This window comes from Oceanobacillus timonensis (assembly GCF_900166635.1).
In the GTDB taxonomy this organism is placed as follows: domain Bacteria; phylum Bacillota; class Bacilli; order Bacillales; family Amphibacillaceae; genus Oceanobacillus; species Oceanobacillus timonensis.
The window spans coordinates 3,560,852-3,618,522 of the sequence record NZ_LT800497.1 but is presented as its reverse complement, the minus strand read 5'-3'; the positions used below and the strand labels follow the sequence as shown (position 1 = coordinate 3,618,522).

Annotated in this window: 56 protein-coding genes, 2 pseudogenes, 1 riboswitch and 2 other annotated features (1 of these 61 cut by a window edge); of the genes and pseudogenes, 32 read left to right on the top strand and 26 right to left on the bottom strand. The window is 39.5% G+C overall.

Going from position 1 to position 57,671, the window contains the following annotated elements; all coding sequences use genetic code 11:
• From trpB to B7E05_RS17700, 10 genes are all read right to left on the bottom strand, one after another.
• A protein-coding gene (trpB, locus tag B7E05_RS17745) for a tryptophan synthase subunit beta (RefSeq protein WP_080875452.1) crosses the window boundary here: on the bottom strand, nucleotides 1–852 show its 5' portion. It extends 360 nt beyond the left edge of the window; 852 of the gene's 1,212 nt are visible here — the first part of the coding sequence; the start codon lies at nucleotides 850–852; its stop codon lies beyond the left edge, outside the window.
• Between the two features lie 15 nt (nucleotides 853–867).
• Nucleotides 868–1,473 carry a phosphoribosylanthranilate isomerase gene (locus B7E05_RS17740; RefSeq protein WP_080875451.1) on the bottom strand — a complete coding sequence of 202 codons (606 nt, stop codon included), beginning with the start codon at nucleotides 1,471–1,473 and terminating at the stop codon, nucleotides 868–870.
• Between the two features lies 1 nt (nucleotide 1,474).
• Nucleotides 1,475–2,269: an indole-3-glycerol phosphate synthase TrpC gene (gene trpC / locus B7E05_RS17735; RefSeq protein WP_080875450.1), complete on the bottom strand. Its 795-nt coding sequence runs from the start codon at nucleotides 2,267–2,269 to the stop codon at nucleotides 1,475–1,477.
• Nucleotides 2,270–3,295 carry an anthranilate phosphoribosyltransferase gene (gene trpD / locus B7E05_RS17730; protein ID WP_080875449.1) on the bottom strand — a complete coding sequence of 342 codons (1,026 nt, stop codon included), beginning with the start codon at nucleotides 3,293–3,295 and terminating at the stop codon, nucleotides 2,270–2,272.
• Nucleotides 3,292–3,888 carry an anthranilate synthase component II gene (locus tag B7E05_RS17725; protein WP_080875448.1) on the bottom strand — a complete coding sequence of 199 codons (597 nt, stop codon included), beginning with the start codon at nucleotides 3,886–3,888 and terminating at the stop codon, nucleotides 3,292–3,294. The genes trpD and B7E05_RS17725 overlap by 4 nt, the downstream gene beginning before the upstream one ends.
• Nucleotides 3,872–5,272, bottom strand: coding sequence for an anthranilate synthase component I (gene trpE, locus B7E05_RS17720; RefSeq protein ID WP_080875447.1), 1,401 nt, complete (start codon nucleotides 5,270–5,272; stop codon nucleotides 3,872–3,874). The genes B7E05_RS17725 and trpE overlap by 17 nt, the downstream gene beginning before the upstream one ends.
• A 61-nt stretch (nucleotides 5,273–5,333) precedes the next feature.
• Nucleotides 5,334–5,592: a binding site (T-box leader), on the bottom strand.
• 49 nt (nucleotides 5,593–5,641) lie between these two features.
• Nucleotides 5,642–5,879: a binding site (T-box leader), on the bottom strand.
• A 98-nt stretch (nucleotides 5,880–5,977) separates the two neighbouring features.
• Nucleotides 5,978–6,199, bottom strand: a complete 222-nt coding sequence (locus tag B7E05_RS22735) for a YczF family membrane protein (RefSeq protein ID WP_080875446.1) — start codon at nucleotides 6,197–6,199, stop codon at nucleotides 5,978–5,980.
• Between the two features lie 67 nt (nucleotides 6,200–6,266).
• On the bottom strand, nucleotides 6,267–7,355 hold the full coding sequence (locus tag B7E05_RS17710; protein ID WP_080875445.1) for a GerAB/ArcD/ProY family transporter: 1,089 nt from the start codon (nucleotides 7,353–7,355) through the stop codon (nucleotides 6,267–6,269).
• Nucleotides 7,356–7,373: 18 nt separating this feature from the next.
• On the bottom strand, nucleotides 7,374–8,600 hold the full coding sequence (locus B7E05_RS17705) for a Ger(x)C family spore germination protein (protein ID WP_080875444.1): 1,227 nt from the start codon (nucleotides 8,598–8,600) through the stop codon (nucleotides 7,374–7,376).
• Complete coding sequence (locus tag B7E05_RS17700) at nucleotides 8,597–10,204, bottom strand: spore germination protein (RefSeq protein WP_080875443.1); 1,608 nt, start codon at nucleotides 10,202–10,204, stop codon at nucleotides 8,597–8,599. Before B7E05_RS17700 ends, B7E05_RS17705 begins: the two co-directional genes overlap by 4 nt.
• Nucleotides 10,205–10,846: 642 nt before the next feature.
• Between B7E05_RS17700 and B7E05_RS17695 the strand changes: the two genes are divergently transcribed.
• The 4 genes from B7E05_RS17695 to B7E05_RS17680 all read left to right on the top strand — a co-directional run bounded on the left by B7E05_RS17695 (nucleotide 10,847) and on the right by B7E05_RS17680 (nucleotide 14,269).
• Complete coding sequence (locus tag B7E05_RS17695) at nucleotides 10,847–11,215, top strand: hypothetical protein (RefSeq protein ID WP_080875442.1); 369 nt, start codon at nucleotides 10,847–10,849, stop codon at nucleotides 11,213–11,215.
• A 49-nt stretch (nucleotides 11,216–11,264) separates the two neighbouring features.
• Nucleotides 11,265–11,975 (top strand): hypothetical protein, encoded by a 711-nt coding sequence (locus tag B7E05_RS17690; protein ID WP_080875441.1) that lies wholly within the window; start codon nucleotides 11,265–11,267, stop codon nucleotides 11,973–11,975.
• 215 nt (nucleotides 11,976–12,190) lie between these two features.
• Nucleotides 12,191–13,378, top strand: coding sequence for a methyl-accepting chemotaxis protein (locus B7E05_RS17685; RefSeq protein WP_080875440.1), 1,188 nt, complete (start codon nucleotides 12,191–12,193; stop codon nucleotides 13,376–13,378).
• Between the two features lie 387 nt (nucleotides 13,379–13,765).
• Entirely contained in the window at nucleotides 13,766–14,269 is a 504-nt protein-coding gene (locus tag B7E05_RS17680) for an LURP-one-related/scramblase family protein (protein ID WP_080875439.1), read from the top strand.
• Nucleotides 14,270–14,347: 78 nt separating this feature from the next.
• Here B7E05_RS17680 and mnmH read toward each other — a convergent pair whose 3' ends face one another.
• The 4 genes and pseudogenes from mnmH to pepT all read right to left on the bottom strand — a co-directional run bounded on the left by mnmH (nucleotide 14,348) and on the right by pepT (nucleotide 19,249).
• Entirely contained in the window at nucleotides 14,348–15,400 is a 1,053-nt protein-coding gene (gene mnmH, locus B7E05_RS17675; protein ID WP_080875438.1) for a tRNA 2-selenouridine(34) synthase MnmH, read from the bottom strand.
• Between the two features lie 24 nt (nucleotides 15,401–15,424).
• Nucleotides 15,425–16,477 (bottom strand): selenide, water dikinase SelD, encoded by a 1,053-nt coding sequence (gene selD, locus B7E05_RS17670; RefSeq protein ID WP_080875437.1) that lies wholly within the window; start codon nucleotides 16,475–16,477, stop codon nucleotides 15,425–15,427.
• 145 nt (nucleotides 16,478–16,622) lie between these two features.
• Nucleotides 16,623–17,651, bottom strand: a complete 1,029-nt coding sequence (locus B7E05_RS17665; RefSeq protein ID WP_080875436.1) for a D-alanyl-D-alanine carboxypeptidase family protein — start codon at nucleotides 17,649–17,651, stop codon at nucleotides 16,623–16,625.
• A 358-nt stretch (nucleotides 17,652–18,009) separates the two neighbouring features.
• Nucleotides 18,010–19,249, bottom strand: a pseudogene (gene pepT, locus B7E05_RS17660) (peptidase T).
• Between the two features lie 219 nt (nucleotides 19,250–19,468).
• On the opposite strand from pepT, the gene B7E05_RS17655 reads away from it, so the two are divergent.
• From B7E05_RS17655 to B7E05_RS17645, 3 genes are all read left to right on the top strand, one after another.
• Nucleotides 19,469–20,311, top strand: coding sequence for a sulfurtransferase (locus B7E05_RS17655; RefSeq protein WP_080876352.1), 843 nt, complete (start codon nucleotides 19,469–19,471; stop codon nucleotides 20,309–20,311).
• Nucleotides 20,304–20,870, top strand: a complete 567-nt coding sequence (locus tag B7E05_RS17650) for a DNA-3-methyladenine glycosylase I (protein WP_080875435.1) — start codon at nucleotides 20,304–20,306, stop codon at nucleotides 20,868–20,870. Before B7E05_RS17655 ends, B7E05_RS17650 begins: the two co-directional genes overlap by 8 nt.
• 171 nt (nucleotides 20,871–21,041) lie before the next feature.
• A complete protein-coding gene (locus B7E05_RS17645; protein ID WP_080875434.1) occupies nucleotides 21,042–21,866 on the top strand; it encodes an aldo/keto reductase in 825 nt (274 codons plus the stop codon).
• 113 nt (nucleotides 21,867–21,979) lie between these two features.
• On the opposite strand, the gene B7E05_RS17640 is transcribed toward B7E05_RS17645, so the two are convergent.
• Nucleotides 21,980–22,519: an HD domain-containing protein gene (locus tag B7E05_RS17640; protein WP_080875433.1), complete on the bottom strand. Its 540-nt coding sequence runs from the start codon at nucleotides 22,517–22,519 to the stop codon at nucleotides 21,980–21,982.
• A 255-nt stretch (nucleotides 22,520–22,774) separates the two neighbouring features.
• On the opposite strand from B7E05_RS17640, the gene fni reads away from it, so the two are divergent.
• From fni to B7E05_RS17570, 14 genes are all read left to right on the top strand, one after another.
• A complete protein-coding gene (gene fni / locus B7E05_RS17635; protein ID WP_080875432.1) occupies nucleotides 22,775–23,824 on the top strand; it encodes a type 2 isopentenyl-diphosphate Delta-isomerase in 1,050 nt (349 codons plus the stop codon).
• A 171-nt stretch (nucleotides 23,825–23,995) separates the two neighbouring features.
• Complete coding sequence (locus B7E05_RS17630) at nucleotides 23,996–24,451, top strand: DUF2188 domain-containing protein (protein ID WP_080875431.1); 456 nt, start codon at nucleotides 23,996–23,998, stop codon at nucleotides 24,449–24,451.
• Between the two features lie 72 nt (nucleotides 24,452–24,523).
• Nucleotides 24,524–25,240: a DsbA family oxidoreductase gene (locus B7E05_RS17625; protein ID WP_080875430.1), complete on the top strand. Its 717-nt coding sequence runs from the start codon at nucleotides 24,524–24,526 to the stop codon at nucleotides 25,238–25,240.
• A 420-nt stretch (nucleotides 25,241–25,660) separates the two neighbouring features.
• Entirely contained in the window at nucleotides 25,661–26,440 is a 780-nt protein-coding gene (locus tag B7E05_RS17620) for an iron ABC transporter ATP-binding protein (RefSeq protein WP_080875429.1), read from the top strand.
• 534 nt (nucleotides 26,441–26,974) lie between these two features.
• Nucleotides 26,975–28,018: a siderophore ABC transporter substrate-binding protein gene (locus tag B7E05_RS17615; RefSeq protein WP_080875428.1), complete on the top strand. Its 1,044-nt coding sequence runs from the start codon at nucleotides 26,975–26,977 to the stop codon at nucleotides 28,016–28,018.
• A 44-nt stretch (nucleotides 28,019–28,062) separates the two neighbouring features.
• On the top strand, nucleotides 28,063–29,052 hold the full coding sequence (locus B7E05_RS17610) for an ABC transporter permease (protein ID WP_143833316.1): 990 nt from the start codon (nucleotides 28,063–28,065) through the stop codon (nucleotides 29,050–29,052).
• Nucleotides 29,053–29,086: 34 nt separating this feature from the next.
• On the top strand, nucleotides 29,087–30,112 hold the full coding sequence (locus tag B7E05_RS17605; RefSeq protein WP_080876351.1) for an iron chelate uptake ABC transporter family permease subunit: 1,026 nt from the start codon (nucleotides 29,087–29,089) through the stop codon (nucleotides 30,110–30,112).
• A gap of 357 nt (nucleotides 30,113–30,469) precedes the next feature.
• Nucleotides 30,470–32,086 carry an ATP-binding protein gene (locus tag B7E05_RS17600; RefSeq protein ID WP_080875426.1) on the top strand — a complete coding sequence of 539 codons (1,617 nt, stop codon included), beginning with the start codon at nucleotides 30,470–30,472 and terminating at the stop codon, nucleotides 32,084–32,086.
• Nucleotides 32,087–32,093: 7 nt separating this feature from the next.
• On the top strand, nucleotides 32,094–32,768 hold the full coding sequence (locus B7E05_RS17595) for a response regulator (protein WP_080875425.1): 675 nt from the start codon (nucleotides 32,094–32,096) through the stop codon (nucleotides 32,766–32,768).
• Nucleotides 32,769–32,950: 182 nt separating this feature from the next.
• The gene (locus B7E05_RS17590; protein ID WP_080875424.1) at nucleotides 32,951–33,961 is read left to right on the top strand and encodes a Bug family tripartite tricarboxylate transporter substrate binding protein; all 1,011 of its coding nucleotides are present in this window, start codon (nucleotides 32,951–32,953) and stop codon (nucleotides 33,959–33,961) included.
• A 77-nt stretch (nucleotides 33,962–34,038) separates the two neighbouring features.
• Complete coding sequence (locus B7E05_RS17585; protein ID WP_080875423.1) at nucleotides 34,039–34,497, top strand: tripartite tricarboxylate transporter TctB family protein; 459 nt, start codon at nucleotides 34,039–34,041, stop codon at nucleotides 34,495–34,497.
• A 17-nt stretch (nucleotides 34,498–34,514) separates the two neighbouring features.
• A complete protein-coding gene (locus B7E05_RS17580; RefSeq protein ID WP_080875422.1) occupies nucleotides 34,515–36,020 on the top strand; it encodes a tripartite tricarboxylate transporter permease in 1,506 nt (501 codons plus the stop codon).
• Nucleotides 36,001–37,407 (top strand): SLC13 family permease, encoded by a 1,407-nt coding sequence (locus tag B7E05_RS17575; RefSeq protein ID WP_080875421.1) that lies wholly within the window; start codon nucleotides 36,001–36,003, stop codon nucleotides 37,405–37,407. Before B7E05_RS17580 ends, B7E05_RS17575 begins: the two co-directional genes overlap by 20 nt.
• Nucleotides 37,408–37,636: 229 nt before the next feature.
• Nucleotides 37,637–38,401, top strand: coding sequence for a SurA N-terminal domain-containing protein (locus B7E05_RS17570; protein ID WP_080875420.1), 765 nt, complete (start codon nucleotides 37,637–37,639; stop codon nucleotides 38,399–38,401).
• 69 nt (nucleotides 38,402–38,470) lie between these two features.
• Here B7E05_RS17570 and B7E05_RS17565 read toward each other — a convergent pair whose 3' ends face one another.
• The 11 genes from B7E05_RS17565 to hisZ form a co-directional block, all read right to left on the bottom strand.
• Nucleotides 38,471–39,721 carry an Nramp family divalent metal transporter gene (locus B7E05_RS17565; protein ID WP_179134571.1) on the bottom strand — a complete coding sequence of 417 codons (1,251 nt, stop codon included), beginning with the start codon at nucleotides 39,719–39,721 and terminating at the stop codon, nucleotides 38,471–38,473.
• A 70-nt stretch (nucleotides 39,722–39,791) separates the two neighbouring features.
• Nucleotides 39,792–40,736, bottom strand: coding sequence for an agmatinase family protein (locus B7E05_RS17560; RefSeq protein ID WP_080875418.1), 945 nt, complete (start codon nucleotides 40,734–40,736; stop codon nucleotides 39,792–39,794).
• 257 nt (nucleotides 40,737–40,993) lie between these two features.
• Entirely contained in the window at nucleotides 40,994–42,055 is a 1,062-nt protein-coding gene (hisC, locus tag B7E05_RS17555) for a histidinol-phosphate transaminase (RefSeq protein ID WP_080875417.1), read from the bottom strand.
• Nucleotides 42,048–42,680, bottom strand: coding sequence for a bifunctional phosphoribosyl-AMP cyclohydrolase/phosphoribosyl-ATP diphosphatase HisIE (gene hisIE / locus B7E05_RS17550; RefSeq protein ID WP_245833145.1), 633 nt, complete (start codon nucleotides 42,678–42,680; stop codon nucleotides 42,048–42,050). Before hisIE ends, hisC begins: the two co-directional genes overlap by 8 nt.
• Nucleotides 42,680–43,441 (bottom strand): imidazole glycerol phosphate synthase subunit HisF, encoded by a 762-nt coding sequence (hisF, locus tag B7E05_RS17545; RefSeq protein WP_080875415.1) that lies wholly within the window; start codon nucleotides 43,439–43,441, stop codon nucleotides 42,680–42,682. The genes hisIE and hisF overlap by 1 nt, the downstream gene beginning before the upstream one ends.
• Nucleotides 43,431–44,153: a 1-(5-phosphoribosyl)-5-[(5-phosphoribosylamino)methylideneamino]imidazole-4-carboxamide isomerase gene (hisA, locus tag B7E05_RS17540; protein ID WP_080875414.1), complete on the bottom strand. Its 723-nt coding sequence runs from the start codon at nucleotides 44,151–44,153 to the stop codon at nucleotides 43,431–43,433. The genes hisF and hisA overlap by 11 nt, the downstream gene beginning before the upstream one ends.
• Entirely contained in the window at nucleotides 44,150–44,755 is a 606-nt protein-coding gene (hisH, locus tag B7E05_RS17535; protein ID WP_080875413.1) for an imidazole glycerol phosphate synthase subunit HisH, read from the bottom strand. Before hisH ends, hisA begins: the two co-directional genes overlap by 4 nt.
• A gap of 22 nt (nucleotides 44,756–44,777) precedes the next feature.
• Entirely contained in the window at nucleotides 44,778–45,362 is a 585-nt protein-coding gene (gene hisB, locus B7E05_RS17530) for an imidazoleglycerol-phosphate dehydratase HisB (RefSeq protein ID WP_080875412.1), read from the bottom strand.
• Nucleotides 45,349–46,653 (bottom strand): histidinol dehydrogenase, encoded by a 1,305-nt coding sequence (gene hisD, locus B7E05_RS17525; protein WP_080876350.1) that lies wholly within the window; start codon nucleotides 46,651–46,653, stop codon nucleotides 45,349–45,351. Before hisD ends, hisB begins: the two co-directional genes overlap by 14 nt.
• Entirely contained in the window at nucleotides 46,634–47,284 is a 651-nt protein-coding gene (hisG, locus tag B7E05_RS17520) for an ATP phosphoribosyltransferase (protein WP_080875411.1), read from the bottom strand. The genes hisD and hisG overlap by 20 nt, the downstream gene beginning before the upstream one ends.
• Nucleotides 47,284–48,495, bottom strand: a complete 1,212-nt coding sequence (hisZ, locus tag B7E05_RS17515; protein ID WP_080875410.1) for an ATP phosphoribosyltransferase regulatory subunit — start codon at nucleotides 48,493–48,495, stop codon at nucleotides 47,284–47,286. The genes hisG and hisZ overlap by 1 nt, the downstream gene beginning before the upstream one ends.
• A gap of 112 nt (nucleotides 48,496–48,607) precedes the next feature.
• Between hisZ and B7E05_RS17510 the strand changes: the two genes are divergently transcribed.
• From B7E05_RS17510 to B7E05_RS17465, 11 genes and pseudogenes are all read left to right on the top strand, one after another.
• A complete protein-coding gene (locus tag B7E05_RS17510; protein ID WP_080875409.1) occupies nucleotides 48,608–49,396 on the top strand; it encodes a histidinol-phosphatase HisJ family protein in 789 nt (262 codons plus the stop codon).
• Nucleotides 49,397–49,566: 170 nt separating this feature from the next.
• Nucleotides 49,567–50,001 (top strand): universal stress protein, encoded by a 435-nt coding sequence (locus B7E05_RS17505; RefSeq protein ID WP_080875408.1) that lies wholly within the window; start codon nucleotides 49,567–49,569, stop codon nucleotides 49,999–50,001.
• A gap of 437 nt (nucleotides 50,002–50,438) precedes the next feature.
• A complete protein-coding gene (locus B7E05_RS22475; RefSeq protein WP_245833143.1) occupies nucleotides 50,439–51,005 on the top strand; it encodes a metal-binding protein ZinT in 567 nt (188 codons plus the stop codon).
• A gap of 43 nt (nucleotides 51,006–51,048) precedes the next feature.
• Nucleotides 51,049–51,486, top strand: a pseudogene (locus B7E05_RS22470) (ZinT/AdcA family metal-binding protein); the annotation flags it as partial.
• Between the two features lie 330 nt (nucleotides 51,487–51,816).
• A complete protein-coding gene (locus tag B7E05_RS17495; protein WP_080875407.1) occupies nucleotides 51,817–52,623 on the top strand; it encodes an alpha/beta fold hydrolase in 807 nt (268 codons plus the stop codon).
• 181 nt (nucleotides 52,624–52,804) lie between these two features.
• Nucleotides 52,805–53,734 (top strand): UDP-N-acetylmuramate dehydrogenase, encoded by a 930-nt coding sequence (murB, locus tag B7E05_RS17490; protein ID WP_080876349.1) that lies wholly within the window; start codon nucleotides 52,805–52,807, stop codon nucleotides 53,732–53,734.
• A gap of 148 nt (nucleotides 53,735–53,882) precedes the next feature.
• Nucleotides 53,883–53,929, top strand: a riboswitch (PreQ1 riboswitch).
• 99 nt (nucleotides 53,930–54,028) lie between these two features.
• Nucleotides 54,029–54,526: a preQ(1) synthase gene (queF, locus tag B7E05_RS17485; protein ID WP_080875406.1), complete on the top strand. Its 498-nt coding sequence runs from the start codon at nucleotides 54,029–54,031 to the stop codon at nucleotides 54,524–54,526.
• Nucleotides 54,527–54,573: 47 nt separating this feature from the next.
• Complete coding sequence (locus B7E05_RS17480) at nucleotides 54,574–55,209, top strand: queuosine precursor transporter (RefSeq protein WP_080875405.1); 636 nt, start codon at nucleotides 54,574–54,576, stop codon at nucleotides 55,207–55,209.
• Between the two features lie 420 nt (nucleotides 55,210–55,629).
• On the top strand, nucleotides 55,630–55,812 hold the full coding sequence (gene ytzI / locus B7E05_RS17475) for a YtzI protein (RefSeq protein WP_080875404.1): 183 nt from the start codon (nucleotides 55,630–55,632) through the stop codon (nucleotides 55,810–55,812).
• Between the two features lie 18 nt (nucleotides 55,813–55,830).
• The gene (locus B7E05_RS17470) at nucleotides 55,831–57,165 is read left to right on the top strand and encodes a right-handed parallel beta-helix repeat-containing protein (protein WP_080875403.1); all 1,335 of its coding nucleotides are present in this window, start codon (nucleotides 55,831–55,833) and stop codon (nucleotides 57,163–57,165) included.
• 104 nt (nucleotides 57,166–57,269) lie between these two features.
• Nucleotides 57,270–57,578 carry a hypothetical protein gene (locus B7E05_RS17465; protein WP_080875402.1) on the top strand — a complete coding sequence of 103 codons (309 nt, stop codon included), beginning with the start codon at nucleotides 57,270–57,272 and terminating at the stop codon, nucleotides 57,576–57,578.
• Nucleotides 57,579–57,671 lie beyond the last annotated feature (93 nt).

Here is a 57,671-nt window from a genome sequence, read left to right as displayed (position 1 = left end):
CATCATGCCGGGAGATCCGCCTGTGAGCGTAGCTGCATGCTCATCAGTGTCCACGCCTTTTCCTGCCGCTTCGACTCCGTATAAAGCAACTTCTTTATCTTCTACAAATGGATAAAACATGCCCATGGCATTACTTCCTCCGCCGACACAAGCAACGACTGCATCTGGAAGTTTCCCTTGTTTTTCAAGACTCTGCTGTTTGGTTTCTGCACCAATCACTGATTGAAAGTCCCGGACAATACGCGGGAATGGATGCGGGCCAACAACAGAGCCAATAATATAATGGGTGTCGTGAACATTGTTTACCCAATAGCGGAATGCTTCGTTCACGGCATCTTTTAATGTTGCGCTGCCTTGAGAAACGCCAACCACTTTGGCGCCTAAAAGTTCCATACGAAACACGTTCAATTTCTGTCTTTTAATATCTTTCTCACCCATAAAAACAATACACTCTAAACCGAGCAGAGAGCAGACAGTTGCTGTTGCTACACCGTGCTGGCCGGCTCCTGTTTCAGCGACCACTTTCTTTTTGCCCATTCGTAAAGTTAAAAGGGCCTGCCCAATCGTGTTATTAATTTTATGCGCGCCGGTGTGATTTAAATCTTCCCGTTTTAGATAGATTTTGGGTCCGTCCAAGTGCTTGCTTAATTGTTCTGCTTCATACAAAGGCGTGGTTCTGCCGATATATTCTGTCAGGTAATTATTTAGTTCCTCCTGAAAAGAAGGATCGTTTTTAGCTGCTTCGTAGGCTTCTTCCAGTTCTAAGACAACCGGCATCAGTAATTCCGGGACATATCTGCCTCCGAATTTTCCGTATTTACCTGTACTGTCTGGAAATGTATATGTTTGCATGGTATCTATTCCTTTCTATTGTTGTTTCGCTGCGTGAATAAAAGCTTTTATTTTATCTGGGTCTTTCTCTCCGTCTGTTTCCACACCGCTGGAGACATCCACACCAATGGGGCCTGCCTCCCGGATGGCTTCAGCAACATTTTCTGCTGTCAGTCCACCTGCTAACATCAATCGGTCGGTGAAATGATTTCCTTTTAAAATGGACCAGTTAAAAGCAATTCCGTTCCCTCCATGTGCATGGGGGAGGGGAGGACTGTCCATCAGCAGATAAGATGCTGCATCATATTGTGCAGCAATGTGTAACCCATCTGTTGTACCGGGAAGCGATTTGATAACGGGAACAGAAAAGTTCTTAACCGCTTCAGCTGTTTCTTCTCCGTGCAATTGTACAAAATCAATCCCGGTTTCCTGTACGATATGTTCTATTTCCTTCGTATCTTTATTGACAAAAACACCGACACTTTTTACATGCTCAGGCAGTGGTGCAATTATTTTTCGAGCCTGTTCTGTGGAAATTTCCCGTTTGCTTTTGGCGAAAACAAAGCCTAAAAAATCTGCACCTGCATGGACGGCAGCCTCTGCTATTTCAGGAGTGGTGATTCCGCAGATTTTGACGAGCATATCAGGAGGCTCCTTTCGGGGAAGGAGAGAGAGGCACCTGCAATGCCTGCATATCTTTTTCCACATTATCGGAACGCATTAACGTTTCACCGACCAGGATTGTATTAGCACCGGCATCTTTGGCTAATTCAGCATCTGCTTTCGTACGCATCCCGCTCTCGCTGATGATTGTCAGCCCGTTCGCATTGATTTGTTGAATCAGTTCCGGCGTTGTTTGTAAATCAACTTCAAAGGTTTTTAAATTACGATTATTAACCCCGACAATTTTTGGGCTGACGGTCAATGCATCTCTTAATTCCTCTGCGTTATGCACCTCACAGAGTACTTCCAGCCCTTGCTCTGTGGCATAATGGTACAGACGCTGAAACCGTTCGAGCGGCAATGCAGCAAGAATTAATAATATAATGGATGCCCCCGCATTTTTGGCATCATCAATTTGAATCTCATCAATGATAAAATCTTTACAAAGGACGGGAATGGAAACAGCTTCACTAACTGCCTTCAGATCATCGAGGGAGCCGTGAAAAAAGTTTTCATCCGTTAAAACAGAAATCGCAGCTGCACCGGAATCTTCATATTGTTTTGCCTGCTTAAGGATATCCACATCCATTTGAATTGCTCCTTTAGAAGGGGAAGACCGTTTGATTTCTGCAATAATGGACATATGGTTTGCTGCCTGCACGCTGTCATGAAATGGATAAATCGGATGTTTCCGGGTGTCATTCCCGGAGGATTGTAATTTTCGTTCGGCAACTTCCTGTTTTTTCTTATCGATAATTTTTTCTAAAAAGGTCATTTAGACTACCTCCTGTTTGGCTTCCTTGCTGTAATGCACCAACGTATCTAATTTTGCTTTCGCTTTTCCGGAGAATACGCTGTTTCTGGCAACGTCCACGCCATCTTTGATCGAATCAACGCGTCCAGTGGCAAATAATGCAATCGCTGCATTAAACAGCACCGTATCTAGGTAAGCGCCTGGTTCTCCGTTTAATACCGAACGCAGGATGTCGGCATTCTGTTTGGAATCGCCGCCTTCAATTTCTTGGTTCGTATAGACGGATAACCCGACATCTTCCGGATGGATCGTTCCTTCTTTTAATTCGTTATTCTCCAGTAAAATATATTTGTTTTCGCCCTGCATGGAGGCTTCATCCATTCCACCCGCGCCATGAATGACCAGAGCACGTTTTCTGCCGAGCGTCTGCAGCGATTTTGCTACGATTGGCAGTGCTTCCTCCGAATAAACACCAATCAGCTGTGATTGCAGTGCAACCGGATTGGTCAAAGGACCGACTAAGTTAAAAATGGTCGGGGTCCGAAGTTTTTGACGTACACCGGCAATCTGCTTCAACGTCGGATGAACATGTTGCGCAAATAAAAAGGCGATTTGATTTTCCTGCAGGATATATTTGATTTGCGGCTTGGTTAAATCAAGCGGAATACCAAGCTCTTCTAATACATCTGCACTTCCGGTCTGGCTGGAAATACGGCGATTCCCGTGTTTAGCGACCGTCACACCGGCGCCGGCTAAAACAAATGCCGCACAGGTGCTGATATTAAAACTGTTCGATCTGTCACCGCCTGTTCCGCAGTTATCCATTGCCGGAATACCTAAATCAAACTGGAAAGGGGAGTTGGTATGAATCACGTCAGCTAAGCCTGCCAACTCTTGTGCAGTCGGCTGTTTCATTTTTAATGCAACTAAAATAGCGGATAACTCGGTATCGGAAACATCTTCCTGAAAGCAAGCGTTAAATAATGCCTTTGTTTCTTCAAAAGATAAATCATTGCCTTCCAGTAATTGATTAAAATTTGGTTTCATGATATTACTTCCTCCTTCTGTTTTGCAAGTGTCTCAACAAAATGAGAGATAATTTGTTTTCCATCCAGTGTTCCAATCGATTCAGGATGGAATTGCAATCCGTAGACAGGATAGGTTTGATGGGCTATTCCCATAATTTCATCATCATCGATAGCGGTTGCTGTAATGCGTAATTCTGTTGGCACAGTGTTGTGTTCCGCTGCAAGAGAGTGATAACGCATCACTTCCACAGGATTATTTAGCCCTTGGAAAAGCCCGGTGTCATCATGCTCAATCAGTGATGTTTTTCCATGTTTAATGGTAGATGCTTGAATCACTCTTCCGCCCAGCGCTTCCATAATCACTTGGTGTCCGAGGCAGATTCCCAGTATCGGCAGCTGCTTATAGTACGTTTGCACAATATCCGTGCAATTCCCTGCATCCTTTGGAGTGCCAGGTCCAGGTGAAATAATAATCGCTTCCGGTTTTAAAGTGTCAATCGTTTCCGGTGTTACTTTATCATTGCGGATAACTTCTACGTGTACGCCGCACTCTGAGACATATTGAAACAGGTTGTATGTGAAAGAATCATAATTATCAATTAATAGAATCAAGTTCAGGCACCTCCATAAAAGATCGTCCTTTGTTAATGGTTTCCATATATTCATTGTACGGAACGGAATCATGTACCAGGCCGGCACCGGCTTGAAAATATGCTTTGGAGTTCTGGATAATAATAGAGCGGATAGCAAGTGCGATATGCACGTCATGTTCAAAGTTGATAAAACCGATTCCGCCGGCATAAGGTCCACGTTTGACGGTTTCCAGTTCATTAATGATTTGCATCGCCCGGATTTTAGGCGCCCCCGATACCGTACCGGCCGGTAAACAGGAGATAAGCGCATCAATTCCTGAATAGTCCTGCCGCAATGTTCCGGTTACTTCGGAAACAATATGCATCACGTGCTGGTAACGCTCAATCGTCATATAGACCGGTATCTCAATGCTGCCTATCTCGCAGACACGGCCTAAATCATTTCTGCTTAAGTCAACCAGCATCCGATGTTCTGCCAGTTCTTTTTCGTCTGCAAGCAGTTCTTCTGCTAATGCTTGATCTTCTTGTTCCGTTTCTCCTCGTTTTCGTGTTCCGGCAATCGGATTGGTAACGACTTGACTGCCGTTGGTTTCTATTAAGCTTTCCGGAGAAGCTCCCAGTACCGTGTAATCCTGAAAATCTATATAGAACATGTAAGGGGAAGCGTTATGTCTCCGCAGTTGTTCATAAAAAGAAAGACCAAATTCCTGCTCATCTTCCACTTCTCTTGAAAACCGCTGCGATAAAACGACTTGAAAAATATCTCCTTTTTGCATACGTTCTTTCGCTATCTCCACATTCCGTTCAAAATTTCTTTGTTCCATTTCCGGTATAAACGCATAGGTTTGCGGAACAGGGAGATCCGTGCTTCTTGCTTGTTCTATAAACTGTTCCATCTTTTGAATCCGCCGCGCCCGATTATCTTCTGAGCCGCCGTCCCGGTCAATAGCAATCAGATGCAGTTTATTCTCTTCATGATCAAAAACGATTGTATCTTCAAAAAGCATCAAATGAATGTCAGGCATATTCCGGTCATCAAAGGGTGTCTGCCCAGTATCTTCAAAAGCCTGAATCGTATCGTAGCCTATATAACCAACTGCCCCGCCGTAAAAGGGGATAGGAAGAGACAAAGCAAGCTTCGGCATCGTTTCCTGCAAGAAATGCAATGCATGCTGATGGACAACCAGCGGTTCTACATGGGAAGTGCTGATAAGTGTTGTTTCATTCCCGCGTCCGATGATTTCCTGATAAGGGCGAATCCCGATAAACGAATAGCGTCCTTTTTCTTCACGGGGAAAGCTGCTTTCTAATAGATATTTTTTTGCTTTGGGCAGGTTTTGATAAACTTGAATAGGGATTAACCCATCGATCGGGTATGTTTGTTGCGTGACATGTGCCGTCATGATGATCTCTCCTTTATATTTTTGAAATAAAAAAATCCTCTATAAACACAGTTATGTGCTTATAGAGGACGATAGGGCCGCGGTGCCACCTCTGTTTAGAAAGCATACGCTTTCTATCTTTATCAGGTACAGGACTTTGCCGATACCCTATCCGTGTAACGTCGGAAATACGTTTTTTCCTACTCATGTGCAGATGCACTTCTATTCGGAAAAACACTCAGAAGTCCATTCCATAATCCCTGCATACTGATATCCCACCAAATTATCAGTTCTCTGTGATGCATGGAAGATTATGTACTCCTCTTCATCATCGCTTATCATATCTTTTTTATTATTCTCCAAAAATCAAAAAGGCCCCTCATCCATATATAAAAGGACGAGGGACCGTGGTACCACCTTTATTAGCTGACAAGCAGCTCACTCTAAAAGAAGAACATTATCTTCTAAGTTTCCGTAACGGGAAACCATTCCGCCAAAGCCTACTCCGTATCTGTTTCGGTTTGGAGCTCCGAAGTCCATTCATTACAAGGATACTCACTGATTCACAGCAACCATCAGCTCTCTTTAGAGTTCACCTGTAATTACTCCTCTTCATCAACGCCACAACATTTAATTGATTGAAGACAATATTAAACGAAGGTACAGGCAGTTGTCAATAGATTCGTAGAAAAAAATAAAATTATTTGATTATTTGATTGTAGCATGTCATTTTTTCCGATTACGTCTTTTTTGCAAAAAAGACGAGACAGGATCAACAAATAAGAGGAGTAGAAGCAGATACATGATTGCTAATTCAGGGATTTCCATAACATATATCGGATTAAGTGATCTGATGGCGGGTACTTCATATCCGTTTAAGAGATCGATTCCTGTGGATACACCTGCTAAAAGGATGAACATAAGCAGTGAAATACCGAGGATTTTCATTTTTTACGCTCCAATCATATTATTTATAGTTGTGTGTCTTGGTTATATTTGCACCACTCTGAATTGCTTACGATTTTCTGTTTTTAAAAAAGGCGATTATAAGCAGAAGCACAGGAAAAATAATTTGAAAAGGAAGCTGTGCATAGAGCGGGAATATTTTTAGTCCTTCTTCAAGATGCTCAGAGTAATTGCTTGCAATAATCATGGATACAAATAATACTGTCATTCCCAACGGATAGGCTAATTTGGATGGTTCTTTGATGTTAAATAAATTTGCTGTTCCGATAATGGCACAGTAAGTATACACTGATACTTTAAAGAAACCCCCAATCACAAGCACAAGAATAAAGATCACATCGAGACGTTCCAAAAAACCGCCGACTTCAATGGATTGGATCGTTGTTAATAAAGGAAAAAGAGAACGCTCAATGAGAGGTACGCCAAGGACACTAATATTCAAAAGGGTGGTTAGAGCAAGTACAGCACCAGTGGCGCTTATTGCCGTTACTCCTGTCTTTTTCAATTTCTTTGCTTGATTCAAATAGGGGAAAATCATCGTGAATACAATGATTTCACCAAAAGGGACATATAATGTCTCTGTAAACACTGTTTTCAATACTTTGGGCGAATCCTCCAGGACAGGTTTTATATTCGAAATCTCAATCAACCCTGAGATGGCAATAAGCAGGAACAGAAAGACTGCAAGCAGACACATGACAACAAAAAGCAGCTCTCCTGTCCTGGCGATGACCTCAATGCCTTTATAAACCGTATAAATAACCACTAGAATCATCAGGGTACTGGCGACGAATAAAGGAGTTTCTGCAAAAGCAAAAGACAGCAGCATGACACCAAACTCCCGCAATACTCTTGCAGCGGTATATAAGAAAAAGAGGATATATAGAAAAGCTAGAGTTCGTCCTAAAATTTTGCCAATGATTTTCTCTGTATAGTCTGTCAGCAAAAGTTTGGGATAATACAGATAAAGTGCCCAATAAACAAAAAATAAGAAGATACTTACGGCGGAAGCGACAAGAATGGCTAACCAGCTGTCGCGTCCCGCCCCCATTGCAAGAGGAATCAGCAAAGAATTGCTCAGTTGAAATAAAACCATCAGGATAAATAATTGGCTTGCACTGATTTTTGCCTTTTCCATCTGCAAGTCTCCTCCTTTTTACTCGCCTTTTTTCTCGATATCAAAAAGATATGGGCTGTTTCGCATCCCAGTACGACGAATAAAGGCTTCCACGGTTACGTCTGCTTCTAGTTCAGGAAAAATTTCCTCCTGCCAATCTGGTTCAAGCTTTTTCCATTCATCCGGATCAGATTGTTGCAGCTTTTCTCCAAATCCGAAGACATCTGTTCTTGCCTTTTGTGCTTCTTGAATAGCTGCCTTGACTTCTTCTTCAATTTTTTGTTCCAATATTTTCTCGATTTGAAATAATACATGCGGATCGGTCACATCGACCGGCACTTCTATCGCACGAAGGTCGCCTTCTGCACGGATATTGACCGAGATGACCGGCTTATTGTCCGTTACTCGTGCAGATACATTCGTTTTTTGACGTATCACTTTATAGGAAATGGCGTCTTTGTGGTCTTCCCATTCTATATTTACAGGAGCTTGCCGAATCTGGTCTAATATCCAAAGGGTTCCTTCTGCTTTTTCTCCATCTATCCAGTTCACCAATTTCCCTTTTTTAAAAGCACCCATACCATCTACTTCAATCGTTGCAGCACCACCTGTTGATTGCAGCTGTGCCATCGTTTGCCCTTTTTCCACATCGCCTTGTATCGTGAAGCCGCTGACCAATGGTTCTTTTCCTGTCGATACTGTAGACTTAATAAATTTTTGCAAATTAGTTGCTATATTTTCTCCGTATAGTTCTTCTGTGAATTCTAAGGATTTAACCGCTTTTTCAGCAGGTACTTGATCGATAGCTGTTAATATTTTGACGAAATCACTAGCTTGTGCTCCTCGCGTAACAATCACTTTTGTCGTTGTTCGAAATTCGAGTCCGCGTTCCATTGCATCGAGAAGAGACGAAAGTCCTTCCTCTCTGGCAAGCTCTTCGCTGACGACCAATAAACTAGTGTGCGCAAAATAGAGATTTCTGGAAATTTTTTTTGATGCGCGGTCAGTCAGCTCCAAAGGATTGCCGCCCGTCGTTGTGTAAGTGGTTATACTCGGGTTTTGTCCGGCAGCGCCCCCTTGCAGTGCACCGGGAACATTCATTGGATTAATGAGCTGAAATGTACCAACATACGTACCGTCTTCTTTTTTATCAATGGCATAAGCAGAAACGATGGCCAATTCTTTTAATTCTATACTGCTCCAGCACCCCGAAAGTAAGGAAAGACAGGCAGCCATGAAAAAGGGAATTATCCATTTAGTTCTCATTTTGTATCTCCTTCTTTCATCTCCGCCTTGACCATTCCTCGTTTTCTAGGTGGTGAAGGCCTTTGGTCTTCTCCTTGGCGAACTGCATTTTCGGGATGAAGGGATTTCGGCCTTTTATTGAATGACCACAGTGGCCCGCGATAAATCGTATCCTTAATACTGTTTGAATTGAACGGTGCAAGCGGCGATATATAAGGAATGCCAAATGAACGCAAACTGACAAGGTGTACAACCAGTAAAATCAATCCGAGGATGATGCCATAAAAACCGGCAATTGCTGCGCCCAGCATAAAAGCAAAACGAATCAACCGGGCAGAAATAGCGATGTCATACGTAGGCGTAGCTAAACTGGCAATTGCTGTGATCGCCACAACAATGACCATGGCCGGAGAGACAATGCCAGCCTGAATGGCACCTTGTCCAATAACAAGTGCCCCGACGATGGATATCGTCGAGCTGATTTTGTTGGGCATCCGCAGACCGGCTTCCCGTAAAATTTCAAAAGTGACTTCCATAATCAATGCTTCCACGATAGCCGGAAAAGGTACGGTTTCGGTCTGGGAGGCGATAATAACCAGCAAGTCGGTTGGAATCATTTCCTGATGAAAAGTTGTTACTGCCACATAAAAAGCAGGACCAATCAATGAAATCAAATACATAAAGACACGTAAAAGCCGAATCAATGTACTTATAGGAAACCGTACATAGTAGTCTTCCGGTGTCTGGAAAAACTGAATCATAACAGCAGGAACAATCAACACATGAGGTGTACCGTTAACAAAAATTGCAATTCTTCCTTCCAGAAGATTCGCAGCAACAGCATCGGGTCTTTCTGTATGAATAACGGTTGGAAATACTCCAGAGCTTTCATCTTCAATCACTTGTTCAATATAACCTGAGTCCAGAATACTATCGAGGTTTACATGTCCTAAGCGCTGACGGACTTCTTCCAATATGTCAGTATTGACGATGCCGTTGATATACATTAGTGAAAGATCTGTATTTGTCTGTGTTCCTAAATTCATCGGTTCTACCCATAAATCAGGATTTTTAATAATGCGTCGCACAAGCGTGATATTGGTGGTGATTGTTTCTGTGAAGCCTTCTTTTGATCCGCGTAAAGCTATTTCTGAATCTGTTTGTTCCACCATACGTCTTTCTCCGCCTCTGGTGCTGGCAATCAATATTTCTTCTTTTCCGTCCAGAAGAATAACCGTGTCACCGGATAGTAATGATTGAAATAAGACATCCCAATCTTTGCTAGTTTCCAGATTACTGACTGCGACTACTTTTTCAGAAAAAAACGCGAACAGATCTTTTTCATGTAGTTTTTCTTGTGCGCTGTCTTCCAAAGTCTGTACGAGAAACTCATTAATGGTTGGATTATCCACTAATCCATCTACGTAAACAATAGCGGTAGACACTTCAGGTTCCTGACCAAAAGGGAGGGTGCGAATCACAATATCAGGACTATTTCCTGTTTTTTGTTTGATGATATTCAGATTTTCAGTAAGAGAAGTGCCAATGCTTTTTTGTGCATCGTTTCCGGAATCTGTATGTTGTTCTTTATGATTCATCTTTTTTCGCAATTTACGATAGGACATAGCACAGAACACCTCATTGTTGTAATTACCTCTAATTTGTTCAAGATGTCTATTTTTATGCACGAGATGAAGGTTGGTTTCAGGTGAGAGATAGGTGCAGATGTAGTTGTTTGGGAGAATGTAATTTTTGAGCGGCTTGTTTAAATGTGAGAGTCATGTATTGGGAAATATTGATTTTTGGCTAATATAAAACGGGTAAGACCACGTTGGTAAATAAAGTATTCAAGTTGATACCTCTGCATAGTAGTGATATTTATTATTTGCTCACATATCGCTTTCTAAAAATACTTTTAATAAAAGGAACAAAAAACAAAATAGGTCATTAGGCTTATTTTTAATAATAAAAAAATATAAAAACACGTATTTTATAAATAATAGCTTGTTATTTATAATTTTATGGGTATAATAGTATGCGTCGTTAGTACTTATTAAAATTGAAAAGTACATTTATTTAAAAACAAGAATGCTTTTTGATTCTAAATACCTATTTAAAGGATATAGTCGGATGGGCAGGAATAATAGCGAGTATTTGCTAGTTTATCTCTATTTGGTGTAGCTCTTGCGTATTAGATTTCAATAAAAAGACATGCAAAAGCGCATCATTCATTATAGCTTAATACAAAGAAAAAAGGGGATTAAGGAATGTTAGTTGTAGATAAAAAGAAATATAAAATGGCAATTAAAGAAGCAGCGAAAGAAGTTCATGTCCAGATCTGGGGATTAATGAGAGAGGAAGATGCAGAAGGTTATATGATTGATCTGCAGGACACGATTAGCAAAGTAACAAGGCAAGAATATACGTTTGTTGTTGATGGGACATACCAAACACCTGTCCCATCCAAAGTTGTACCACAGTTGGAACAAACGATGCAATTTTATTCTTCTTTAGGCTTTAAGGATATTCTTGTCGTAAAGCCATCATCTAAAATTGCCCAAGTGCAAATCAGAAATGTCCTTCAGAGAATTGAGTTTACAGGAACATTTATAGATGAAGTACCACATGCTATTTAATCTTTTGTCTAATAAATGAGTTTTTATAATTTTGAAAGGAAGTCAACAAGTGCAAACATTACAAGAAATATATACATATGAGATAGTAAAAAGGGAGCAAAAGGATTTAATTCAGAAAGCAGCGGATTGTCTAGCTCGTTCGTTTATCGGAGTAGACATTTCCGGGAAATGGGTACAGGAACCGATGGTAGGACAATTAAATATTAGATACGCTGATTTCTTCCAATTTACCAAGGATTATTTAGAATCTACAATAGAGCAGGAATATTGTGTAATCGCTCAAGATGCAAATAACAATGTTGTTGGCGTGCTTGCAGGTGATACAAATGCACCAGAGATTATTGGGGCAGATATATTTGAAGGGTCTTTTTATGATATGAACGTAATTTTACACGTTTTGGAAGATGTAGATAAACGTTTTATGGAAGATTATAAAAAAATACATGGAAAAAATCTGAAAGATGGAGAATTATTACACTTGTTCATGTTAGGCGTGACTGCAGAACATCATCGCCATGAAATTATTCAACAATTAGGAAACAGACTGTTAATAAAAGCATTATCTCAAGGGGTGAAAGCTGTTTACGGTGAAGCGACGAATTCGAAGTCGATACGCGTGATGGAAAAATATCATCTTATGAAGAAATATAAAGATATAAAAGGAAATTATATAGTTCATCCATATCGTGATAATAATAAGTTGAACGGTATACCATCACATATAGCAGATGGAACTTATATCCTTATGAAGGAGCTTTAGAATTTTTATCGCATACAGATCGATTGATTCTGGTCTACAGGATGTAGATCATAAAGGCGTTACGGCAACAGTTTTTGATGAGACTACGCTTACTCGTCCCATCAAAAAGAACTGTGCGTTGAAAAACCCCTGCCGAATGATGTTTCACTTTATATAAAGTGTCTAATCCAGAATAGGCACGAAAAATGAATTTAGAATAAGGAGATTTAGCTACCATGCAAGTAATTTTACTGAGTATTATTGTTATTTTAATAGGGGTATCCGTTTATTTTGCTTCCCGATATTTCTTATTAAAAAATGATTTTCATCATAATAAAAAAATAATCAATGGAATAAAAGAAATATTGGCAGGAAATATTCCAAGCAAGATGGAAGAAAGCACTCCTGATTATGCTATAATTAATCAATTTATTGAGTTTTTCAGCAGGACAAGTGAAGAATTTTTATCGTATACAAAAACGGTACATAAAAAAGGAGAAAAACTCTCCGAAACTGGTGAATACGCTTCTGAAAAAGCTGATATTGTCAGAGCAGCTATTGATGAAGTGGATAGAGGATTACAAGATCAATTAGTTGCTACAGAAGAAAATTCCGCATCTATGGAAGATATGGCGCAGGCTATCGAAGATTTATCAGTGAGGACAAATCAAATATCAGAACAATCGAATATGACTTTAGATTTAACAAAAGAAGGGAACCAGAAGTTAAATGATTCCTTAGAAAAATTAAAGAAGTTTAACCAAACGATTCATACAACTTCTGACGCAATAAATATACTCGGAGAAAAGTCTCACGAAATTGGCACGATTGTCGACATGATTACAGGGATTTCAGAACAAATTAATTTATTGGCTTTGAATGCAGCAATTGAAGCAGCTCATGCCGGTGAACATGGTAAAGGATTTGCTGTTGTTGCTGAAGAGGTTAGAAAATTGGCCGAACAATCGCGCCATTCTTCTTCGGAAGTGTCAACGATTGTAAAGGATATCCAAGAGGAAACGGGAAAAGTTGTCAAGTCAATGCAACAGGGCACAAAAGAATTTAACGATACAAATACGACTATTGTTGAGGTGGGAGCAATGTTTGAAAAGATATTATCCGCAACGAAGGTTATCGCTGAAAGTAATGGAAATTCTTCTGCAAGTACAGAAGAATTAACTGCTACCTCTCAGCAGATAACAGCATCAATTGCTGAGATAGCATCTATCTCTCGAGAGTCAGTTGAAATGTTTGCTGAATTAATAGAAATTAGTGATGATGAGCTCGATACTATGCAAAAACTTGTTCAAGAAGCAATGAATATTGTAGCTTTAGAAAATGAGGAGAGCAGATCTTTATTTACATTTAATTTTAATAATGGGATTACGGAATTAAATGAAAATAAGGCTCGTGAAGCAGTATAAATATATTAATTGTGCTGATATGATAGATAAAAATAAGAACGCTTCTCTTAGGTTATTTGAACTTGTGAGGAGGTTCTTTTTTTGTAGCAAGAATGCGCTAATAAACCATCTCTTAGACGATATATCGATTGAGATCGACTTTTTTTCAAGGCATAACTAACGCTACTCTATCTATTTGCGGAAAAAATGTCATGTGATTAAAATTGTGTGTATTCTATAAAAATGAAACTTTGTAGAGGGAATGTTAGTAATACATAATAGCTGCATACTTGAGTTATATAAAGGGGAACTTCAATTCTTTAAGAGGGAATCTTACAGCTAGTTACACTGCGTTAAAGTTAAAAAGAATAATGGCATCTATGCAGCTAGATAGCAAGGAGGTAAAGTATGAACCAACTCTATATCAAGCAAAAAGTGTTCAGTTTAAATGAAAAATTTACTGTAAAGGATCAAGATGAAAAAGATGTGTATTACGTGGAAGGGAGCTTTATGCGAGTTCCTAAGACTTTTTCTATCAAGAATGCTGAAGGAAAAAAGGTTGCGCTTATAACGAAAAAAACGCTCAGCTTTTTACCTAAATTTTTTGTTGAGGTGAATGGTCAAGAAGTGTTTACAATCAGGAAGGAACTTTCCTTCTTGAAAGCACGTTATACCATTGATGCAGCAGGGATTGAAGTACGTGGAAACTGGTGGGATATGAACTTTCAGGTATATCAACATAGTGAAATCATCGGAGAAGTGAGCAAGGAATGGTTCACTTGGGGAGATAGTTATAAAGTACAAGTAATGGAAGAAGAGATGGAAACCAGTCTGATTGCTCTTGTGATCGCTATCGATTGTGTGAAAGCTGACGAAAAAGGATCTGCTTCAACGGCTTCATCCACAAGTTAATGTTACCAGTATTGATCTGCACATAAAACAAGCCCAGCTCCAAACAATCAATCGGAGCCGGGCTTGTTTCATTTTTTGTTACAGTTTGATATTTACGTTTTCTTCTTGTTTGATAAAGCTGATAACTGCGTTCAAGGCTTCATCCAGATTATCAGCATGAATATGCATTTGTTTGTCTTCCGGATAGTGATGAAGTGTATGCTCATATCTTGGATCGTAATAATATTCCAGTAACAGCGGTATGGCGGATTGGAAATTTCCTTGCTCCAAGTCATCAGCGATTTGTTTCGCTACAGGTGTGTGAATATGCTTGCGAATTCGCTCGAAAGCTTCGATTACTTGCGCCTGATGCTCATCTGGATTGTATTCACGCAATATATTTTCAATTCGTTTTTCCAAAGGCAAATGGATGAATAGCTGCATACTTGCTTCTTTTGCTTCATGTAAAAAAGGAGGCAGCGTTGCCTTACCAATCCGTTTACTTTCGCCTTCTAACAGAACAAATGGCATTTGGCCATAACGTTCCAGTTCTTGAACCAATAATGATTCAAAGGTTTTTTGATTATTCGGTTCCAGACCAATTTGGCCAAATATGGATCCGCGATGATTTGCCATTCCTTCTAAATCAAGGACAGGATAACCTTGTTGCTTTAAACGGTGTAATAAGATCGTTTTACCAGAACCTGTATAACCATTTAACACGAACATTTTGGGAGTGGACGGCTGTTGTTCTAATTTGTTTACGACCCATTGTCTGTAAGAGCGAATGCCGCCCTGCAATCTGGAAACCTGCTGTCCCATTAAATCAACCACCGTTGCAGCAGTTTTACTGCGCATACCGCCACGCCAGCAATAAACAATCTTTTCTTTTCCAAGTGCTTGAAATGCGGCAATAAATTCCGGCAACTTGATAGAAAAAATCTCTAACCCTTTTTCTTTGGCTGCTTCGGGACCGACTTGTTTATAAATCTTGCCAACCTCTACCCGTTCTTCATTATCAAAAACAGGAATATTAATACTTCCCGGTATACGGAATTCAGCAAATTCCTGTGGGGAACGCACATCCACCAAACAAAAAGAATCTTCTTGTTGTTTCTTTAATAAATCAAGTAGCTCTATATCCTGAAACATACTTTCACTTCCTATATAAACGAATTATTCTTCAACAGTGATATGCCCATTGTTTTCATCTATAACGCGGCCAATGATGGCAGCTTCGATATTTTTATCCCGGAGATCTGCCAGCAATTTTTCTGCGTCTGCTTCTTTCACGGATGCTAATAAACCTCCGGAGGTGACTGCATCACATAAAATCCACTGATCAATCTGATCCAGTGATTCTGTAAAAGTAACATCTTTTTTTAAATAGTTAAAGTTATTCTTCGTACCACCTGGCACAGCGCCATTTTCAGCAAGCTCTTTCACTCTTGGTAAAACAGGCACTTGCTGATTCGAAATCCGGATGTCGACATTACTTCCTTTTGCCATTTCTGAAGCATGTCCAAGCAAACCGAATCCGGTCACATCGGTACAGGCATGTACTTCGTAGTTATCCATTGTTTCGGCAGCAGTTTTATTCAGTGTTGCCATAATATTTGTTACACGGTCTATTTCTGCTTCTTGTAATAAGCCTCTTTTAATCGAAGTGGTTAAAATTCCTACACCGATTGGTTTGGTTAAAATAAGCACATCGCCGGGTTTTGCGCCGCTGTTTGTGCGGATTTTATCAGGATGGATGGTTCCGGTAACGGCTAATCCGAATTTGGGCTCTTTATCATCGATAGAATGTCCGCCGACTAAAGCAGTGTTAGCTTCTTTCAGTTTACTGTCTGCGCCTTCCAAAATACGGGAAAGAATCTGTTTATCTAAATCAGCAATTGGAAAAGCAACAATATTTAGTGCGGTAATCGGCTTTCCGCCCATTGCGTAGACATCGCTGAGAGCATTTGCAGCAGCAATTTGCCCAAAGGAATACGGATCATCGACAATGGGAGTGAAGAAATCGAGTGTCTGAACAATGGCTGTCTCGTCATTTAATTTGTAAACACCTGCGTCGTCACTGGTATCTAGCCCCACTAACAGATTAGGATTATCTGTCGCAGGAGAGAAGGACTGTAAAACCTGCCGTAAATCAGCCGGCCCGATTTTGCATCCGCATCCACCTTTGGAAGATAAAGCGGTTAGTTTGATAGACTCGTTATTATTCATATAATCAACCCTTCTGCATGTAATTTTCTATATCTATTTTAACATATTGCTGAGGTAAAGATGATCTGAAGCGTTTTGGGGAGCAGTTAATTGGATGAAGAACCCCCGCTGACAATCAACTTTCCAGCGGGGGTTCTTCAACGTTTTACTCCGTTTGTTCTTCATAATATTCTTCTAAAGTAATATCTTGTTCAGTGATATATTTAGCCGTTTGTTCGCCGACATAGCGAATGTGCCAAGGCTCATATTGATATCCGGTAATATCTTCGTCTCCTTCTGGAAAACGGATGATAAAGCCGTATTCCGGAGCATTTTCGGCAAGCCACTGTCCTTCTTCTGTATCACCAAATGCTTCTTCCAATTCTAAATTGACTTCGGCACTGGTGACATCCATAGCCAGCCCGGTTTGGTGCTCACTTTCTCCGGGGCGGGCACTGTAGGTGTTTGCGTGATCCTCGCCGTTCTCTGCTGCATTTGCTGCAAAAACATCTTCTTGCCGATCGAAAGAACGATAACCTGATTGGGCAAATAGCTCCAGACCTTCATCTTCCGCGGCTGCAAATAATTCTTCCAAGGCATGTGCTGCATTTTCGCGCATGTATTTTTTAGGTAAATCCTCCGTAAAGGGGAAAGGTACATCAGGTACCATCAAGTCTTCTGGAGTATAATCACCTGGAAGAGCAAAATCTTTATTCACCAGTGCCAACTCATCATATGGATTGCCGACAATGTCAGTTCCGGCTTCTGTTTTTTCTGCTTCTTCAGGTGGCATTGCTAAGCCTTCTCCTGGCTCAATCGTATCTCCATCTTCAAAAAGAGCGAGAACTTCTTCACTGGTAGCTTCATCATAGATGCCGGAAGCCAATAGATCATCCGACTGTAATTGGAAATCCGTCAACGCCCAGGTCAATGCTTCATCAAAATTTTCGCTGCCTTCTAAATCATAGCCAATGGTATTGAGCGCATTCTTTAATTGGGCAACTTCTTCGCCTGTATCAAATTTTTGTAATACGGCATCAGGAGGTTCTGTTTCTGATACTTCCTCGTTATCGTTCGTATTTTCTTCTTCAGGTGTGGTTTGTCCAGATGCTGGACTATCTTCCTCTTGCTGAGATGTACAGCCAATAAGCAGGAAGAAAGCCGTGAAAAGCATCATCCAATGAAATCTTCGCATATCATGATTGCTCCTTATATGTAATAGTATTGGAAAATGTATCGTTTTTGACTAGTCTATTACTAGATTTCATTTCTATCATCCTGTGGATATAATATGAAAAAGATGATGGAAATACTGCCAAACGAATTTCTGGCACGTCAAAAGTTTTACTATAAACATCTCACAGGAGGCCATTGTGGTATCAAGCCACTGCGAATGTTTTTTTCTACGTATATATTATATGATGCATAGAAGTGAAAATGAAAGCAAAGTGAACAATTAATTAGTGGATGGTGCGAAAACAAGCAGGCAGCCTGAGAATAGGCTTCCTGCTTGTTATCACAAAAATTCTTGCATTATGAAGTTTCCTTTACCATTACGTATCTAGCTTTTCTGCAGCAAATAACCTGCTGATTTCAACAATAACATTCGCTGCTTTTTCCATATTATCAATCGAAATATACTCATATTTACCATGGAAGTTTTCCCCGCCGGTAAAGAGATTTGGCGTCGGCAATCCCATAAATGAAATTTGCGAACCATCTGTACCGCCGCGGACAGGTTGAATGATAGGGTTGATATCAAGATTCTTGATGGCGCGTTCCGCAATATCGACAATGTGTTTTACGGGCTCGATTTTTTCACGCATATTATAATATTGGTCATTCATTTCTAATTGAACTGCTTTTTCCCCATATACGTTTTTTATTTCCTCGACATGCTGTTTCACCGTGTCTTTGCGGGCCTCAAATTTTTCCCGGTCATGGTCACGGATAATATAGTACACCATTGTTTTTTTCGACATCACCTTCTACAGAGATAAGATGATAGAACCCCTCATATCCTTCTGTATGCTCTGGAGATTCTTTTTCAGGGAATTTGCAAATAAATTGAGCTGCCATTTTTCCGGCGTTAACCATTTTATTTTTCGCCGTTCCCGGATGGACACTGTTTCCGTAAAACGTTACTCTGGCAGCTGCCGCATTAAAACTTTCATATTGCAGTTCACCTAAGGGGCCTCCATCAACGGTATAAGCATAGTCGCAGCCAAACCGTTCCACGTCAAATTTATGCGGTCCGCGTCCGATTTCCTCATCAGGTGTAAAGGCAACCCGAATCTTTCCATGCTTGATTTCCGGATGATGAACCAAGTATTCCATTGCTGTCATAATTTCAGCGATACCGGATTTATCATCGGCACCAAGTAACGTTGTTCCATCCGTTACCATTAATTGATGACCTTTATATTTCGAAAGTTCCGGAAAATCGTTTGGAGAAAGAATGACTTGTAAAGTTTCGTTTAATACAATATCGCCGCCTTCATAATCAATGACTTTTGGCAATACGCCCTTTCCGGTAAAGTCTGTTGCTGTGTCTACATGCGCCAAAAAACCGATTGTTGGAATATCCTCATCCGTGTTGGCTGGCAAAGTCGCCATGAGATACCCGTTATCATCATACGATACATCTTCCAGTCCAACTTCTTTCAGTTCATTTTCCAAGCGTTTAATTAAATCCCATTGTCCCGGAGTAGAAGGGGTAGAAGACGAATCCATATCTGATTGTGTATCTACTTTTGCATATGTTTCTAAGCGTTGTATTAATTGTTCTCTCATTGAAAAAGCCTCCTTCTGGATATATGTTGGTTCGTGAAAATGGCAGTTGCACGAAAATGACTGCCATTCTTATTTTACGCTGCTTTGTATATTTTACCATATCCATCATATAAATCCGTATTAGAATTCTTTTAAACATTGCTTCAAATATATTTTTTTCTGTTAAAATAAACAAGGAGTGATATGATTAGAAAAAATAAAAAACGGGAGGGGCAGATTTTGAGAAACATCATTAGCGTAGAAAGGTTAAAGAAACGTTTCGCACAAAATAACCTTGTTATTGTAGATGTACGATTTAATTTGATGGATGCTGATGCTGGGCGGAAGGCTTATCTGCAAGGCCATTTACCTGGATCTGTTTATATGGATTTAAATAGAGATTTATCTGAAAAAGCCGGGAAACATGGCGGGAATCACCCTTTACCAGACTGGGAATTATTTGCAAACAAACTTGGGAAATTAGGTATATCCAATGATACGACAGTTGTGGTGTATGATCAGGGAAATGACATGTTTGCACCGCGTTTTTGGTGGCTGCTGGACTATTTAGGCCATGAAAAAGTGTATATTTTAGACGGGGGATTAGATCGCTGGGTAGCCGAGGGAGGAGAGCTGACAACAGAAGTTCCCAACCTGCAGCCGACAATCTTCCGAAAAAAGGAGAAAGAAGACCGGTACGTTGATATGGAAGAGGTCAAAGAAAAAATCGGATCTCCGGAAACAACGATAATCGACGCTAGGGCACGAGCAAGATATTTAGGTGATGAAGAACCGATGTATGCCCGGGCAGGCCATATTCCAGGAGCAGCAAATTATTTTTGGAAGGATGTTTTAAGAGAAGATGGCAGCTGGAAAAATGAAGAACAGTTGAAGGAGCATTTTTCCGACTTAGATAAAGATGCGGAAATTATTGTTTCCTGTGGTTCCGGTGTTTCTGCATGCCCCAATATTCTCGCTTTAGATAACGCCGGTTTTAAAAATGTTAAGTTGTATCCAGGCAGTTTCAGTGACTGGATTTCTTATGAAAAGAATGAAGTAGCGATTGGTGAAGAAGATGAGTAAGGAACGATGCGCCTGGGTAAGCGAAGAACCTGTGTATATTACTTATCATGATGAAGAATGGGGCCGCCCTGTCTTCGGGGATGACCGCTATCTATTCGAAATGCTGACTTTAGAAGGCGCCCAGGCAGGTTTAAGCTGGATTACCATTTTAAAACGCCGGGAAAATTATCGTCAGGCGTTTGATCATTTTAATGTTGATATTATCGCTTCGTACACAGATGAAAAAGTGGAAGAATTAATGCAGGATAAGGGAATCATCCGAAACAGACGTAAAATGGAATCGGTCATAAAAAATGCCAAGGCATTCCAGCAGGTTCAAGCAGAATTTGGTACATTTGATCATTATATATGGGGATTTGTGGACAGAAAGCCAATCGTGAATCATTGGGAGAAGCATGAAGATGTTCCTGCTCAAACAAATTTATCTAAACAAATCAGCAAGGATCTGAAGAAGAGAGGATTTTCTTTTGTTGGGCCGGTGATTTGTTACTCTTTTATGCAGGCAATCGGTATGGTAAATGACCATACGGCCAACTGTTTTTTAAGCGGTGAAGCATAAAAACGGCAATCATTTGCGCCATTTTTCAGTGAACATATGCTTGAAAAATAATAAGCACATTGCTTTGCTTTGTATCCCTGTTATTGTAAACTGAATGCACTACGGATTTGAAAACAGAAATGATAATAACAAATCCAATAAATAATCATTTGCAGGAGGTAATCTGAAAATATGAAGTATGTGACACTGAATAACGGTTTAGAGATGCCGCAAATTGGTTTTGGCGTCTGGAAAGTAGAGAATCAAGAAGCTATTCCTGCTGTAGAACACGCATTAAAGTCTGGTTATCGTTCGCTTGATACCGCAAAAGTATATGGTAATGAAGAAGGCGTAGGACAAGCTATCGCAAATAGTGGTGTTCCGCGTGAAGAAATCTTTCTTACGACAAAAGTCTGGAATGCAGACCATGGTTATGAAGAGACATTAAAGGCTTTTGATGCAAGCTTGGAAAGACTTGGAACAGATTACGTAGATCTTTATTTGATTCATTGGCCGACACCGGATTACGATAAATATATTGATACGTATAAAGCGTTGGAAAAAATATATAAAGACGGCAAGGCAAAAGCTATCGGCGTATGTAACTTTGAAGTGGAGCACTTGCAGCGCCTGCTGGATGAATGTGAGGTAGTGCCGGCTGTCAATCAGGTAGAGTGCCATCCATACTTGCAGCAAAAAGAATTGCGTGCATTCTGCAAAGAAAATGGCATTTATGTCGAAGCGTACAGCCCGCTTATGAACGGAAAAGATGTATTAGAAGATGAAGCATTAACACAAATTGCGGAGAAAAAAGGGAAAACAATTGCACAAATTATTCTTCGCTGGCACTTACAGTCCGAGTTAATTGTTATTCCAAAATCAGTGACACCTTCCCGAATTGAAGCAAACCTGGATGTATTTGATTTTGAATTGAATGAAGAAGACATCAAAATAATCGATGCGTTGGATCGCAATCTCCGCAGTGGAACGCATCCGAATGAAATGCATGCACGATAAGAAAATAAACACCTTTTTCTATCCACTTTGTGTTTAGAAAAAGGTGTTTATTTAATTATTTGGCCGTGAAGAAACCATTTTATTTCTTTACGGTATAAGCACAACGAGATTTTCTAAAAAAAACGTTTTACAACCTGTTCGAACTCATTAAAATAAGACGGGATTTCATCAGGCGATAAATGAGCGTACATATTTTTGGCGATTTCTTGATTATACCACTTTTGTTGGTTATAGCCTGCATTGAACTTTTTCCAAATGGCATCGCCAAGCTCTTTATATTCTTTCTCCAGTTCAATGAGGTTATCTAATTTGTCAGCGATAATCAGATATTTAACTTCTTTTGGAGCATCTTTCAAATGATCGACTGTTGCTTGTTTTCTGTCCTGCCATGACTGGGACTTGTCCTCTGTATGGGAAGCGACAAGGGTGGCAATTCGTTTACCAAATTGATTTCTGATATCCTCGATGCTGATGTCTGTGTCTTCTACAACGTCATGTAAATAGGCAGCACTAATTAAATCGTCTGAAAATCCTTCTTTTTCCAGACGTTCTGCTACACGGATAGGATGAGTTATGTAAGGTTCACTGGAATTTTTACGGGTTTGTCCTCGGTGCGCCATTATAGCTAAAGCCTTTGCATCTTCTTTGTTCATTTTTTCCTCCCAAAACATAAATAAGTAATTTTATTATAACAGAAAAAACAGATATCATCTGACTTTTTTCATAAATAAAAGAGAGATGACGACATATTCATTTATCTTTCTTTTATGGCTGGAAACAAGTACACTAGATGTAATGATAACTAAAGGGACGAGAGTATGTATACTTGCATCTGGTGAAAGGTGGAAAGGAAAGCTCTCTCCACTGAAAAATATAGAATGATAAATTAAAATAAGCGAGGGACATTCATGGAAAAAGGTATAAATCAACGTAAAACAGAACATATCCGCCTTTGTCTGGAAGGAAACGTAGAAGGCGTGAATAAATCTACGGGACTGGAAGGAATCCATTTTCTTCATAATGCTTTGCCGGAAATTGATTTTGATGCCATTTCTTTGGCAACATCATTTTTGGGTAAGAATCTACAGGCACCATTTCTTGTCAGTTCCATGACTGGCGGTTCTGAATTGGCGACAACGATTAATCAGAATTTAGCTTTAGCGGCGGAGAAAAAAGGCTGGGCACTTGCAATTGGTTCGACAAGAGCATTTTTAGAAAGTGATCAGCACAAAGATTCTTTCCTGATCCGCAGACAAGCCCCGACTGTACCCTTAATCGTGAATATAGGTGCAGTACAGCTGAATTATGGTTACGAAGCAGAAGAATGCCAGCGTATTATTGATAAAACAGAGGCTGATTCTATCGTTCTTCATTTAAACTCCCTACAGGAAGCTGTTCAGGATGGCGGAGATTTAAATTTTAAAGATCTGCTCCCGAAAATCGAGCAGGTTTGTAAACAGGTGAACGCTCCGGTCGGCGTGAAAGAAGTTGGCTTTGGTATTGATGGTGAAGCTGCTAAAAGGCTTTATGATGCAGGCATTTCCTATATCGATGTTGCCGGAGCCGGCGGAACATCCTGGAGTCAAGTCGAAAAGCTCCGTTCGCAAGATCCATTAAAAAAAGCTGCTGCGGAAGCATTTAATAATTGGGGAAATCCAACAAAAGATTGCCTTGTATCCGTACGCAGTCAGCTGCCTGAGGCGCCTTTAGTTGCCAGCGGCGGGATGAAAACAGGCGTAGATGCGGCAAAAGCAATTACCATTGGCGCAGATGTGATTGGTTATGCAAGGCATCTGCTGCAAGCGGCGACAGAATCAGAAGAAGCAGTTATCCAAACTATGGAACAATTGGAATTAGAGTTGAAGATGACAATGTTTGGTATCGGCGCAGTCAATTTGGATGAATTAAAAAATACAAAGCGTGTATCCATTAATGGAACATCGCTGTTAGATGCGTAATACAGCAAAAAGATGCGGAGCCGGCCGCATCTTTTTTTATGGTTATAAACTGTTATCATAGGGAGTCTCTATAGATAATTCAGAGGGAATACGGAGAAAGAATCGTTTTGATATAAAGATGTTTGACGTATGTGAGAAAGGGAAAATGCCATATAAAAAGGAGGTAATCCCATGGTTTGGACTACAAATGATTATCCGAGCTCTATGAAAAATTTGGAGAAACCAGTGCGTAAAAAAGCAATTGATATAGCTAATTCGATGCTTGATGATGGTTATAAGGAAGAACGGGCAATTCCGATAGCCATTGAACAAGCGAAAGAATGGTATGAAAATGCGGATCAAGAAGAAATCCAAAACTATGAAAAAGGCGGAAAACCAACACAGCGTTCGAAAGAAGGAAAAGAAAAAACAAATAATCCGGAGCGCCTGGAAGAAGGGCAAGAGGTGTATAAACAGGGTGATGGCTGGGCCGTAGCATCTTCCGGGTCCAGTCAGGCAAGTGAAATTTTTAATACGAAAGAGGAAGCTGTGGAAAGAGCGATAGCTATCGCCAAAAATAAAGGAACGTCTTTAAGTCTTTATCGAACAGATGGAACGCTAGAAGAGACAAGAAAATACGATGGCTGAAAATGCGTGCAGATTACTTTGTTCCCAGATTTCCTTATGCTAAAATAAATAAGGAAATTGAGGTGAACATACATGAAAGTCGAAATTTGGTCTGATTATATATGTCCGTTTTGTTATATTGGAAAAAGGCGATTTGAACACGCTTTAGAGAAGTTTTCGCATCGGGATAATGTAGCGGTTCAGTACAGAAGTTATCAGCTTGATCCCGCTGCACGGTATATGCCTGAAAAAAACTTTGCTGAAACATTTTCTGAGCTGAAAGGAATGCCGTTAGAACAAGTATATACAATGAATAAGCAAGTGGCAGACCAGGCAAAAGAGGTTGGTTTAACTTACCACTTTGATACGATGAAATATAGTAATACATTTGATGCCCATCGGGTTGCCAAGTTAGCTGCTACAAATGGAAAAGAGGCAGAACTGACAGAACGCTTCTTCCAGGCTTATTTTACTGACTCTGAACTGTTGAGTGATAAAGATACATTGATTCGTTTAGCGGTAGAAACCGGGCTTGACCAGGAAGAAACAGAAGCTGTCTTAAACAGTGGAAAGTTTCGTAATAAAGTCAATGAAGATATCGACTTAGCAAAGCAGTTGGGGGTAGAGGGCGTTCCTTTCTTTGTTTTTAATGAAAAATATGCCGTATCCGGTGCACAGCCGGAGGAAACGTTCACACAAGTGCTTGAAAAGGTTTTGCAGGAAGAACAAGAACAGCCTATTTTGCAATCATTGACTCCAAATGAGAACAAAACATCCTATTGCACCGGTGATGGATGTGAGAATGAATAAAGTATAAAAGCCAATTTTAAGGCTTCAATAAATAAAAAGAAAATCTCTATAAAACGAGTCATATCAATGAATTTGACAAAAAATTGAACGAAATAAACAAAAAAACTGCCGCTCTAGGCAGTTTTTTTGTTTATCACCATATTTATATAGATAGGGCATTGACGATGGCTGAAATTTTGGTATACTAGGTGTTGTCATCTAATTGATAATGAATATCATTCTTATTTAGAACAATTAGAAAATGATAATAATTATTATCTGGATTCAATTTGTATAAAATATAAGCTAAGGATGTTTGATGAACTCCTGCCGAGAAAAGATTGGTATGTTATGAAGATTTCGTATGTAGCTACATAATTCATTCTTTTTTCGATTACTTTTATTTCTTCATTTAATACTTAAAGAAAGTAGGGCTATGGCATGATTGATATTAAAGGATTGACAAAGAAGTTCGGCAATAAATCTATCGTAAATGACATATCGGTTCAAATTCAGCCTAACAAAATTACATCGTTTATCGGACCAAACGGCGCTGGGAAATCAACGCTACTTTCTATGGTAAGCCGGCTGCTTGATGCAGACACGGGAGATGTATTATTAGATAAAAATAATGTGAAAAACATGAAATCCAATGAATTCGCTAAGCGTATTGCCATTTTGAGACAATCAAATTTCCTAACTGTGAAATTAACGATTCGCCAATTAGTATCGTTTGGTCGTTATCCATATTCGAAGGGACGCTTAAATGCGGAGGACGAGCGAATTATCGATCAATCAATTGAATACTTAAATTTAACAGATATCCAGCATAAATTCTTAGATGAGCTGTCTGGCGGTCAAAAGCAGCGTGCATTTATTTCCATGATTATTGCTCAAGACACCGAATATATTTTACTGGATGAACCATTGAATAATTTGGATATGAAGCATTCTGTGCAAATTATGAAAATATTACGCAAGCTTGTCGACGATTTGGGTAAAACGGTTGTGATTGTATTGCATGATATTAACTTTGCTTCGGTTTATTCGGATCAGATTGTAGCTTTAAAAGAAGGGCGTCTAGTAAAAGATGGCCCAACACACGAAATTATTAATTCAGAGGCGCTAAACGAAATCTATGATATGCATATTCCAGTTCATATGCAAAATGGTTGTCGTTTTTGTGTATACTTTGATTCTCATATAAGTAAAAGTAGTTAATTACGCAGTTCTCTTTCATGTCAAATTACACGAGTAATTACTTATAAATAACCAAACTTCATACTTTCTTAATGAATACTTCCAAGAAAGCAATTTTTCTATGGCAGCTGTCGGGCATGACAGACTGTAAATGACTTAGCTAACCCATGCGTGCTTCTTTCATCGGGAGTACGCATGTTTTGCGATGTGAAACGTTGTTTTAAACAGATGGTTGTATCTTTTCAAAGATGTATTCTTCTGATGTTTAAGTAACGATTCTTATCCGAATTCTTTTATCATTACATAGGTGAGAATGAAGGTATAAGTTAAAAAATGAAATATTTCAAAATACAGTTGACAACGCTTTTTTATTTGGTATACTTTAAACAAGCTAATTGAGATTGATTATCATTATCAATGCATTAGATTATAGCGATGCACTATAGTAAAAAAGGAATTATTATTTAAATCATGCGCAAAGTATAACCAGATATGCATGGAATCAATTCAATAGCTTATTTTTCAAAAAAATACATAAGGAAAGAGGTAGAAGGAATGAGAAAATCAAATTTTGTTCAATCAACATTTATTATAGCAATTTTCGCAATTTTTGCTTTGGTATTGGCTGCTTGCTCCGATTCAGGCAGTGAAAACGAAGAGGCTGATGACCAAGGAAGTGATTCTGCTGAAACGGAGGAGTCTTCTGAAGATGCAACGGTCGAAATTACGGATGCTCATGGAACCGTTGAAGTTCCAGTAAACCCAGAGAATGTGGTTTCTTTAGATAATAGAACTTTTGAAACATTATCTGATTGGGGAGTTGAATTAGCAGCTGCTCCAAGAGATTTAATACCTGAGGATATACCTTATGCAAGTGATGAATCCATTGAAAATATAGGAAACCATCGTGAACCAAATCTTGAACTTATCGCAGCTGCAGACCCTGATCTTGTTATTGTGGGCCAACGATTTGGCGGGTTTTATGAAGATATCAAAGAATTAGTGCCAGATGCAGCAGTGATTGATCTTAATTTTGATGTTTCCGAGGAAGCAGACGCGCCTGGAGAAAACTTAGAAAATGGATTTAAGGATATTACAACCTCTCTCGGACAAATTTTTGATAAAAATGAAGAAGCGGAACAATTGATAGCTGATTTTGACCAAGCAATTGAAGATGCTCAATCTGCTTATAATGGAGAGGATACGATTATGAGTGTTATAGTATCTGGGGGAGATATTAATTTTTCAGCTCCTCATTCTGGCCGTGTATGGGGTCCATTGTATGATATTTTCGATTGGACACCAGCTTTAGAAATTGACCAAGCTTCTGCAGATCACCAAGGTGATGATGTATCTGTTGAAGCTATTGCAGAAACAGATCCAGATTGGCTTTTCGTAATGGATCGTGACGCTGCTATATCAGATGCAGGTGATTCTATTCCTGCCCAGGATGTAATCGATGATGCACCTGCTCTTCAAAACACAACTGCTGTTTCTGAAGGACAGATCGTTTATGCACCGGCAGACACGTATACAAATGAATCCATACAAACATTCATTGAATTATTTGAAGATCTTGCAGATCGTTTAGCTGAGTAGTATAGAGGAGTATAACTATAGTGCTAAAAAATACAATACAAAAAATGTCTGGGGCTGGAAATTCTCAGCCCCCGCATTCTAATCATCAAAAATTATGGACGAAGCCTTTTATAGTAGCAATTATTATTGTTATTATTCTAGGTATTATTTCAATGCTTGTCGGAGTTTATGATATGCGAGGACGGGAAGATGGGATGGAGATGTATTTCATCACTCGTTTTCCAAGGACAGCAGCACTCATGCTTACAGGAGCTGCGATGGCAATGTCTGGACTCGTTATGCAGCTTATCACACAGAACCGTTTAGTTGAACCTACTACAACAGGGACAATTGAATGGGCAGGTTTGGGATTAATTTTTGTTTATTTATTATTTCCCTCTCCATCTTTAGTTCAAAGAATGACAGGAGCAATCATTTTTTCCTTTATCGGAACGATGGTTTTCTTTTTGTTTTTAAGAAGAGTGAAACTTCGTTCGTCTTTGATTGTCCCCATTATTGGGATCATGCTTGGAGCGGTCATTTCTGCCGTTTCCACGTTTGTCGGACTCGTTTTTCAAATGTCGCAAAGTGTTGAAACCTGGTTTGTTGGTTCTTTCGCATCGATTCAAGTTGGAAGATATGAATACTTATGGCTGATTGTTTTAATTACGATTCTTATCTTTATCTATGCGGATAGACTGACATTAGCTGGTTTAGGAGAAGATATTACAACAAGTCTTGGAGTGAGTTATAATAAAATTGTTCTTATTGGTACGGCTCTTATAGCTGTTGCAGTTGGAATTGTTGCAGCTGTTATAGGAAACTTACCTTTTTTAGGTTTGATTGTCCCAAATATTGTTTCCATGTTTAGAGGCGATGACTTAAGGAGTAACTTGCCCTGGGTATGTGTAACCGGAATGGCTTCCCTAACCGCCGCTGATATCATATCTCGAACTGTTATCATGCCATTTGAAGTACCTGTCTCTTTGATACTTGGAACAGTGGGCGCAGTCGTATTTATTGTTATTTTATTAAGAAGAAGGAGGCTAGGATAACAAATTGGAATATACTAATGAAAAAAATGTCAAAATGGATTCTAGCCTTCCAAATAAAGATAGAGCATCGAAAGCTTTTCGTTCTAAAAAAGAGGAAAGACGTTATTGGATATTGTTAATAGCGTTGATTGGTTTAGGCCTTCTTTCGTCGTATGGACTTTTAGTTTATAACAATCCAGTTCCAATAGACTCTCCTTCCTTTATCCCAGTTGCTAAAAGAAGAATGGTAGCTATTGTTTCCATGATTATTGCTGCAGTATGTCAGAGTTTGGCGACCGTTGCTTTCCAATCGATTACGAATAACCGGGTAATAACTCCTTCGCTTTTAGGATTTGAAGCACTTTATTCCACAATACATACGAGCACCATGTTTTTCTTCGGTACCACTGCATTTATAGGTTATATGGGTACTGGATCATTTTTATTTCAAGTAGCTATTATGGTTTCGGCTTGTTTAATACTGTATGGGTGGTTACTTTCTGGTAAGTACGGAAATTTACAACTTATGCTTCTAGTTGGAATCATTATTGGAACGGGACTGAGATCTTTATCCACGTTTATGAGAAAACTGCTTGCCCCTTCCGAGTTTGATATTTTGCAGGCAAAGCTATTTGGTTCTGTTAATAATGCGGACGAAGCATATTTTCCGATTGCCATTCCTATCGTAATCATTGTGGCATTCCTTCTGATTGCGTATTCGAAGCGATTAAATGTATTATCGCTCGGAAAAGAGATATCTAGCTCTTTGGGATTGAATCATAAATTTAGTGTTATTTATGTTCTTGTGTTAGTTTCAATTTTAATGTCCATCTCAACAGCTTTAGTCGGACCGCTTACTTTCTTTGGTTTCTTGGTTGCAACGTTGAGTTATCAATTGGCACAAACATATGACCATAGATATATATTTCCAATGGCGCTTGCCATCGGATTCTTAATACTAACGGGTGCCTATTTTATTATGAATCATGTATTTAACGCGCAGGGCGTGGTTTCCATTATTATTGAGATCGTTGGAGGAGTAACCTTCTTAATTATTATCTTAAAGAGAAAGACTTTATGATTATTTAAGTGTACCAATACTTTTTATATCCTCGTCTGTTAAAAGCTGTGTATGATTGCTTTCAACAGATTGGGGGATATTTTTTGTTATTTGTCATAGAGGACTCGACTGAGGCAGCAATACTCTGTTATAGGTATAGAGCTTTTTAGCGAAATTTCCCAATTCTATTGGGTAGTTTTCATACTTTAAAGAATAAATTTTATCTGGCTTCGACTTTTTTACTATTTTATTTTTGGAAAATATAGATAAAATAAAAAATGGTAGTATAATAGATGTATCAGTATAAATATACAAAAAATAACTGCATGTCTTTTGTAACGTGTATTTTAAATTATTAAGTAAGCGTTTCCTTATGAGATGGTTATCATTATAAAATGGTTAAATCAGGTGAACCTGCAAACGAAAATTCTAGTACTTATTATTGGCTTAACGTTATTCGTGACATTATTGCTTACCGCTTTTTACAGCTATCTGGAAGTAGAAACGACGGAGGAAGAAATAGGTGGACAGGCTTTACAGACGGCGGAAATTGTAGCCAGTATTCCTGCGGTTCGTGAGGCTTTTTCTGATGCATTTCCAGCCGAGACGATACAACCAATTGCTGAAGAAATGAGAGAATTAGCAGGAGCTGAATTTATTGTTATCGGAAATACAGAGGGCGTTCGCTATTCTCACCCGGATCCGAACAAGTTAGGTAAAAACATGGTAGGAGGAGATAATGATGCCGCCTTGATAGATGGTGAATCCTATGTTTCCAGAGCAGAGGGGAGCCTGGGGCCGTCATTACGGGGGAAAACCCCTGTCCGTAATAGCGAAGGGGACATTGTAGGGATTGTATCTGTCGGGTATATGATCAAAGATGTCAATGCGACGATTTTTGATAATATTAAAAAGTTACTTATCCCGTCCATGATTGTTCTATTTATTGGAGCAATCAGTGGACTGTTGTTGACCAAAAATATTCGCAGTCAGTTAATGGGGTTTGAACCATATAAAATGACTTCGTTATATCGTGAGAGAAACGCCATTTTGGAGACGATACATGAAGGGATCATTGCAGTCAATAACAATGGAATGATTCAATTAATGAATTATTCGGCTGAGAAATTGCTGAACGGGAAACAAAAAACATTTTATAATCAACCAATATCAAAAATACTGCCGGAGCTTGCATTATCTTCTTTGATTCAAAGTGGACAAACGTGCCGTAATAAACAAGTAGAAGTGAACGATAGACATATTATATTTAATATGATTCCCATTTCCAATCAAAATCAAGTAAATGGAGCAGTATTAAGTTTCCGCGATAAAACGGAATTGAAAGAAACGATTGATACATTAAGTGAAATAAGAAGTTACTCGGAAGAACTTAGAGCACAAACACATGAATACACAAACCGCCTGTATGTTTTATCCGGAATGCTGCAGCTGGGTAATTATGATGAAGCAGTGGAATTAATCCAAAAAGAAACACAAACGGCAGAAATTCAAAATAAAATTGTCTATGACCAGATTCATGATAAAACGGTACAGGCTATTTTGCTGGGGAAGATTGGGAAAGCATCTGAACTGAAAGTACATTTCTTCATAGATGATTATAGTTCGTTGTCCCGGATTGTGGATGATATAGAACCGATCAACCTGATTACAATTTTGGGAAATGTGATTGATAATGCGTTCGAAGCTGTTCGTAGCCAAGCAGATGGAACCGTGCATTTTTTCTCTACTGACATTGGCAATGACTACATTTTTGAAATAGCGGATAATGGAAGTGGAATCGAACAAAAAGATATTCATCGTATTTTTCACCGTAAATTTTCTACAAAGGACACATTGAAGCGTGGATATGGATTAGCAATTGTCAATGAAACGATTGAAAACTTGAACGGGAGAGTGGAAGTGAAAAGCAATTTGAATGAAGGAACGATTTTTACGATATTTCTACCAAAATATCAAGTTAAAAAAACGGGGTGAGGAATGCATGATACAAATATTGATAGTGGAAGATGATTATCGTATCGCTGAAATCCATAGTGGATTTATTGAACATCTCGATGACGTAAACCTGGTAGGAAAAGCATTAAACGGGAAAGAAGCAATAGCATTTGCTAACAAATATACGATTGATTTAGTGATTTTGGATTTATATATTCCAGATATTTCTGGTTTAGAGATTTTAGAGGAATTACGAAAGATTCAAAGCGATATGGATGCTATTATTATCTCTGCTGCATCTGAAAAAAATATGATTCAGCGGACTGTCCGTCGAGGTGTATTTGATTATATGATTAAGCCAATCAAACAGGAAAGACTGATAGAATCCATGAAACGTTACCAATTATTTAATGAGCGTTTTAATAACGAGGAGACAATTAGCCAGCACTTTTTAGATAACCATTTCGGCTTAAAAAGACATATCGAAGTAGAGGAACAACGAACGCCTAAAGGGATTGACCCATTGACATTAAATAAAATAAAAAAAATGATTGATCAGACGGAAGACGGTGTGGCGGCAGAAAAAATGGGAGAAAACATAGGCGTTTCACGCACAACTGCCAGACGTTATCTGGAGTACCTTACCTCCTTGGGAGAAATAAAAGCGGATTTGGCATATGGAGCTGTCGGCAGACCGGAGCGTAGATATTACCGAATATAAAAATGCAGGGGAATGATACCCCTGCATTTTTATATTCTATCGATGAAAAAACCATGAACAAAATGAACAAAACAAACATAAAAAACTCATTGAGATTAATTTTGAAAACGTTTACATTTATATAATGAATCCTCTATAGTGTCTATTAAGATAGATAATTAAAAAGAGAGGGGATAAAAGGAATGAAAAAGCTGTTATTTATTACTTTATTATTTTTAAGTTTAGTACTCGCTGCTTGTGGCAGTGGGGAAGGGGCAACAGATGCTTCCGGTGAGGATGAAAGCTGGGAGCCGGAGGAAAGTATAGAGATTGTTGCGCCTGCGGGAGCTGGTGGCGGCTGGGACACAACTGCCAGGATGGTAGCTCAAGTATTAGGTGAAGAAGGAATGATTGAAGAGAATATCGGTGTCGTCAATAAAACTGGGGGAGGAGGAGCAGTTGGCTGGTCTTATATCGCTAATTATGAAGGTGATCCACATAAGTTGTTTGTAGCTTCACCGCCAATTATATTAATTCCGTTGAATGGACAATCGGAATATGGTCATGAAGATTTTACACCACTTTCTAACTTGATTGCAGACTATGGCGCATTTGCTGTTCGCGAAGATGCTGAATGGGATAACTTAGAAGAATTGTTTGCAGATATGAAAGATGATCCGGAAAGTGTAACGGTTGTTGGTGAATCTGCTCCCGGCAGTATGGACCATATTCAATTTGTGCAAATTGCCAAAGCAGCTGGAGTGGATATCACGAAAATTAAATATGTTTCTGCACAAGACGGGGAGTCACTGACACAATTGTTGAATGGAAGTGTCGATGTATATTCCACAGGAATGGCAGAAACGGTGGAACAAGTAAAAGCTGACAATATTAAAGTATTAGGTATTACTGCTCCAGAAAGGTTAGAAGGAGAAGTCATTGAGGATTTCCCTACAGCGATTGAGCAGGGAATTGACGAAACGTTTGTTAACTGGAGAGGTTTTTTTGGTCCACCAGACATGGATGAGGCTTCAATCGCTTATTATGAAGATAAATTCAAAGAATTAAGTGATTCGGAAGCCTTTGCTGAAATCCGCGACCAGTTTGGCTGGGATGAAGAATATATGGGACATGAAGAATATAAAGCATTTTTAGATGAACAAAAAGAAGAGGTTCAAGTATTGTTAGATGATTTAGGCTTAAATAACGAATAAGATGATCAAAGCCAATGATTCGATATCCATTTGTTTCATTGGCTTTGCTGCCATTTAACCAGATTGGAGTGATAAGGGTGTTGAAGTCCATAAACAGTCGCGTGAGCTTGCTTTTACTTGTTGTTGCTGTTGTTTATTTGATTCTTTCTTATCAGTTGCCGGTGTATGCCTATACAGAAGTGGATGCGGATGTTATTCCAAAAGCTTTAGGGTGGCTGTTAGTGATTTTATCCATTCTATTGTTTTTTTCAAAAGATAAAGAGACAGAAGAACAGCGTCAAAAAAGAAACATTCCAAAAAAAGAGGTGGGAATGCTTCTTGGGGTAGGCGTACTTATATTTATATATATATTCTTACTGGAAATACTTGGATTTATCATTGTGTCTGCTCTTTTTATTTTCTGCTGTTCTATATTTTTAGGATACAGAAGTCATATCGTAAATGGCATTGTATCGATTGCTTTTTCAAGTTTTATTTATTTTGTATTTACGTCATTATTGCAGATATCTTTACCATCCGGCGTATTACCTTTTTAAAGGGGGAGGAAATTTAAATGGGAGCTATGGAAGGAATCGTAACAGGATTACAGACGGCATTTAGTCTGCAAAGTATATTTTTTGTGATGATTGGTGTATTTATAGGAACATTTATCGGGATGCTGCCTGGATTAGGTCCAATTAGTGCAATAGCGGTTATGATACCTATTACGTTTGGAATGGAGCCTACCGTTGCATTAATTATGATGGCCGGCGTTTATTATGGTGCTATTTTCGGAGGATCTACATCTTCTATTTTGTTAAACGCTCCAGGAATTTCCGGAACGGTGGCAACTTCCTTTGATGGGTATCCAATGGCGCAGCGTGGAGAAGCTGGAAAAGCTTTGGCGATAGCGGCGATTTCCTCATTTGTTGGCGGAACAGTTAGTGTAGTGTTGCTTATGCTTCTGGCGCCTATGTTGGCAAGTGTTGCTATCTCATTTTCCCCGGCAGCTTATTTCGCCTTAATGTTACTTGGGTTAACTGCAATATCGAGTTTGTCAGAGGGTTCCACGGTAAAAGCATTAATATCAGCCGTGGCAGGTTTTATGGTTGTTACAGTAGGAATTGATGCACAATCAGGTATGCAGCGTTTCACATTTGGAAACACAAACTTACTGGACGGTCTTGATTTCTTAGTTATTGCCCTTGGGTTATTTGCCTTAGCTGAAGTTTGTACGTTGATATTAAACAGAAAAGATACATCAACACAAAATGCACATAAAATTGGCAGTTTAAAATTAACAAAACAAGATTGGAAGGATATGAGTGGACCTATGTCCAGGCATTCCCTAATTGGATTTATCTTAGGGGTTCTTCCTGGAGCTGGAGCAACGATTGCATCTTTTATTTCCTATATTACGGAAAAAAGAATATCAAAACATCCGGAAGAATTTGGGAAAGGTGCTGTCAAAGGACTGGCTGCTCCCGAAACATCGAACAACGCTGCAACTAGCGGCGCATTTGTACCGTTATTAAGTTTAGGGATTCCCGGTTCCGGGACAACTGCAGTATTATTAGGCGCATTTTTAGTCTTGGGGGTACAGCCCGGACCATTATTAATGACAGACCAGCCGGATATTTTTTGGGGAGTTATTGTCAGCATGTATATCGGGAATATCTTTTTGCTAATTTTGAATTTGCCATTAATCCCTTACATAGCAAAGATATTAATGGTTCCGAGACCGCTGTTAATTTCCCTGGTTATTATGTTTAGTATGATTGGCGTCTATGCTATCAGTTTCAATACATTTGACTTATACATGTTATTATTGTTCGGCGTTGTCGGATTTCTCATGCGGTTATTTTCTTTTCCTGCTCCGCCTTTTATATTGGCATTCATTCTTGGAGGAATGCTCGAGCAATCATTCCGTCAATCCATGACGATATCCAATGGGAGTTTAGCTATTTTTTGGCAAGATCCAATTGCTGCCGGTATTTTAGCACTTGCTGCATTATCTTTGTTCGTCCCGTTGATTTCCAAACGAAGAAAAGGAAATAAAAATGCAGGGAAAAATAATTAAGAAATCCATGATTGTGCATGGTATGATTTGCGCAAGTTTTATTTTGCTTGCGGTAACAAATACATGGATTTTTCCGGAAGAACTCACTGAAGAGCAGCGTTTTACGTTGCTCTTGCTTGGCTTCTCGGTCTATCTATGGGTATTACAGCCAATCCCGGTCGGTGCAGGCAGCATGCTGATATTGGCTTTAATGGTTTTATTGCCTATTCTCGGTACGATGGAGCAGGCTCTTGCAGGTTTTATGACGCCAGCTGTCTATTTTGTCATCGTTTTAACGATTATCAGCGGAGTGCTGGTGGATGTGAAAGTCGATCAATTTATTGCAAAGTTGTTTATGAAATTAAGTAAAGGCGGCGTATTTCGAATGATTGTTATATTGCCGGTGATTGTTTTGCTTCTGCCCATATTACTGCCGTCTGCTGTGGCCCGTTTTAAAGTGCTTTCTCCTATTTTAAGCAGTTTAAACGGACTATTTGGATTTTCGAAGCATAGCATCTTCCATCGATACACCATGGCTGTGATTGGGATAATGAATCAACATGCAACCATGATTGTATTTACAGGTGGAGGATTTCCGGTACTTGCCTATCAACTGTGGAATGATTACGAAATTGGCAGTTTATCATGGGCTGAATGGTTTTTAGCGATGGCAGTTCCGCTTGAGGCAATTATGATTATCATGAGCATCTTTACGTGGAAATACTTAACATATACTTCTCCCGGGGAACAGTTTATTGCAGAGGAAGGTACGGCCTCTGTAAATACTGCTTCAAAAACGGAGACCTCCTGGAAATTCTGGGTAGTATTCAGTAGCTTTTTAGCAATGATTTGTCTGTGGATATTTACGGATAGCGAAATATTTCCTGTATTGATACCACCGCTAATTTTAATTGCATTTTATTCGATCCCCTCGATTGGGCTGATATCAAACGCATCTGTGCGTAAAGCTGATTGGGAAAACTTTTTGATGCTTGGAACGTCTTTTTCGTTAGGTATGGTTTTATCAGAAAATCATACGGCAGATGTTATCGCGGACTTTCTAATCAGTTTTCTGCCTGAAACAGATGGGGTTATCTTAGAAACTGTATTTATCATTTTATTAATAGCAATCATGCGTTTCTTTTTTATTGTTCCTTCCGCTGCCCTGATTGTGATTTTCCCGATTGTGATGTCCTATGCTGTATCTGCAGGCATGGATATCCGGGCATTATCTTTATTAGTTATATTCAGCGTAGGGAGTATGCTTATCTTGCCAATACATTCAACGACTACCTTCCTAGCTTTTAGTACGGGGATTATTACAAAGGGGCAACAAGTCGTTATTGGTTCGGTGTATACGCTCGTTTCGATACTGATTGGTTTTCTTGCTGCACTTTTTTATTGGTAAAAAATGAAAACCCCTCTATACGAGATTTTCAAATATCTTCCATGTGGAAACCTATTCATCATGATTAAAAAGATAAAGGCTTCTAAATCATTGTATTCCCGCGCTTAATCGGGAACCGAAGTCATATAGATAATTTCTCGTGAAAAATTTATAACTCGAAAACTTGAAATCATAGAAGCATGTATGATTGAATGAAACATGACAAACTTTTAAAGTGAGGGATGTTTTCATGAAGAAACTGTCATTGAGCATATTAATGATTATAACCATGCTGTTAGCAGCATGCGGAAGTGACGATAGCGAAAACGAACAAGGAGAAGGTGACCAAGGGCAAGAAGAAGCTGGACAACAGCAAGAAGGTGAAGGCGAAGGAGAAGGTGACCAACAGCAACCGCAACAACCGGAGCCGGTCGAATTTTCCGATGACGAATTTGTAGAAGAAGATACGCCTGTTGTCGTTGTGAATGGAGAAGAATTGCAAGGGACAGACTACAATACCGCATATTCATTAGTGAAAACAATGATGAATCAATCTGGTCAGGATGTATCAGATCAAGAAGCACTGCAAGATGAAACCATTAACTTCTTGGTAGAACAAGAACTGATTATGCAGGAAGCAAATGACGAAGGTGTCGAAGTAACGGATGAAGAAGTACAAGAACAAATGGATACAATGAAAGCGAATGGGGAAGACCAATTTCAGGCTTCTCTTGATGAATTGAATTTAAGCGAAGATCAATTTGAACAGCAACTCAAATATAATTTAGCAACTACAAAATATATGGACGAAGCATTTGATGTAGATGTAACAGACGAAGAAGTAGAAGAAATGTACGAACAATTACAATCACAGATGGGCGACCAGGACATGCAAGATCTGGATGAAATCAGAGGCCAGATTGAAGAAATGGTAGCACAGAATAAACAACAGGAAGCATATGCAGATAAAGTAGATGAATTGACTGAATCTGCAGATGTAGAAGAACAACTGTAAATATTTTTGAACATCTGAAGAACAAAAAGGAAGTGCTCCTCCCAGCAGGACGCACTTCCTTTTTTGTTCTTATAAAAATGTATTAATCGCATCTACCAAACTGTAAGTACCAAGAAAGATAACTACGGCAGTGACGAGCCAGCCCAGAATATTTAACCATAACCGGTTTACGTATTTCCCCATTGCGTTTTTCTTATTCACGACAACCATAATGAAGATCGCAATAACAGGTAAAATAATGCCATTTAACGCCTGGGCGACAAGTAACACTTCTAACGGTTCAAACTCAATAGCCGAAGTGATAATGCCTAAAATAATAACAGCACTGAAAACGGCTTTATATTTTTTATTAGTGAATCCGCCTTCCCATCTCATAAAACTGCTTACGGTTACAGCAGCTCCCATTGGAGAAGCGATAGCAGATGAGAAACCAGCAGCAAACAGGCCGATACTGACAAAGATTGGAGCCAGGTCTCCCATTAAAGGTTCCAGCGGAGAAGCAAGCTGAACGACACTGGTCACTTCTGTCCCTTGAATTAATGCACCAGCTGTAATTAAAATCGCGGCGGTAATAAGCCCGCCTACGGTAATGGAAAGAATCGTGTCTGTCCTTACTGCTTTTAAATCATTCACATGACTCCATTTTTCGCTTACGGTGGATGCATGAATAAAGAAATTATATGGAACAACGGTGGTACCGATTAAAGCAATAATCATCAGAATTGATCCTTCTGGGATAGAGGGAAGGAAAGCCCCTTCAAGAACACGGAGAACATCTGAAGCAGAGACAAACATGGTTGTGATGAATGTAATACTCATGATGATAATTAAAACAATCATTACTTTTTCGATAAACTTATATCCGCCAAGTAAGTTCAAGAGTAAAATGATAATTCCGATAATTGGCGCTACATAATTTTCAGGCACCCCGGTTAAATACGAAACACCCAGAGAGGTTCCTAATAAATCCCCGCTTATGTATGCGGCACATCCTACACATACGGCAATCAGTACAATCCACACAGATGCAAATTTCAGAACTTGGTTTTGGAATAATTCCCTGATATTTTCTCCCAGCCCTTGCTTTGTTACGATACCAATTCTGGCTACCATTTCCTGCAGGATAATCGTGGCCAGGATAGAAAAGATAACAGCCCATAATAATGCAAAACCGAATCCTGCACCTGCACGTGTTGCAGTAGTTACCGTACCCGGGCCGATAAAAGAAGCGGTAATAATCGCGCCGGGGCCAATGACTTTAAGCTTCTCCACAACTTTTGATTGCGCCAAGTAAAACTCCTCCTTTGTTTGGTAAGTCATAAAGGGGGAAAACTCCCCCCTTACTACTTACCAGGCGTTTTAGCGAAAAGCTTCGTAAGTACTGATTTTTCTAAGCGTGCCCTCCATGAATATGACCTGCCAGTACATACAACACGGCCGTAGATACAAAGTGTGCTGAATTCTGATTGAAATCTTGCTGCGGATAAACTTCCACAAAATCCATCCCGCAAAGTCCACGCTTAGCAAATTCATAAATCATTGTAAGCAGCTCGTAAGAAGTCAAACCATTTCCATCCACTGGTCCGCCCGGATTGAAAGCAAAATCAAGTACATCACTGCAAATCGTCAAATAGACAACATCGACATCTTTAGAAGCCATTTCATAGATTTCATTCGCGTATTTCTTCAAATCGCTTTGTTCACGAATATCGTTAATGGTCAGTGTTACAGCGCCGGCGTCTTTTGCGTATTTACCCGTTTCCGGCTTATTACGGGGACCTTTGATTCCTGTATGAATTAAGCTTTCATTACGTACACCCTCTGTTTCATATAAACGCATAAAAGGGGTGCTCCTTGCAAATTTATCGCCTTCATGGTGCGGCATATTATCATAATGGGAATCGAGATGGATAATGCCGACTTTTTTCCCGGTATTGGTCAATCCTTTGACAACCGGATACGTTATACCGTGATCTCCGCCCATTCCGACCAGGAACTTACCGGTTTTCCAGAGATCCTCTGCAAAAGCTTCAATGCGGTCCATGGTTTCCGGGACATTATGAGGGATAATGCCGACATCACCGACATCTCCTAAACGTAAATGATCTTCTACATTAATATGGTCGAGTTCCGGAAGATATGTGCTATATCTGGCGGAAGATAAGCGAATTTGCTTTGGACCAAGTTCGCAGCCGGTATAATCTCCCCATGTACAGGCACCTTCCCAAGGAACTCCGTAAATCAATACATCGGTATCATAATCCTTTTCCTTTGTACTTGTCAGATTTTTAGCGCCTAATAAAGGAGGCGTATTTCCATAAATATTTGTACTCATTACCATTCTCCTTTGTTGAATAGAAGTAGATTTGTCTATTGTTTTTAAACAATCATAGAAAGGTAGATTGTTTCAAAAACAATACGGCATTCGCATCGAGTCCATTTAAAATAATCTCTTATTTCATATATTCACTTCTGGAAAAAATTAAAACCTTTTATTTCGTTACAGAGAAAGCCATTAGGTAATATTCTCTAATGGCTTTCTATATATATCATTTATTTAGCTAAATAAGAATTTTACCAAAAATGAATGCCTTATTTTTCTGTGATGCTATCGATAGCATGTAACAGCTTCGTCATCTGTTCTTTTGTTCCAATAGAGATGCGCAAATAGTTTTCCAGTTTTGGTTTATTGAAATAACGGATTAAGAAGCCTGCTTGTTTGAGCTCGGTGAATAGTTTCTCCGCTTCTATATCTGCTGGAGAAGCGAGCACAAAATTCGCTTGAGAAGGAGGAACGTGAAAGCGTCTTTTCTCTAATTCCCGCCGAAAATATTCTCTTGTTGCTATAATTTCCTTCCGTGTTTTCTCAAAATAAGCCGTATCTCGAAATGCTTCTATGGCTCCGGCGATGGCTAACCGGTCAATGGTATAGGAATTAAACGAATCTTTTACCCGGTTTAATCCTTCAATCAAGTCCGGATGCCCCATTGCCATGCCTACACGCAGACCGGCAAGCGACCGGGATTTAGACAGCGTCTGCACAACCAGTAAATTCGGGTAACTGTCTATTAAGGAAACTGCTGATTTTTCAGCAAAGTCAACATACGCTTCATCAATAATGACAACCTGGTCCGAATTGTTTTTTAAAATTGCTTCAATAGCTTCCAGTTCCAGATACAGGCTGGTCGGCGCATTTGGATTTGGAAAAATCACTCCGCCTTCAGAATGAAAAAAAGATTCGGGAGAGATAGTAAAATCCTCCTCTAAAGCTATTTCATCCACATCCAGCTGATATAGCTTGGCATACACAGGATAGAAGCTGTAGGTGATATCTGGATATTTAATGGCTTTTCCAGGTTCAAAAAATGTCATAAATCCAAGTGCAAGTACTTCATCTGATCCATTGCCGATAAAGACTTGTTCTTTTTTTAAACCGTAATAGTTGCCTATTTCCTCCCTAAGCTCATCTACCGTTGGAGAAGGGTAAAGTTGTAATTTTGTTTTTGCCTCTTCTTCAATCGCAGTCAGAACTTTTGGAGAAGGAGGAAAGGGATTTTCATTTGTATTTAATTTAATGATTGCAGGGTCATCTAATTGCTCTCCAGGAATATAAGGTTCCAGCTGTTTAATTAATGGATTCCAGAAGTTACTCACGATGCTGTCCCTCTTTTTCAATATGACGCTCGTTTAATATTTTTTTGATATCTTTCGAACGGACACCTTGCTCTTCCATCAATACAAGCGAGTGATATAATAAATCAGCTAATTCATTCGTCAACTCTTCTTTGTCATTATTTTTTGCCCCGATGACAACCTCTGTTGATTCTTCACCGATTTTCTTAAGGATTTTATCGAGACCTTTATGAAACAGATAGGTTGTATAAGCACCTTCCTGCGGATTTTCTTTACGGTCTTTAATTTTGTCCGTCAGCTCAGTGACCATAGCGAATAACGGCTTTTCCGTTTCTAGTAAGGTTGTTTCAAAACAAGTCGTCGTTCCTTTATGACAGGCAGGTCCTAGCGGCTGTACTTGAACAACTAAAGCATCCTGATCACAATCGACCGAAATTTTTTTAACCAGCTGTTTATTTCCGGATGTTTCTCCTTTATTCCAGAGCTCGTTGCGGCTTCGGGAGTAGAACCATGTTTCGCCGGTTTCTAATGTTTTTTCGAAAGCAACCTCGTTCATATAAGCTAAGGTTAACACCTTTCCTGTTGCGTAATCTTGGACGATGGCCGGAACCAGTCCATTTTCATCGTATTTGATTGAAATCTCCATTATGCTCTCCTCCTCATTGGTATTCCTTGTGAGGATAAATAATTTTTTAATTCCTGAATAGGAATCTCCTCGTAATGAAAGACTGATGCGGCAAGCGCTGCATCCACTCCTTCTGCAAAAGCTTTTGCAAAATGCTCCGGTTTGCCTGCTCCGCCACTGGCGATGACAGGAATATTAACGGCATCTGCAATTTTTTTGGTCAATTCGATTTGATAGCCGTTTTTTTCACCGTCCGCGTCCATTGCATTGACAACAAGTTCACCAGCGCCAAGCGCTTCTCCTTGTTTTGCCCATTCCACGGCGTCCATTTCCGTATCTTTTCTTCCCCCGTTAATAAATACGTGAAACGCACCATCTGATGTTTTTTTAGCATCAATCGAAAGCACAGTGCATTGGCTGCCAAACTTATCAGAGGACTCCGTAATTAACTCTGGACGCTGTACAGCTGCACTATTTATCGAGACCTTATCCGCACCAGCATGGAGCACACTGTGAATATCTTGTATGGTCCGAATACCGCCGCCGACCATAAAAGGGATAGCAATTTCGCGTGCCACGTTTTCAACCACATCTAAGAAGATATTCCGCTCTTCACTGGAAGCTGTAATATCATAAAAAACGAGCTCATCTGCTCCTTCCTTATTATAACGGGCAGCTAATTCTACCGGATTGGCGACATCTTTAATATCTTGAAATTTCTTTCCTTTGACAACCCGTCCTTTGTCTACATCAAGGCAAGGAATAATTCGTTTAGCGAGCATGATTATCCTCCTTTAAGACATCTTCCAGCTGGAGGCTTCCATCATACAGCGCTTTTCCAATAATGGCACCATAAAGGTCCAGTTCCTGCAGATTCGTCACATCTTCTTTCCGGGAAACTCCGCCGGAAGCAATAATATTCATATTGGTTGCTTCCTGCATGGCTTGCAGTTCCTCCAGATTCGGACCGCGCAGCATGCCATCCTTTAAAATATCGGTATATACAATCGTTGTTAAGCCGGCTGCTTCTAATTCTTTCGCAAGGTCAGCAGCTTTCTTATCGCTATTCTTTGTCCAGCCATCTGTTGCGATATAACCGTTTCGTGCATCGAGCGAAACAGCGATTTTATCCCCATATAACCGAATCGCTTCTGAGAGCATAGCCCAATCGGTAATAGCCGAAGTTCCAAGAATAACCCGAGCAGCACCGCCGTCCACATACTCTTTTATCGTGTCTAAGGAGCGAATACCGCCGCCGACTTCGACAGGGATGGATAACGCCTGAATGGCTTGAAGGATAACCTCTTGGTTTTTGGCTTCTCCTGTTTTGGCTCCGTCTAAATCGACCATATGGAGGAAGGTTCCGCCAGCCTCCTGCCATTTTATTGCTGTTTCTACAGGGGAGTCATTATAAGTTGTCTGCTGATTATAATCTCCCTGCTTCAGGCGAACACAGTTGCCATCTTTCACATCTATTGCTGGAAAAATGATCATGAAATCATCTCCTCATAATTTTTCAATAATGCAACACCGGTATCCCCGCTCTTTTCCGGGTGAAATTGCATACCTGTAATATTTTTATCCTGTACAATCGCTGGTACGCGTCCACCATAATCTGCGCTGGCAACCAATGTATGTTCTTCCAGTTCATCAATTGCATACGAATGAACAAAATACACATACGGGTTATCGCCAAGCTGATGTAATAAGCTTTGAGACTGATTAGGTTGAAGGGTATTCCAGCCCATATGTGGAACTTTCACGTTATCTGAAATACGTTTCACGGAACCGGATAGCAGGCCAAGACCGGTACATCCGTCGTTCTCTTCACTAAATTCATAGAAAAGCTGCATCCCGAGACAAATTCCTAAAATCGGTTTGCCGTTTGCTGCTTCTTCTTTCAATAAGGTGTCTAACTGATAACGTTCGAGTGCTTCCATTGCATCCTTGAAGGCACCAACGCCGGGAAGGATAATAGAATCTGCCTGATGAATTTCTTCCGGGTCCATGGTCAGCTTAGAGGTTTTCCCTAATTTATCTAATGCAAATTGCAGGCTTTTAATATTCCCTGCACCGTAATCAATGATGGCAATCATATCTCAGGCTCCTTTTAAGATTTTATAGGCTTCCTTTGGTAGAAGGGATACCTTTTATGGTTGGATCGATGGATACAGCTTCGCGGATGGTGCGGCCTAATCCTTTGAAAATCGATTCAATCATATGATGTGTATTCGTTCCATAGCGTACTTCTACATGCAGCGTCACTTTGGCATGGCTGGTAAAACCAATCAGAAATTCTTTCACTAGTTCTGTATCAAAATTGCCGACTTTATCTTTTAATCCATCTACCCGGTAGACTAAAAAGGAGCGGCCGCTAATATCGATGGAAGTCGTAGAGAGTGATTCATCCATTGGCGTTGTTGCTGTGGCATAGCGTTTAATGCCTTCCTTTGTTCCTAGCGCTTCTTGAAATGCCTGGCCAAGAACAATACCGATATCTTCTACTGTATGATGCTGATCCACTTCTAAATCTCCATCACAGGCTACTTGCAAATCCAGTCCGCCATGTTTTGTGAAGAGCGTCAGCATATGGTCTAAAAAGCCGACACCTGTGTTTAGTTCGGACTTCCCTTCTCCGTCCAGGTTAAGTGCAAGGGATATCTTCGTTTCTTTTGTTTGCCGTTCTTTTTCAGCTTGACGCATTGTCGTTCTCCTTTCGAATTCGAATGGCATTGGCATGACCAGTAAGGCCTTCTGCCTCTGCAATCGTGATAATGGAATCTGCATGGTCCAGCAGCCGTTCTTTGGAATAATAAATCGTGCTTGATTTTTTCATGAAATCATACACACCGAGCGGAGAAGAAAAACGCGCTGTTCCATTTGTCGGCAGGGTATGGTTCGGACCTGCAAAATAATCCCCTAATGGCTCACTGGAATAGGCCCCAATAAAAATTGCTCCGGCATGCTTGATTTTTTCAACTTGTTCTTCCGCGCGCTCGCCCATTAATTGCAGATGCTCAGGAGCAATGGAATTAATCAGTTCTATTGCTTGTTCTTCATCATCACAGATAATGATTTTTCCATTTGCCTGGATGGATTCTCGAATAATATCTGCTCGTTCTAATAAAGAAGTTTGCCGGTCTACTTCGTTTTGAACTGCTTCTGCATATTTCCTATCTGTCGTTACGCAAATGGATGTGGCATCTTCGGCATGTTCTGCCTGCGATAATAAGTCAGCAGCAACATAAGAAGCAGGAACAGTGTGATCAGCCAAAGCACAGATTTCACTCGGACCTGCAATCATATCAATGGCAACATCGCCAAATACCCATTTTTTCGCACGGGCAACAAAGGCATTGCCAGGGCCGACAATTTTATCTACTTTAGGAATGGATTCCGTACCATAAGCTAATGCTGCAACAGCTTGTGCACCGCCGATTTTGTAAACATCGTTTGCGCCGGCAATTTTCGCCGCGGCCAGAACAACTGGATCAATGCTTCCGTCAGGACGGGGAGGGGTGGTAATAACAACCTGCTCGACACCAGCAACAACAGCTGGAATAACATCCATTAATACGGTAGAGGGATAACTTGCTTTTCCTCCTGGAACATAAACACCGACACGATCCAGCGGCGTTACTTTCTGACCAAGGCGAATGCCAGGCTGTGGACTGAATTGAAAACCTTCCTCTTTGGTTCTTTGTTGATACTGACGAATGTTTTCTGCAGCTTCTGTTAATGCTTTGAAAAGCGCTGGCTGTTCCGTTTTTATTTTGTCATCAGCTGTACGCCATTCTTCTTCCGAAACAGATAAGAAGGACAAATCAGCCTTATCAAACTTTTGGGTATATGCAAGTGCTGCTTCATCTCCGCGACTCTGTACGGCGCGGATAATTTCTAAAACCTGTTCATCTAAATTTTTCTGCATCAACTGTGTTTCTTTTTCGGTGTTCGCTATATTTTGTTTATACGTTTCATAACGGAGAATTTGCATTTTCTTCACCCACAACCTCTTCCAATTTTTTAAGTACGTCCTGAATTTCTTTAGAACGTGTTACAAAGCTTGCTTTATTAACAATAAATTTTGTACTGATGGTTTCAATGTCTGCTAATACTTCCAGTCCATTTTCACGCAAGGTATTTCCTGTCTCGACAATATCAACGATGTAATCGGCAAGCCCAATCAACGGTGCCAACTCAACAGAGCCGTTGAGATGAACTGTTTCAATGGACTGATTGCGCTTTTCAAAGAAATTTTTAGCGATATTGGGATATTTGGTTCCAATCGTTAACGACTGATTATCTGGAAGCGATACGCCTTTTTTTCCGGCAACAGAAAATTTACACTTTCCAATCCCTAAATCGAGGATTTCATAAATATCTGCCTCTGTTTCGATAATATTATCTCTGCCGACAATCCCGATATCGGCAGCGCCTTTTTCTACATAGATTGGGACGTCCATCCCTTTTAAAAAGATTAATCGTAAGGTTTTATCTTTATTGAAAAAAACAAGTTTACGGGTCTTTTCATGGAACCCTTCAAAATGAATGCCTGCTGCTTCTAATAAATCAATCGATTGCTTCGCAGGACGTCCTTTTGCTAAAGCGATAGTGACTGGCTGCATTATTCAACATCCTTTCTTACAAACCAATCCAGAAATTCCTGATCCGTTTGAAATTCCTTGGATTCTTGCTCTTTACTATATACCAATTTGTCAGAGTTTACGAGTATCTCCGGCGATGCAGTGTTTGCCTTGGATTTTTCTGACGTATTGATAATAACAGCATGATTTGCTGCTCTTAACGATGCAGCAAGCTGAATGGCGCGCTTGCGTTCCGTTCCTTCATCATTTATCCGGATAATTTCTTGTTCTGTAAAAGTGTAAGGCAGCAGATGAACAAGTAAATCGACTTCAAAAGCAAATCCGATTGCAGGTGTTTCCCGGTGAAAAGAACGGCTTAAATAATCATAGCGTCCTCCCATCATGATAGGTTGACCGAGTCCTTCTGCAAAGCCTTGAAATATAATGCCGGAATAATAATTCATATGGTTAATCAGCCCGAGGTTGATCGAAATGTAGGAATCAACCTGATAGTCTTGGAGAAGCTGATACACTTTAGATAAATAGTTCAGTTCTTCTCGCATGCGATCTGTAGAAATGATATTTTCTGCTTCATCAATAACAAAGCTGGCGTCTCCATATAACATCGGAATTTTACGGAGTTTCTCAATTAACGCAGTTTCCAGCCCCAGGTCTTTTAAAAAAGGAACAATTTCTGAGATGTTTTTGGATTGGATATATTGATCCAGTTGTTTTTGCTGCATTGCGGTGAGGTTCGCTTCACGCAGCAGTTCTTTATAAAACGTTGCATGGCCGATCTCCAATTTGAAAGAAGGAATCTTTAATTCTTTTAAACTGGTAACTGCCAGAGCAATCAACTCCGCATCTGCTTCCGGGGTACGTTCTCCAAATAATTCGACACCAGCCTGTGTGCGGGAACGTTCCTCTGTTGTGGAACGGAAAATATCCAATACATAAGAGAGTCTGCCGGATAGGCTCTCCTTCTCCAAGTTTGTATAGTACCGGGAAATCGGAATCGTTGCATCAGGTCGCAGAACAAGTACTTTGCCAGATGAATCAATCAGCTTTAACATATCATCTGTATCGACGGTTCCTTGCACATCATTATATAAATCATAGTCTTCAAAAACAGGTGTCTCTACCTGTTGATAGCCGAATGTCGTGAATCGATTGGTTAATTTATGGATGACATGACGTTTTTTAGCAAATTGTTTCGGGTAAAACATATCATGAAGTATTTGTTTATTTCTCATAGAATTCTCCTTCTAATGAATCACTTTACTAATTTAATGCTTTATCTAATTAAAGTTATTTAGTATTATAGTAATGTTCAGAAAAAAAGTCAATGAAAGGGGCATAACTTTTATGTACGATTTCCATATGCACTCGAACTTCTCGGCAGATTGTGATGCAGAGATGGAGGACATGATTCGGGAAGCGATTAGAAAAGGACTCAAAGAGATTGCATTTACAGAGCACTTAGATGTGGACTACCCGGATGAGGAATGGGATTTCAGCTTTGATCCGAAAGCTTACCAAAAAAAATTAGAAGGATTACGTGAGAAATATCAAAATGACATTCAAATACGAAAAGGGATTGAAGTAGGCGTGCAGCCGCATGTTCTTGGACAAACCTCTGATTTTATCAAACAATTAAATCCGGAATTTGTCATTTGTTCGATGCATTCGACAGATAGAAATGATTTGCACTCCGGCGAATTTTTTGAGGACAGAACTGTGGATGAAGCGTATCGTATTTATTTTGAAGAGTATTATGAGTGTATAAAGAAATTTAAAGATTATCATATTTTAGGCCATCTTGATTTAGTCAGCAGATATGTATCTGGCGGGTGGGAGCATGTGCCGGTGGATATTCTGGAAGACATTTTAAAGCTGGTTATTTCAGAAGGAAAAGGGATAGAATTAAATACCTCAGGCTATAAATATGGAATGGAAGCACCGTTGCCAAGTAAAAATATATTACGTTTATATCGTAATCTTGGTGGCGAAATCATCACGCTGGGTTCTGATGCACATCGTCCGGAAGAAATTGCTGCTTACTTTAAGGACGCTAAAGAGATATTAACAGATTGCGGATTTTCTTATATATGCAGTATGCACGGAGAAGAAGTGCATTATTACCCGTTAAAGTAAAGGCTTATTTTGTCGAAGGCTTTCCAATTTCACGCACAGGATGGGAAAATTGGAAAGCCTGGCATACATAAATTGACGTTTTTCTAACATATTTGTGAATATGTAAACGTTTTAAGATAAATGTGTTACGATAAAAGTAGGAATACAATACAAAATCGGGAGGAATAGGAATGAGTTTTAATATTTTAGTAGCTTATGACGGATCCGACCTTAGTAAAAAAGCAGTAGAAGAAGCAAAAAATCAGACAAAATTAGCGGAGGATGCAGTCATACATGTGGCAACTGTTATTTCCAATGGCGGTCCAACGATGAATGCTGCTTTGGCTCGAAGTTTTATGAATGATTTAGCGGATGAGGCGCGTCCGCCTATTGAAAAAGTTCGCGAAGAAATGAAACAAGAAGGAATTGACAGTAAGGCAGAGATTCTGATGGATTATACCTTCCGTAACCCAGGCGCACAATTAATTGATTATGCCAAAGAAAAGGATATCGATTTGATTGTTTTGGGAAGCAGAGGTCTTGGAGGCGTAGGCAGATTTATTCTGGGAAGTGTCAGCAGTCAAGTTGTTCATCAGGCACCATGTAAAGTACTGATTGTCAAATAAGGGAGCAAAAAAGAAATCTAAAGCTTTGGGATAGGCAATCCTTGGCTTTAGATTTCTTTTTTGTCTAAAAGTGACAGGTAGTCTGTTATTTTGTAATTGTTGATCATTACTACTTCCATACAGCTATTGACAAAGACCAGAAGGTAAGGTATAAGGCAATCGCTACGTCGGAAAGCGGAGTGGTTGGCTGGAGCGCAGTCTATACAGCCTTTCCTGTTCAACAAATAGAAAGATGATTGAACGAAAAGCAAGCATGATAATAGAGATTATATTCATCCTGAACAGCAAGGGGTATATGCTTCTTCTTAGGTGCGAAAGTGGAGTATAAATGTTTAAAAAGCGAAAAAACCTCTTGACCAATAATGGGCTCCTATGTATAATTTAAATCGTAATCGTTACGAAAAGTAATCATTACGTATTAAGAAGGGAGCATCTATATGAAGAAATTTTGGCAATTAGGAATAATTTTAGGCTTTATCAGTTTTCTATTTATAGCCGGCTGTCAATCCGGGGATGGAGAAGCAGACAGTCAGGAGGAAGGAACAGATAATCAAGAAGAAGTGAGTGAAGAAGAGGAGCATCATCATGATCATGGCGATGAAGAAGTTTCTTTTGATGATGTACCAGAAAATATAGAAATCGAAGGGTTATCCGACCATTACCATACAGGCGATGTTTTTAAATTAGAAGCAGTAACGGAAGAAGAAGGGTTGGATCATTGGCATTGGTACATACGTGATTCTTCTGACGAGGAATGGACAGTAGCAGAAGATCAATATGAAGACTCTTATATGGGAGACGCGGAAGTAGATGGACAGGAAGTCCTTGCTGTTCTTTATGATGATGAGCACGAGCCGGTTGCTAAATCTCCTGTTACTGAAATTACGATTGATGACCATGAGCATGGACATCACCATCATCATGGAGATGATGAGGAAAGCCAGCAGATCGCTGAAGGGTATTTTGAGGACGAGCAAGTAGAAGACCGCCCGCTCGCTCAGTGATTGGGAAGGAGACTGGCAATCCGTCTATCCATATTTAGAAGATGGTGCTTTAGATGAAGTATTTGAGCATAAAGCAGAAGAAAGTGACGATATGACAGCGGATGAATATAAAGATTATTATACTACTGGCTACGAAACAGATGTAGAGCGTATCGTTATTGATGGAGATGAAATCACTTTTTACGAAAATGGCGAAGAGCACACAGGAACGTATGCTTATGACAGCTATGAAATTCTTGAATATGAAGCTGGAAACCGCGGCGTTCGTTATATTTTCGAACTAGAGGGAGAAGATGACGAAAACCTGCCGGCATATATTCAATTTAGTGACCATGGAATTGCTCCTGGTGAATCATGGCATTTCCACTTGTTCATGGGTGATGACAATGAAGAGGTATTAGAAGAAATGGACAATTGGCCGACTTACTATCCATCTGATTTAGGTGAAGATGAGATTGTACATGAATTAATTGCACACTAAGATTTAAAGCAAATGGAAGCTGTTTTAACATGCAGTTTCTATTTGCTTTTTTTCATTAGATGAGGGTTTATAAAACAAGACATATAATATGAAGAAATCTGTATTGGCACTTTTCGTTTTACAAAATACACATGATTCTCAAACTCTTTTGTATTTGTTATATTCCTTTATTTATTGTTTCTGAGTAAATAACATACCTATATCGTAAAAAAAAATATATATAAAGGTTAAGAAATGGTGTTCCGAAAAAGGAACGATGTTATAATAGCTACGTGCTTTTGGTTATGATACAAACACAGATTTACAAAAGAAATAGAGGGAAATAAATAGATGAAAAAGCAGATTGTTATTATTATTTTAAGTGTACTCGTTGTCAGCGGTGCTGCTTTGAGTGTTTACTTTTATCAAAAGGATAAGACGCAAGCTGGAGAATATACAGGAGCACCGACTGTTTTTATACATGGTTATAAAGGGACGGAAAGATCGTTTTCCCATATGCTTGACCGTTTTGAAAATATGTACCAATGGGGAAATAAAGGTTTTATCTATTATGTGAAAGAAAATGGAGATATCGTCGATTATAACTTAAATAATGGAAGATATGCGCCGACATTTGTGCAGATTGTTTTAGAAGATAATCGTGCCAGCTTTGAAGATAGTACGGAATGGGTCGCCAAAGTGCTGCTTCATCTAAAGAATAATTATCGAGTGGAAGAAGTGAACTTAATCGGACATTCAATGGGCGGTATCTTAGCAGTGAAATATACAATGGAATATACACGAAATGAATATCCGACAGTCAATAAACTGGTTGCAATCGGCAGTCCGTTTGATGGTATTTATAACCAAGGATATTTTGAAATTCATCAAGATGCGGCGGCGGAGGACTTGAAGCCGGATTCGCATGCATTAAATATGTTGCGGGAAAATATGTTTCCGGCAGATGTAAATGTGTACAGTATAGCTAGTACCGGAGATTCTGTTGCTGTGCCGGAAAGTGTGAAAACATTGAGGTATATGATACCCGAGAAAAATTTTAAAGAGACCATTATTGATGATCCGCATCTCACACACAGTGCGTTACATGAAAGTTTGCAAATTGATAAATTGATTCATAGCTTTTTGTGGCAAGATTAATCAGATTCAACTACAATAGTATAGGATTGTTTTATCAATATAAGTTTCACTTTATTAAAAGGACTTCCGTTATATGAAAATGGACGGCCGCAGCGGCTGTTTTCATACAGTCGAAAGAACAAGTAAGAATAACAAAGTCAAAATAGCTACATCGTTTTTGACAGATAAAAGGATTGATAGCATGAATAAATACCATCATCTCTATGAACAATTAAGTCAACATACAGATAAAAATAATGTCCTGATGAATGAGCCGATTAGGAAACATACGTATACCAGATTAGGCGGGACGGCGGATTTTTATATTACTCCATCAACGTATGAAGAGGTACAGGCGATTATCCGTTTTGCCAACCAGGAAAATGTACCATTTACAATGCTGGGAAATGGTTCTAATTTGATTGTGAAAGATGGAGGCATCCGCGGGATTGTGATGAACTTGCAGCAATTGTCGTCGATTTGGAGAGAAGGAGAGAACGTCATCTCCCAGAGTGGGGCAAGAATTATTGATGCCTCTCGTTACGCTTTAAAAGAAGAACTTGCCGGACTGGAATTTGCTTGTGGAATTCCAGGTTCAGTTGGCGGAGCATTGTATATGAACGCAGGGGCGTATGGCGGAGAAATTAAAGATGCTTTGGAAAGTGCCGTGGTTGCAACAAAAGATGGTGACCTGCTTACATTACCTGCTGGCCAATTAGGCTTGAGCTACCGCACAAGTAATATTCCGGACAATGGATATATTGTCCTGGAAGCAACATTCGCTCTCAAACCCGGTAACAAGGAAGAAATTAAAGAAGCGATGGATGATCTTACATACAAAAGAGAATCCAAACAACCGCTTGAATACCCGTCTTGCGGCAGCGTGTTCAAACGTCCTCCTGGTTTTTTTGCCGGAAAACTGATTCAAGACAGTGATCTTCAAGGGAAGCAAATTGGAGGAGCAGAAGTTTCCACGAAACATGCCGGTTTTATTGTTAATAAAAATAATGCAACAGCATCGGAATATATTTCATTAATTGAATTTGTCCAGGCAGCGGTCAAAGAAAAGTTTGCTGTGCAGTTAGAGCGTGAAGTGCGGATTATTGGTGAAGACGGGGAAGAAAACAGGTAATAGATATATTCCGGGTTTCGAAGCTGATACCTGGAATATGTCTTATACTATGCAATGATTAGGGAGGTTTCACGGGCAGTTGTCATATAAAGTAAGATTGACATCCCAAAGGTTCCTTCTTATAATTGGTAATGTTAGTTTCAATTAACAGGTAGAGGTTCTTAGCGTAAACCCTCTCTAAAAAACTAAGGACAATTTGTGATTATCCAGTCATGTTCCTTAGGGGCATGGCTTTTTTGTGTTTAAAAGCATGAAAAGAAAAATACAGATGTACATCAAAGGAGGTGGAGCAACATGGCAGGAAGAAGTGAGAAAGAACTGCAGGAAATGGAATTATTGGGAAATCAGGAGACTTCCTATGCATTTAATTACACCCCGGAAGTGTTAGAGACATTTGATAATCAGCATCCTGGCCGGGATTATTTTGTTAAATTAAATTGTCCGGAATTTACAACACTTTGTCCCAAAACCAATCAGCCTGATTTTGGAACCATTTATATCAGCTATATTCCGAATATCAAAATGGTAGAAAGTAAATCGTTAAAATTATATTTATTCAGTTTCCGAAACCATGGTGATTTCCATGAGGATTGTGTCAATATTATTATGAATGATTTAATCGATTTGATGGATCCGCGTTATATTGAAGTAAGAGGAAAGTTTACACCGCGCGGGGGCATTTCCATTGACCCATATTGTAACTATGGAAAATCGGGTACGAAATTTGAAACAATGGCGGAAAACCGGTTGATGCAACACGATATGTATCCGGAGAAGGTAGATAATCGATAGAGGGAAACGTTAGATCCTTGAACCTTTGGAGAGAAGGGAACAGGGTAATGTATATTTATTTTAATGCTATTTTTGTCGGCTTGTTATTATTGTCGAATATTTTGTCGGTCAAACTATTTCAAATGGGAAGTATTGTATTGCCGGCAGCAGCGATTGTTTATGTGATTACTTATCTGATGACGGATGTGATTGGGGAGGTTTATGGAAAGAAAGCGGCCAGAAGAACGGTTCAGGCCGGATTTCTCACACAGGTGCTTGCGATGATATTTATCTATATTTCCATTCAGCTTCCACCAGCTGCGGATTTTCAGTCACAGGCTGCTTTTGAAGAAATTTTCAACGGGAGCTTCCGGATTATTCTGGCAAGCTTGGTTTCCTATTTTGTGAGCCAGCATCTGGATGTCTCGATTTTTCATACTTTAAAACAACGTCATGGAAGAAAAAAGTTATGGTTGCGTAATAATTTATCAACGATGACCAGTCAGCTCTTTGATACCATTTTGTTTATCATTATCGCTTTTTGGGGAGTTGTCCCGACCTCCGTGTTATTGGGAATGATTGTATCGCAATATATATGGAAGTTTACGGTGGCAGCGGTGGATACACCATTTGCGTATCTGCTTGTCCGCTGGGCGCGTAAATATGAAACAAAACATCAAACAGAGTTAGCAGAGGCTTCTTAAACAGGAAAAGCTAAAAGTTAACATTAATTAATAAGGAGGAAAACCAGTCAGGTACGATATCTGGCTGGTTCTTCTTTTGTAATACATATCAAAGTCCCTCTGTGATATAAAGGGAAACTTCAATCAGTGGGGTTTTCGACGCACAAGGTGTGCTAGTGCAAACATTGCGACGTCCTGTCCCAGGCGCCTTGATGGCCTGCATCCTGTAAGCCGGAATGAATCGACAGTTACTGGCTGATCTATCTCTCACTTAGAAATCATAATTTTCCTTCATTTCTTGAAGTAGGAATCTTATAGCCAGTCAAACTGCGATAAATAAAGGTGGATAAATGATTTTGCAGTTAATATGATAGAAATAGATTGAAAAGGGATACAGAGTTCACTAGGATAGAAGATAAGAAGAAACAATGGAGGTATATCATGGGGTCTTATATAGCAGTAATTGCTGTTTCTGTCATTGTAGTTGCAATGGTTGTTATTTTATCTTTAGTTACTTTGTCCAAAGGATATGGATATAAGCATACAATTGATCCGCTTCCTGGTGAAGAAGAGAAGAAGGATAAGGACAGTGCTGAGGAGAATCAGAACGAAGAAAAGAAATAAGTTTTTTAGGAGAAGGTCATGAAGAGAATGGGTTTATTTATGATTGCAGTGTGTGCCGCTGCTGGTGTTTTATTTGCTGTTTATTCGTTTTATTCTACAGATCAGGCAATTTACGTAGCGGTGGATGGAAGCGATCGAAATGAAGGTACATTGGAGCGTCCCTTTCAAACAATTGCTAAAGCCAGTGCGGAAGCGGAGGCAGGCACGACGGTGTATATCCGGGAAGGGACGTATAAAGAGCCGTTAGTTGTCCAGCACAGCGGCACGGAGCACAAGCCGATCACCTTTCAAGCGTATGAAGAGGAAGAAGTTATTTTGGATGGTGAGAATCTGAATGCTGCAGATGGTAATCTTGCGCTTGTTGTTCTGGAAGGAAAAAATGACATAAACATAGAAGGATTAACTTTCAAAAATGTAACAACAGGTATAATGGATGAAACAGTAATGGGGATTTTTATCACTGGTTCCAGCAGTCATATTACCGTGAAGAATAATACTGTCCAAGGAATAAAAACATGGCATAAAGAAGGAAATGGACATGGAATTGCGGTATATGGTACTGACTCGATGAAGGATATAAATATCATAGATAATATCGTGGAGGATCTAAAGCTGGGCACCAGTGAATCCATTGTATTAAATGGAGATATTGATGGGTTTGCGGTAGATGGAAATACGATTCAGTACAGTGATAATATCGGAATTGATTTGATAGGATATGAAGGGGTTGCCAATAATCCTGCTGCGGATTATGTCCGTAATGGGACGGTACAGAATAATACGGTCCACCATGTCTCCTCGTTTACAAATCCGGCGTACGACGGCGAGTATAGTGCGGCGGCTATTTATGTAGATGGCGGAAAAGATATCCTGATTAAGAAAAATGAATTATATGAGAATGATATAGGGATTGAAGCTACTTCAGAACACGCCGGGAAATATGCTGAGAATATTCAAATGACAGATAATCTGATTTCGAATAACTTTTATACTGGAATAGCTATAGGCGGCTATGATGAAGAGAGAGGCGGCACTCGCAATACGCTGATGATGAATAATACCCTGTATCACAATGACATGAAAGACTTAGACGGCGGACAGCTTTTGCTACAGTATAATGTACATGATAATGAAATAAAGGAAAATAAATTTACGGCTGGTCCATCACGTATTTTCATTGCGAATTTCTTTCGAGAAAACAGAGATAATTATCTGGGGGAGAATATGTATTATCGGGAACAGGACAAAAAAGGCATCTGGATTTGGAAGGACGAGGAATATAACTCTTTTTCTGCATTTAAAAAAGCTTCCGGAAGTGATGAGACTTCACAATATGTGGATGCAGAGAAATGAAGTGGGTTTCGCTGTCTTTGTTAGAGGATGTTTTTTATTCATTCAAATGAGAAGTTTTAGACCTTCCAAAATAGGTAATATTTCTATAAGGGAGGTTTTCCAAAATGGCACGAAAGAAATACTATGTCACTGTTGATACAGAAGAAGTTAGTGAGGTTTCGCTGCCTGAAAACGGGATTGAGTATGAAATATATGCGACACAGGAAGAGGTAAAAGAAATAGAAGTACTGTTTGCGAGAAAAGATAAAAATGCCAAAGATGCAGTTAAATTTGTGGGGAAACCGTTTGATGAGCGGCCTGTAGATAGAAAACGGGATAACTATGAGGCATATCTGATTGCCATTTATCGCAAATTGTATGATTTGGGAACCGATGAAACAAAGAACGAAATAAAAGAACTTCATCTCTTTTAAAAGTAGATGTTTCAAAAAGAAATTCAGGCAGATGGTATGGCGCTTGAATTTCTTTTTTTAATAATTTTGCAGAATATATATGACAGCTGCTAT

Excerpts from the sequence above, each read along its gene's own strand:
- B7E05_RS17740 (WP_080875451.1), bottom strand. The coding sequence starts at position 1,473 with ATGCTCGTCAAAATCTGCGGAATCACCACTCCTGAAATAGCAGAGGCT.
- trpC (WP_080875450.1), bottom strand. The coding sequence starts at position 2,269 with ATGACCTTTTTAGAAAAAATTATCGATAAGAAAAAACAGGAAGTTGCC.
- trpD (WP_080875449.1), bottom strand. The coding sequence starts at position 3,295 with ATGAAACCAAATTTTAATCAATTACTGGAAGGCAATGATTTATCTTTT.
- trpE (WP_080875447.1), bottom strand. The coding sequence starts at position 5,272 with ATGACGGCACATGTCACGCAACAAACATACCCGATCGATGGGTTAATC.
- B7E05_RS22735 (WP_080875446.1), bottom strand. The coding sequence starts at position 6,199 with ATGAAAATCCTCGGTATTTCACTGCTTATGTTCATCCTTTTAGCAGGT.
- B7E05_RS17710 (WP_080875445.1), bottom strand. The coding sequence starts at position 7,355 with ATGGAAAAGGCAAAAATCAGTGCAAGCCAATTATTTATCCTGATGGTT.
- B7E05_RS17705 (WP_080875444.1), bottom strand. The coding sequence starts at position 8,600 with ATGAGAACTAAATGGATAATTCCCTTTTTCATGGCTGCCTGTCTTTCC.
- B7E05_RS17700 (WP_080875443.1), bottom strand. The coding sequence starts at position 10,204 with ATGTCCTATCGTAAATTGCGAAAAAAGATGAATCATAAAGAACAACAT.
- B7E05_RS17695 (WP_080875442.1), top strand. The coding sequence starts at position 10,847 with ATGTTAGTTGTAGATAAAAAGAAATATAAAATGGCAATTAAAGAAGCA.
- B7E05_RS17685 (WP_080875440.1), top strand. The coding sequence starts at position 12,191 with ATGCAAGTAATTTTACTGAGTATTATTGTTATTTTAATAGGGGTATCC.
- B7E05_RS17680 (WP_080875439.1), top strand. The coding sequence starts at position 13,766 with ATGAACCAACTCTATATCAAGCAAAAAGTGTTCAGTTTAAATGAAAAA.
- mnmH (WP_080875438.1), bottom strand. The coding sequence starts at position 15,400 with ATGTTTCAGGATATAGAGCTACTTGATTTATTAAAGAAACAACAAGAA.
- selD (WP_080875437.1), bottom strand. The coding sequence starts at position 16,477 with ATGAATAATAACGAGTCTATCAAACTAACCGCTTTATCTTCCAAAGGT.
- B7E05_RS17665 (WP_080875436.1), bottom strand. The coding sequence starts at position 17,651 with ATGCGAAGATTTCATTGGATGATGCTTTTCACGGCTTTCTTCCTGCTT.
- B7E05_RS17650 (WP_080875435.1), top strand. The coding sequence starts at position 20,304 with ATGAGTAAGGAACGATGCGCCTGGGTAAGCGAAGAACCTGTGTATATT.
- B7E05_RS17645 (WP_080875434.1), top strand. The coding sequence starts at position 21,042 with ATGAAGTATGTGACACTGAATAACGGTTTAGAGATGCCGCAAATTGGT.
- B7E05_RS17640 (WP_080875433.1), bottom strand. The coding sequence starts at position 22,519 with ATGAACAAAGAAGATGCAAAGGCTTTAGCTATAATGGCGCACCGAGGA.
- fni (WP_080875432.1), top strand. The coding sequence starts at position 22,775 with ATGGAAAAAGGTATAAATCAACGTAAAACAGAACATATCCGCCTTTGT.
- B7E05_RS17630 (WP_080875431.1), top strand. The coding sequence starts at position 23,996 with ATGGTTTGGACTACAAATGATTATCCGAGCTCTATGAAAAATTTGGAG.
- B7E05_RS17625 (WP_080875430.1), top strand. The coding sequence starts at position 24,524 with ATGAAAGTCGAAATTTGGTCTGATTATATATGTCCGTTTTGTTATATT.
- B7E05_RS17620 (WP_080875429.1), top strand. The coding sequence starts at position 25,661 with ATGATTGATATTAAAGGATTGACAAAGAAGTTCGGCAATAAATCTATC.
- B7E05_RS17615 (WP_080875428.1), top strand. The coding sequence starts at position 26,975 with ATGAGAAAATCAAATTTTGTTCAATCAACATTTATTATAGCAATTTTC.
- B7E05_RS17610 (WP_143833316.1), top strand. The coding sequence starts at position 28,063 with ATGTCTGGGGCTGGAAATTCTCAGCCCCCGCATTCTAATCATCAAAAA.
- B7E05_RS17605 (WP_080876351.1), top strand. The coding sequence starts at position 29,087 with ATGGATTCTAGCCTTCCAAATAAAGATAGAGCATCGAAAGCTTTTCGT.
- B7E05_RS17600 (WP_080875426.1), top strand. The coding sequence starts at position 30,470 with ATGGTTATCATTATAAAATGGTTAAATCAGGTGAACCTGCAAACGAAA.
- B7E05_RS17595 (WP_080875425.1), top strand. The coding sequence starts at position 32,094 with ATGATACAAATATTGATAGTGGAAGATGATTATCGTATCGCTGAAATC.
- B7E05_RS17590 (WP_080875424.1), top strand. The coding sequence starts at position 32,951 with ATGAAAAAGCTGTTATTTATTACTTTATTATTTTTAAGTTTAGTACTC.
- B7E05_RS17580 (WP_080875422.1), top strand. The coding sequence starts at position 34,515 with ATGGGAGCTATGGAAGGAATCGTAACAGGATTACAGACGGCATTTAGT.
- B7E05_RS17575 (WP_080875421.1), top strand. The coding sequence starts at position 36,001 with ATGCAGGGAAAAATAATTAAGAAATCCATGATTGTGCATGGTATGATT.
- B7E05_RS17570 (WP_080875420.1), top strand. The coding sequence starts at position 37,637 with ATGAAGAAACTGTCATTGAGCATATTAATGATTATAACCATGCTGTTA.
- B7E05_RS17565 (WP_179134571.1), bottom strand. The coding sequence starts at position 39,721 with ATGACTTACCAAACAAAGGAGGAGTTTTACTTGGCGCAATCAAAAGTT.
- B7E05_RS17560 (WP_080875418.1), bottom strand. The coding sequence starts at position 40,736 with ATGAGTACAAATATTTATGGAAATACGCCTCCTTTATTAGGCGCTAAA.
- hisIE (WP_245833145.1), bottom strand. The coding sequence starts at position 42,680 with ATGGAGATTTCAATCAAATACGATGAAAATGGACTGGTTCCGGCCATC.
- hisF (WP_080875415.1), bottom strand. The coding sequence starts at position 43,441 with ATGCTCGCTAAACGAATTATTCCTTGCCTTGATGTAGACAAAGGACGG.
- hisA (WP_080875414.1), bottom strand. The coding sequence starts at position 44,153 with ATGATCATTTTTCCAGCAATAGATGTGAAAGATGGCAACTGTGTTCGC.
- hisH (WP_080875413.1), bottom strand. The coding sequence starts at position 44,755 with ATGATTGCCATCATTGATTACGGTGCAGGGAATATTAAAAGCCTGCAA.
- hisB (WP_080875412.1), bottom strand. The coding sequence starts at position 45,362 with ATGCGTCAAGCTGAAAAAGAACGGCAAACAAAAGAAACGAAGATATCC.
- hisD (WP_080876350.1), bottom strand. The coding sequence starts at position 46,653 with ATGCAAATTCTCCGTTATGAAACGTATAAACAAAATATAGCGAACACC.
- hisG (WP_080875411.1), bottom strand. The coding sequence starts at position 47,284 with ATGCAGCCAGTCACTATCGCTTTAGCAAAAGGACGTCCTGCGAAGCAA.
- hisZ (WP_080875410.1), bottom strand. The coding sequence starts at position 48,495 with ATGAGAAATAAACAAATACTTCATGATATGTTTTACCCGAAACAATTT.
- B7E05_RS17510 (WP_080875409.1), top strand. The coding sequence starts at position 48,608 with ATGTACGATTTCCATATGCACTCGAACTTCTCGGCAGATTGTGATGCA.
- B7E05_RS17505 (WP_080875408.1), top strand. The coding sequence starts at position 49,567 with ATGAGTTTTAATATTTTAGTAGCTTATGACGGATCCGACCTTAGTAAA.
- B7E05_RS22475 (WP_245833143.1), top strand. The coding sequence starts at position 50,439 with ATGAAGAAATTTTGGCAATTAGGAATAATTTTAGGCTTTATCAGTTTT.
- B7E05_RS17495 (WP_080875407.1), top strand. The coding sequence starts at position 51,817 with ATGAAAAAGCAGATTGTTATTATTATTTTAAGTGTACTCGTTGTCAGC.
- murB (WP_080876349.1), top strand. The coding sequence starts at position 52,805 with ATGAATAAATACCATCATCTCTATGAACAATTAAGTCAACATACAGAT.
- queF (WP_080875406.1), top strand. The coding sequence starts at position 54,029 with ATGGCAGGAAGAAGTGAGAAAGAACTGCAGGAAATGGAATTATTGGGA.
- B7E05_RS17480 (WP_080875405.1), top strand. The coding sequence starts at position 54,574 with ATGTATATTTATTTTAATGCTATTTTTGTCGGCTTGTTATTATTGTCG.
- ytzI (WP_080875404.1), top strand. The coding sequence starts at position 55,630 with ATGGGGTCTTATATAGCAGTAATTGCTGTTTCTGTCATTGTAGTTGCA.
- B7E05_RS17470 (WP_080875403.1), top strand. The coding sequence starts at position 55,831 with ATGAAGAGAATGGGTTTATTTATGATTGCAGTGTGTGCCGCTGCTGGT.
- B7E05_RS17465 (WP_080875402.1), top strand. The coding sequence starts at position 57,270 with ATGGCACGAAAGAAATACTATGTCACTGTTGATACAGAAGAAGTTAGT.